The organism is Collinsella sp. AM34-10 (genome assembly GCF_003469185.1).
In the GTDB taxonomy this organism is placed as follows: domain Bacteria; phylum Actinomycetota; class Coriobacteriia; order Coriobacteriales; family Coriobacteriaceae; genus Collinsella.
In genome coordinates this window covers 231,376-289,046 of record NZ_QSIL01000002.1, presented here as the reverse complement: position 1 = coordinate 289,046, position 57,671 = coordinate 231,376, and the positions used below count along the sequence as shown (strand labels likewise).

The window sequence follows — 57,671 nt, the reverse complement described above, 5'->3', positions numbered from 1 at the left end:
ATCGCGCGTCGGCAAGATGAGCTGCTTGAGCGCCACGGCCTCGCCTTGGGCGTTGACGGCACGCGTCACGCGGCCGATACCGCCACGGCGCATGGTGGCATCGTCGGCAAACAGCATCGTAAAACGACGCAGATAGGCAGGCAGTTCGTCCTGACCGAGCGCAATGGCCGGCTCAAACCCGTCGACACGCGCCAGGCGCAAGCCGACCATGGGATCGCGACCGAGCGATTGTGGTGTGGTGGATGCAAGATCGGTCATCATAGGGCAAGCGCCGCCACGTTATTGTTGAAGTTACCGAGCGCGACGTCATCATCGCCGTAATGGCCGACCCATTGACATAGGTTGGTGTAACAGCCCCACAGATTGGCATACTGCTGATACCACTTTGACCGGGGCGAGAATGTCTGACGACCAAACTCGGCTCGAATGACAAACATCTCCCCGACCAGGCTGTCGCACGGCCTGGGATCTCCCGTAGAGTTATAGGTCGAAACCACGTCATTGGCGCGAGAAACATAGCCGTCGAGCATGTTGTACTTGGTTACAAGCCAACTGTGAATGCTCTCTTCCTCAGCAGCGGAAAGGCCACCGGAGTTTGCATCGTTGTCAGTGTTGCCGCCCGTCGAGCCGCCGTTTCCAGACCCTCCGGCAGAGGAACCCGACCCAGAGCCGCCGCCCGAACTCGACGAATCCGAGCCGGAGCCAGAAGTATCCGAGCTACCGGGCTTTCCGGACTGCTGGGCGTCCTGCTCCTTCTGCTGCTCGACCTTATTCACCGTTGCCGCCACGCTATTGTTGGACAACCGATCGATGATCTTGGTGTTGGTGAGCACGATGGTTTTGCCATTGGCAAGCGTGACTTCGTTGTCCGGGGCCTCGGCGCCGTCCGCGTCGCCGGTGCCAAACACAATATGCGCGACCACACTTGCCCAAGCATATCCAGTCGTGGTCCCCAGGTCACTTTTGACCTCATGCCCCACGCGCGGTTCGCGTGCGGCATGTGCCTGCATCATGGACGGCACGGTCATGCCATAGGCAGAAACGCCAGCTATGACCAGCACCAGCGAGCAAGACAGCAGTGCGTACGCCCGCGGCGCCAAGCCCAGTCGGCGTCGCATGCGCACCGCGGCGCCGCGCTTTGTCTGAGTGCCACCGGGCCGCATGCGTTCTCCTCCAACAAAAACACGCCGCTCGGGAGCGGCGCATTCATTCGAATCCATATTTGAGTGTATCAGCGAACCCAAAAGGTTGCGCAACGAATGGGCAAATTAAGGATGCGAGTGGAAGCATCCATGCGATAAGCGGATACAAAGCATCTTTGTTGCACAACAAACTTACAGTCGCACGGGGAAATTATGGCTACCCCGTGCGTCGCGATGAAGACATACGGCAGGAGCAGGCTCGCCACCTAAATCGTGCGACGGGCCTCGATGGCGCGCCCAAGCGTAAGCTCGTCGGCATACTCCAGGTCGCCGCCCACGGGAAGGCCGCTCGCCAGACGCGATACCTCAACGCCCAGCGGCTTGATAGTGCGGGCCAGGTAGCTCGCCGTGGTCTCGCCCTCGATATTGGGGTTGGTGGCGATGATGACCTCGTGGATGTCCTCGTGGCCCAAGCGTGCCAGCAGCTCACGAATGTGCAACTGCTCGGGACCAATCTTGTCCATGGGACTGATCACGCCGCCCAATACGTGGTAGAGACCGTGGTAGCTGCCCGTGCGCTCAATCGCCTGGACATCGCGCGGCTCGCCCACCACGCAAATGCGAGTGGTATCGCGCATCGAATCCTGGCAGATGGAGCACTCGTCGGCCGTGGCGTAGTTAAAGCAGCGGCTGCAAAAGTGAACCTCCTGCTTAACCTCCAGGATAGCCTCGGCCAGGCGGCGCGCCTCCTCGGCATCGGCCTCGAGCAGGTAATAGGCGATGCGCTGGGCCGACTTGGGACCAATGCCCGGCAGACGGCCCAGCTCATCGAGCAATTTTTGCAGACTATGGTTGGCACTCATATATATGCGTGTCTTAGAACGGCATGCCCGGGATGTTGAGGCCGCCGGTGATGGCGCCCATCTGCTTGTTGGCGAGCTCGTTGACACCGCGGACGGCCTCGTTGACGGCAGCCATGATCATGTCCTGCAGCATATCGACGTCCTCGGGATCGAGGGCATCGGGGTCGATGGTGAGGTTGACGAGCTCCATCTCGCCGTTAACGGTCACCTTGACCATGCCGCCGCCGGCAGAGGCGTCGACGGTCTGGGACTTAAGGTTTTCCTGCGCGGCGGCAAGCTGCTCCTGCATCTTGCGAGCCTGCTTCATCATTTGCTGCATGTTCATACCGGCCATGATGGCTCCTTTACGTGCGGCCGCGCGACAAGCTGCAAGGGCAGCCGGAGCGCGACGGGACTTTCAAACTCAAAAATCGTACCACGGCGCGGGGCAAGCAAGCGGGGCGGACACGCTACCTCAGTCGATATACATGTCCTTGAGCGTGACGCACGCCCAAGATTATGCAAGGTCGAATTATGCAAGGTTGCATAATTATCTCAAGCTACATCTAGCAGAGCTGGAACCAGGCAGTTTATGCGTAGGGCTACAAGGCTACATGGCAAAATGCCGAGCCGCTGCTCGAGGCGGCACGCATGGCGGCTGGGTATAATTTGATTGTCATAGATGACGATTTGGAGGTGCCCTCGTGAATGTCCCAGCCGTACTCCAAAACATCCGCTCAAAACACCCCGTTGCATATGTGGTTCTCTATCTCTTTGTCGTCTGGGTATTACTGGTTATCATCACCCATGCCATAGCTTTTGGAGCAGAACTGCTGATAGCCAGCTCGGACCAGCCCGTCGTCAAATGGGAGACGACCGATGAATGCACCGACGGAACCCGAACCATTTACTACAACAGCCCGTCCCTCTACCAAGAGTTCAAGGTCAAGATAAAGGACTCCAAGATTGTCGATGCCGAACTGGGCTCTTTATTTACAATCGGAGCAACCGTCAACGCCGAGCAAGTCGAGTACACGGACAGCCATGCGACGTATCGTATCGACCTCAGCATCCTAGGCCGACCGTCACGCGCCTGTCTGCTCGAATGCGATATACGCGGCACCACGTTGCACATGTCCGAAATACAGATGCGCCCGGGCAAGGGGTTCTCTTCTTGAGCAGTATACCCGCCTGCGCAGCTACTCCACCGGCTTGAAGATGGTGGACTGGCCGAAGACGCTGCGGATGAGGGCTTTGGCCTCATCCTCGGTCTGCGGGATGCTCGGGGCTGCGCCCTGGTGGCCGAAGGGACTGCCGGCGCCGGGGTTGGACTCCCAAGGGGCAGCGGGGGCGTCATCGCTTGTGGGAGCGGACGTCGCAGCTGCGGGAGCCGCGGCTGAAGCGGCAGGGCTGGGCGCAGGCACCGCGGCAGGCACGTCGAACGGAGGAAGATCCTCCCCGCTCGTATCGCCGGCGAAGCCGCCGACCATGGCGTCGTCGTAGGGCACCTGCTCGGATTCCCACGACGCAGCCTGCGCAGACGGCTGAGTCTTGGAAGCGGACGCGCGCTCGGGCGCTCGGGGCGCGGGTTCGGTCGGGAGCTTACCCGTAGCGGGGGCGCCGGCGGGGTTGTCGGAGCTCAGCCAGGGGGCCTTGGCCAGGTCGGATGACTCGGGCGCAGGCGCGGCAGCGGGCTTGGGCGCGGGGACCGGAGCAGCCGGTTTGGGCGCAGCGGGTTCAGGCGCCGACGGGGTCGGTGCCGCTACCGGTGCCGCTTTTGGCTGCATCGCGCTGGCGTTCGAGGATGCAGGGGCCGCCGAGGACACGGGTTGCGGGTCCGCAGATGCCGCAGCCCGTGCAGATGGAGAATGCTCCTCATGTTGAGGAGCCGGCGTGCCACCCCCATCCAAGACATAGTCGACGGTGCGACGACCGAAAACCGCACTGACTGTCGGCAAAAACACCGCCTGTGTATCAGCACGCCCGAGCATCTTGATAGCAAATGTCGTAGGGAACGAGACCGTGAGCTTAGAACCATCGTCTGCCGTAGCGCGAGCGTTCAACAGGAGAGCCGCATAAGAAGGTTGTTGGGCCTTGACGCGCTCGACGACCTCGGCCCATTTGCGCTGGAGCTCGCCGGCATCCTCAACCGCGGGGGTCTCGGCGGCGCCGGCGGCAGCAACCTGGGCGGCGTTGTTGAGCTGGGGCTTAGGTGCCGGAGCGGCGGCAGGCGCGGGAGCCGCAACGGGCTGAGACATCGGAGCCGATGTAGGCTGAGATGTCAGCGCGGCAGGCTTGGGGGTCGGCGCGGGCGCAGGCTGGGTCGCCGGAGCGGCAGTGCCTCGGTCCCAGGGCATGCCGCCCTGGCGCGCAGACGCAGCGGCGGGCACGGCAGGTGTTGTCGGAGCGGTAGCTCGGGCACCCGAGATCAGTGTCGGCTGTTGCATCGCCGCAGGTACAGCCGAGACAGTTTCAGGCGCAGCACCTGCAGCAGCCACGCTCGCCGGCACCGCGGCGTTGGCAACCATGGCCTCCAAGCGTGCCACGCGCTCGGCCAGGGCCTCAATGGTCAGATCAGCCTCGGGACGTGCCAGGCGCGTGCAGGCGATCTCGAGCACCAGGCGCACGTCGCTCGCGCCCCTCATCTCCAGCGCGGCATCGTCAAGCACCGTCAGCACGCGGGCCAGACGGTCGGCCGAATGCTCGCCAAAGGCGGCGGCCTCGGCAGCAAGCGCCTCGGCCTGCTCGACCCCGCCCTCAAACAGCTCGGCACGGGCACCGGCAACGCAGGCCACATACACGTCGCGCACATGCGCCACCAGGTCGCGCGTCAGCTCAAGCAGGTCATTGCCCTCCTCGACCTGTGCACGAATGAGCCCATAGAGCTCAGTAATATCACGCTCGGCGATGGCGCGGGCAAACTCGCCCAGAATCTGGTCCGAAACCTCGCCCAAAAGCGAGCGGGCATCGTCCGCATGCACGGCGCCGTTGCCAAAAACGCTCAGCTGCTCCAGCGTGGAGAGCGCGTCGCGCATGCCGCCCTTGGCATGGCGCGCCACGATGGCAAGCGCCTCGTCGTCGTAATCGAAGCCCTCCTGCTCGCACACGTAGGACAGGCGATGCTCGATATCCTCGTTGCCGATGCGGTGGAAATCGAAGCGCTGGCAGCGCGAGAGGATGGTCTCCAGAATCTTTTGCGGATCGGTGGTGCACAGCACAAAGATCACGTGTGCCGGCGGCTCCTCGAGCGTCTTGAGCAGCGCGTTGAACGCCGCCGTCGTGAGCATGTGAACCTCGTCGATGATATAGATCTTGTACTTGCCGCGCACCGGGGCAAAGTTGACGGAGTTGATGATCTCCTCGCGCACATTGTCCACGCCCGTGCGGCTTGCGGCATCGAGCTCGTAGACATCGGGGTGGTTGCCCTCGGCGATGAGCTCGCACTCCTCACAGGTGCCGTCGGGCATGCAGCCGCTTGCGCCCTCGGCGCGCGCCGCCTCGGCGTTGCGGCACAGCAGCGCCTTGGCAAGGATGCGCGCCATGGTGGTCTTGCCCGTGCCGCGCGGTCCGCAGAACAGGTAGGCGTGGGACAGGCGTCCCTCGGTGATGGCGTGCTCGAGCGTCGAGACGATATGCTGCTGGCCCACCACGGAGTCGAAGGTGAGCGGGCGATACTTTCGGTACAACGATTCCATGGGTGCTCCCCCGGGTATACTGAGTCTTGTTGCCGCGACGGCCATGCGGTCGCACGGCATACTTCATTCATAATAACCCGTACGGCGAGCCCGCCGCGATAGGAGTCCAAAGAGCATGGCAGACGCAGAGAGCAACCTCGTTCCCTCCGAAGCAGCCGACCAGGTCGAGGTCGCGCTCGAGAAGCAGGCCGCAGCCGACGACGGCATCCTGTACCTCAACGAGTACCAGTACGAAAACGACCTGGTCACCGACTTCGCCCGTCTGATCGCCTCGCCCAGGCGTCGTGGCTCGCTGTATGTCGCCGCGGCAATTGCCGCGCTGCTCGGCATTGGCATGCTGGTGGCCGGCGGCAACTGGATCAAGTTTGGCGTCGTCCTGATCGTATTCGGCGCCTTTTTGGCCTGGTGGAGCAAAAACCTGCACCACACCCTCGCCCGCGACTTTATCGATGCCGTCGAGGCCGACGAGTCCATGGGTGGCCGCTATCGCCGCGTCGCCGCCAACGAGGACGGCCTGATGGTTTGGGGCAAGAGCGGCAAGTCGCAGTTCTTCCCGTTTGAAAAGCTCGACCACGTGCTCGACGGCGAGCGCATCTTTGTAGCCATGTTCGCCGACCAGGGCGTGACGATCCCTAAGGACACCTTTGTCCGCGGCAATGCCGAGCAGTTTGGCACCTTCCTTAAGGCGCGCATTAACAAAAAGCTCCGCATCGAGACCAAGAAGAAGAAAATGAAGGCCGAGAAGGCTGCCGCCGAGGCCAAGCGGGGCGACAAGGCCGACAAGCCCCAGGATAACAAGGGCAAGCGGCGCAAGCAGAAGAAGAGCAAGAAGAAGCGCTAGGGCCGAGCGCCACTGCGAAGGGAATCTCATCCCGCTTCAGCGTAGGATGAGGCTCCCCCAACAGGACCTTCGAGTTACTTCACTTCAAACCTTAAGAGCCTCCGCTCCGGCAGATCGGTCATCTTCATCGTATAGGCTCCGGGAAACGCTTTCTCAAAACGGACGGTTTCATAATCTTCGAAATAGTCGTTGGTGTTTTGCATCATAAATGGGACGAGCAACTCGTTTTCTGCCCCAACCTCCACGGCAAACGCAGCAGAGCCGCCAAGGACCGGCATGGCTTGCGTTATCAGATCGGTATTGACTACAAAATCATAGTTTGGCGCAGACTCCGGAACCAGATGCCAAACATACGCTTTGATTCCACCGTCGATATTATCCCTATTTCTGACACGCATCTTTACGGCGATAACGCACGTGATGTCGGCATCCTTCAGTCTCGTTTTCGTATCCACGGTGCCATATTTTGAATAATCGTCATGCGCTCGTTTGAGATACTCGCGCGGCGTGAGTAGTTCTGCTCCATCTATGCAAAACGAATACCCATCAGTCACCACATCCTTCGATCCCAGAAACGCTCCATCCATCGAGAGCCATTCGCCCTCCGCGTAATATTTCTCAGGAATGACTGTCCGATTCCTGTTAACGACGCTCACCCTCATGCCCGCAAGGCCGGTAGCAGCACAGCAAAAAAGCGCGAGCGCCGATCTTCTCGTCCACAGGGTCTTCTTCATCGCGCTCACGACCTTTCCCGAACTTCCACAACGGCACCGTCGCGCATGCAGTAAACCCGATCGGCCAGCTCCTCGAGCACCTCTCCGTCATGGCTAGACAGAAGAACCTCGCGACCCGTTGATGCCGCCATCGCCACAACACGCTTGAGCATTTCAACGCCCGCTTCGTCGAGGGCATTTGTTGGTTCATCGAGAACAAGCAGCTTCGGCTTTTCCATAATCGCCGCAGCTATCCCCAGACGCTGCTTCATCCCAAGCGAGTATGCTCGGAACTTCTTTTTTTCGTCTGCATCGAGCCCCACGAGCCGCAGGGCGGAGCGAATGTCCTCGGGGGTGGCAACGCCCTTGATTTGAGCTATGAGTTCCAGATTGTCGTAGCCAGACAGATATCCTAAAAAGGAAGGAGCCTCTATCAACATCCCAAGACTCGGCGGAAACGAGATATCAGCCCCAAGTCTTTGACCATCGATAATGATTTCGCCCTCGGTGGGTCTAATCAATCCGCAGACCGCTCGCATAAGCATGGTCTTGCCCGAACCGTTTATCCCCTGAAGCCCGACCACAGTCCCAGGGTCAACCTCGATAGACACGTTGCGCAGGACATCGTTTTTGCCCATGCGCTTCGATACGTCCCTAACGATCACGCTCATATCTTGTCCCTCTTTTCGATAAGGTCGGCCTTTCGAAACCACAGTCCACCCAACGATAGACATAACGACATAATCACAATTGAAAACAAGCCACTCGAGCCCGTCGCAATTCCTTCTTTGACGATTCCACCCCAGCGCAACAGCATCAAGGCATTTCCCAGCAGCGCCCAATGCCGCGCATATGCCGAACAGATCAGGTAGCTCATTACAACCGCAAATGAGGCTGACGGCCCAAGCACAAACCCAACCGCTGCCTGTGCAAACGCAAGCGCCTCAAAAGCAAAAAAGAGACCTATGAAAAACGGCAGCGCATCCGCCTCGCCCACTTTGAGAAACCACGGCGCCAAATTAGCCAGCTGAAGCGACTCGCCATGGATGACCGCGCTGAACGAGGCGCTCACCATCAAGCTCCAAATCACAACAGAGCAAACCACCACAAGCAGCGAAAATGCCGTTATTGCCGTTACTGAGATAAAACGCGAGACCCACCAAAGGGTTCTCGCCCGGCATCGGACAAGCGTTTGCAAACCAAACCCGTGCAACGATTCGGCGGGATAATCGAGTGTTGTATAGAGAATAAGCAGAATGAGAAATAGCCATCCTAGCGGAGGCACAAACATGACCCCGGGCCTAGGCTCAAACGGAGCAGATCCGGCAAACACGAGCGCAAGATTGTCCGCAAACCCCAAGGTATCCGTCCTGACCCCATACACAGAAGACAATCCGTAGGCGTACACCAGGTTCGCAACGGTCACTGCTGCAATCGCAATAAAGGTAATGATGTTCTTCTTCAAAACGGTCCTCAGGTCCGCGGCGACCAGCCTAAACAGCATCAGACCATCTCCCGCCTTTTCCACGCCCCAGAAAAAGCCAACGAAGCAAGGGTCAATAATATGATTTCCGCAAAACCGGCTCGAATGTCTGGCCAGTTATTCAGCGATTCCGACCTGATGCTGTTGAGGATATTGCAGTTAAACCCCACGCAAGCCATTACGCCGAAGATCCAGCCATTTGCAAAATGCCACGCAACCATTAGCAGATACGGGACAATTATCGCTTTGATTCTGCTACGAAACAAAATTGAGAAGCCAGTTACAGCCATGGATAAAGTCCCGAGCGTGACAGCATCGAACAGCGTGTATGCGAGCACATACGACAAAGGATGCGAATAAAATAGACCGGAGAAGTAGCTATGCAGGTAAAGTCCTACGTAAGTCGACTCATCGACCCGAGGAAGATACGCAGGAAAAAGCATCGAGACGATCAGGAAATTGACGAGCAGAGGAATGGCAGTCACTGTAAACGCGGAGAGGAAAGCAGACAGCATCTTTACGTTCACGTACGCCTTTCTGGAAACGCGCGTGCATATCTGCATGTCATAACCACTCAAACGCTCAAAGAGGCACGACCAAGATCCAGCCAACATTGCAAGCAGGGGCAGTGCATAGAAAAACACCGACGCAGACAGCGGCGCGTTCGCGCTCACAACAATCCAGTTACCGAAGCTGCTTTCACGTGTTTGACCGAGATAATTTTTGGCTTGCATGCCAACGCCGTAACCAAAAGAAAGAAGGTTGTGACGTTCTTTTTCCAAATTTGCCCACGGCTCCAGCGCGGCAACTATTGCAACTGCGACTGCAATCAAGAGAGCAAAGATAAAAGCTGGGCGTCTTATCGTTTTCGACAGCTCATATCTTACGAGCCTTTGGTTCATACGTCCTCCTCCCCCTTCCGACCCAGAAAGCCGGAAGGGAGCCAATTCAAACAACTATGCGGGAAGCTTGCGGAAATGCCCGACGCAGTCGGGGCTCCATACACCAATAACAGTGCCGTAGCCAGACTCCGCCCATGCAGTCAGTCGCGCCGCAGATCGCCCGTTCTCACGGACGAGGTTATACATTTCCCACTGTCCCTTGTGATTCGAACGATACGTTCCCTGAGTACAATTCATGCTGCCGCTACCGCTTGTGTTATACGCACCGTCTGTATATAACCGAAGCGGATTTCCCGTATAACCTTGGATATCCAGATAGAGCGATGAGGAATCATCCTTTTGACGGTAGCCAGTTGCACTCGTCCCGGCACATTGAAAACTAAATGCCCTATCGGCATTGTTCGTACAGGTCGTAATTCCCGTATCGGCGTTTTGAGTAATGCTAGAAACCTGAGAGGTGTCAAACTCCTCTTGCGCGAACGATGCAGCGGGAACCCCTAGGGACAGACCCGCAGCAATCGCCAACCCGACTCCGATTCGAGTAATAGCGCTCCTTGGCTTAATCATGGCCTTCTCCAATCAAAAGCGGCTAACAATGCGTCGACGCACAGCAACCTTTGCATGAATGGAGAAAGATGTCTGTAAACACTCGCTATTGAGTTGATAATCCAGGCGTTTACACGTTATCTACCTGCGATAACAATGAAATAAGCTCTGCTTTGTTCTTGATCTTCAACTGGCGATAGGACGCGGATCGCAGCGCTTGCACCGTAGATGCAGCGTAACCGACATCCTGCGCAATGGTCTTTGTCGTTGTGCCCTCTGCCGTCATCAACAATATTCGGGCCTGAACATCGGACAGGGCGCGCGACGTAAGCAGAGCCAGCCGGCGCACGTGAGCTGCTTCGGTGGACCCGTTCGCACGGTACTTCAAGACGGCCTTCTCGTCCTCAACCGAGCGTACGAGCACGATGTGCGTAACGAGCATGGGCACAGACCAGCAAACAATCACCGTTGCCACGACGACATTGACGGCCGAACTTTGCCCCAGCAACGACGCAAGGAACAGAGGCTCGAAAACCGTCAGATCCTGCACCATGTTGAGCAAGACAACCCAGACAGGAGCCGCCGCCCCAAAGCAAAGCATCCATATCCCAAGCATTTTGCGCTGCGGACAGCTACGCAGCACTATGTATGTGAGCAACATCCCCGTCAGCACCGCGAACCCATGGATTCGCCCCCTAGTGGCCGCATGGATTAAAGTAGCCGCACCTATTGACACCAACGGCACGATAGCCCGGACACGGGCATGCACCTTAAACGGACGCAGCCCAACAGCGAGCGAGACCGTAGATGCCACGCCGCACAGCAGGACCGGCGCAGCCATCAACGGATCGCATATACACCTCCATGCCGCGATATAGACAAAAGACCATTCCACGGCAGACAGCACCGCCCATACGCACGGGCTTCCGAGCCCAATCGCCCCATCCGTTCTAGTCAGCGCAACTTCACGATTCAGTTTTTCACCCGCGTAGTGCAGCGGCAGAAGCAGTCCGAGACCCAATGCATAGCTTGCGAGAGAAAAGGCGACTGCCCGCGAAACACCGGATCCCCAATCGCTATCCGCCATTACCAAGGGGCCCGCCGCAAGGAGGATAAAAAATGTTGTGAGCAGGTATCGAAACAGCCGGCGCGTCCGAACTGATGTCAACATATCACCAGCATGCCGCTGCAGCAGACCAGGCCCTGTAGCATCACCCTCACCCGCAAACAATGCCACGAGCTCGCGTGAGCCCGCAACCGATGCCTTCCCGTATGCTCGGTGAAGCGTTGTTCGCACCGTCGATGGCTTCGTACCCGTCTCCCTGGCAATTTCCGCCGGCGTTTTCCCTTTGAGCAGCAGTCGAACAAACTGCTCTTCTCGAGGCGACAGGGCAGGGGAAAACACCCCCGCATCGAATGGGTCGGACGTGCGAGGGGTATCCGAATTGTTGTCCCGTTTCTCCCTTAGCAATGTGCATACGAAGGCGGCAACAGCAATAGCGGACCCCATCGACAGTGATGCAATGACTGCGGCATCGCTTGCAAAGTATGCCACCTCGACAGCCGGAACAAGGCCAATGGGAACTGCTACAAGCACAGAACGGGCAAACACGTCGCCCTGCCCCCGACCAAAGGCGCGGGGACAGCAAAGCAGCGGGACCGCAGCCAATACGAGATAGACCAGCGGAATTAAAAGCACGAGGCCAATTGATGCGGCCGTTACAGAGGGCATCCCCCATGGCTCGGGAACGACTCTCCATGAAATTCGACAGCAAAACAGCAGGCAAGACAGGACAACTATTGTTTCTGCAAAAAGCATGCTCTGCGATCGGCGGGTCCCCCTTTCGCCGTCCCGCGCCGCCCCCCGTATCAAAGGAGAGCCCGCCGTATCCCAAATTACATATGAGAGGAGCAACGACCCAGTGAAGCACAAGGCACACGAAACACGATGCAACAACCAGATTGGTGCAAACACGATTGGAATAGAATCTCCGCGAGCATAGAAGGCCAAGTCGACCCATTCGGGAACCACCGCAATAGCAGCAAGGAAAACACCGAAGACGCCAAGGCGACCCGGCCGTCTTATTTCTCTCCCCTTGCGGAGCGCAACACCATGACCAAACGCCGCGAGGCATGCGCCAAGGATAACGAGCCAGGTCATTGCACCTGATGCCAAGCCGATTGAAGATGAAAACCGGTGATAAGGGGTAACCGCCATTACGACGAGCGCAATGGCGAAAGCAGATGTGGCAGAACAGCGGGAAAAGAGCATATGACCTCCATAGCGTGTCATTATATCGCTCGGGCTGCTCGTTTATCTCCACGCCCACACCAGCCAGCATCAACGATTCAGGCGAACTCCAATCCGAGCCAGATCACGGTTCAGCTTTTGTCCGCAGTCCCCGCATCAAAGCGGGATGCGGTTTCCTTTTGAGCGTCGATCTGGAAACTGTATCCCGTTCTGAGTCAATATTCTGGGACGCAGTTTCCGCAGCACACCCCATTCGGAAAGCGTGTCCCAGTATTTGGCCGCAAACTGGGGCGCGCTTTCCGGATGGGTCGAGACGAAGGCCAAGCCAGACAGGCAGCCTCGCATCCCGCCATCCTCGCCATCCGCCCGAGCGTGCTACACTAGCAGCATCTATGCCACCGCGAACGGCTCGGCCCCGCGCCCGCCGCTCGCAAACGAACTTTAAACGCACGAGGGTTGGCCATGCCGCTTTTCTCGCAACATACCGCCCGGTTCTCGCCGGACGTTCCCTTGGAGGGCACTAGCTCTCGCGAGCTGCTCAAGCGGTACCAGCCGCTCGAGACGCTTGCGACCGGCGGTTTTGGCTCCATCGAGATTTGCCGCGACACGCATCTGCGCCGTCGCGTGGCCATTAAGCGCATCCCCCTTATCAACGGCGCCGGCATGCCCGCCAGCGACATCATGGACGTGCTGCGCGAGGCGCATACCGCCGCCATGCTTCAACATCCCAATATCGTGCAGGTTATCGACTTTACGCACGACACCGCCTATGCCTACCTGGTCATGGAGTATGTCGACGGTATGTCGTTGGCCGAGTTTTTGCATCGCGTGGACGGCCACTCGCTCACCTTTGACGAGGCCGCGGCCATTGCCGACGCGCTGGGTCAGGCACTCACCTTTGCCCATGCAAACGGCGTGCTTCATCTGGACATAAAGCCCGCCAATGTGCTTATCGACCATTCGGGCAATGTAAAGATCACCGACTTTGGCATGGCGCGGCTGTCGTCCGCCGGCGGCTTTGGCGGATCGCGCGGCGGCACCATCGGCTACATGCCGCCCGAGCAGCTCGATATCGAGACCGGCACGGTCGACGAACGTGCCGATGTCTTTGCCCTTGCCTGCGTGATCTACGAGGGCCTGTGCGGCAGTGCCCCCTTTATGGCGGCCACGCCTGCCGACTCGCTCGACCGCATCATCGGCGGCGCCACCTATCCCAGCGAACTGATCCCTCACTTTCCCCCGGGGGCCGAGGCGGCGCTCATGAGCGCTCTCTCCCCCATGCCGCAAGACCGCCCCGATAGCATCGAGGCATTCTGCGACCGACTCCTTGCCGGCTTGGGGAGCGTGCGCGAAGGCCGTCGCAGCTTGGAGCAGATGGTAGGCGAGCTTTCGAGTGACGAGTGCGCGGCAGATGATATCGAGCCATCGAGCTACGAGGATGACACCGTCGAGGTCGACCCCGCACTTGGCTGGGCGGGCACGCGCTGGGGCCGCGCACGCAATTACACCATGCGCGGCATCTCGGCGCTCTCATGCGGAGCCTTCAGCTTTTTGCTTATGCAGACAGCCGGCGTCGCGACGCTTCCCGGGCTGGTCGTGGCGGCCGTCGCCATTGGCGCGGCGGCAGGCTTGGCCCCGCAGATTGGCTCGGCCATCTCGGCCGTGGGCTTTTTGGTGCTCATGGCCAACGCCACCATGCAGTCGCAGGGCATCCTGTCGATGCTGCCGGTCGCGGTCATTTTTGCCGCTGCCATGTCCGGTTGGTGGATTGCTTGGGGACGCACCGAGGCGGCTGCGAGCGCGACGCTCACCTGCGCGCTTGCGCTGGGTTGCCTAACCGGCGACGCCCTCCTTGCCGCCGGAGCCGCCACGAGCATCGCGGCGTTTTGGCTCGGCCCGGCAAGCGCAGCGGCGGCCACGGGCATGGGCGCACTCTTTGCCCGCCTTGCCGCAGCGGCTCTCTCTGCGGGAGGCGTACTGGGGCTTAGCAATGTCGTCGCAGCGCTGGGAGACGCGCTCCTTCTCGCTGCAATCGTGCTGGTTGCAGCAATAGCCGCGGCAACATCGCTGCTGCTCAATGCTCATGCCAAGCGCGCCGAGCAGGGATCGAACCTTGCCGCCATCGTCGCAATTGCCGTCGCCGGCATCGGCTCGGCCGTATCGTTTTGTCTTGCACACCATATGGAAATTGCCAGCCTTGCGGGCCCGGTCGTCGCCAAGGCAGCGGTTACGGGAATCCTATCCTCTATAATCGTCGGGATATGCCTTTATTTGCTCGGATACCAAAGAACCTATACGGAGAGTGATCTTTCGTGAACTTCCTGAACATCTTCGAGGACCACGTGGCCGGCATCTTCGGTGCCACCCGTGCCCCGTTCTCCTTTAAGAAGCTTGCCAAGCAGGCCGCTCGCGACATGGAGGATCAGACTCTGGTGATCAACGGCGTCAACACCGCGCCGGCGCTCTATACCATCCTGATTGCCGCCGACGACGATCCCATGCTCGCCCCGTTCTATCCCGAGCTTTCGCGCGAGGTCCGCGAGTTTGTGAAAGCGCAGGCCGAAAAGCGCCGCTACGTCTTTGTCGGCGAGCCCCTCGTTCGCTTTATGATCGACCCGCAGCTGCGCGGCGGCAAGTTCTCGGTCTTTGCCGAGAACGTCGATGCCCCTACGCTCGGTCGCCTGTACGAGGAAGAGCGCGCCTACCAAAACGGCCTGGGCCAGAACAACTCAGCCGCGAGCCGTGCCGCCAGCGCCCCGCGCGCCGGCCAGCAGCAGTTTGCCGCCCCGCAGCAACACCCCGCTGCTATGCCGCAGCAGCAGCCGGCACCTCGTGCTGCCACTCCCGACCCGCTTGCCGTGGCCGACCCCTTTGCGCCCAATATGCCCGATCCCGCCGCCGCACCCATCCCCGTGCCCCAAACCGTCTCGCGCGACGCGCTTGCCGGCATGGGCGGAGCCGCCGCGACCGGCGCCGCCGCTGGCCTTGGCGCCGCAGCCAGCATCGCCTCCAACATGGCAGGCTCTCGCGCCCCGCAGCGTCCGCTCGCCCAGCTTGTCGACGTCGTGAGCGGCGAGAGCCACGCCATCACCTCCGCACAGGTGACCATCGGTCGCGAGCGCTCGGTTTCCGACATCGCCCTGCGCGACCCCAACGTGTCGCGCCGTCATGCCCAGCTCACCTTTACTGGCTCGGACTGGTCGATCGAGGACCTCAACTCCACCAACGGCACGCTCGTCAACAACCGCCGCATCACGCGCTGCCCGCTGCGCAACGGCGACCTGCTGACGTTTGGCCTGAGCACGTTCGAATTTAGGGGATAGTCGCTTATGAACATCGATATCGTCCTGTTTGCAGGCCGCATTGTCCTGGTCGTCCTGCTCTATATCTTCCTGTTTGCCGTCATGAAGACCGGCGTGGGGCTCGTCCGCGGCCAGCGCCGCGACTCGGCCATCTGGACGATCGATGTGGACAAGGGCCCGCGCGGCATCCGCGGCATCCACGTGGATATGCTCGGCCCCGTCATCGTCGGCCGTTCGCCGTCGTCGGACATCTGCATCAACGAACCGTTTGTCTCGGCCTCGCATGCGCGCTTTTCGCTGCAGGGCCCGGCACTTATTATCGAGGACCTCAACTCGCTTAACGGCACGCTCGTCAACGGCCGCCAGCTGGTGGAGCCCGCAACGCTGCGCGAGGGCGACGAAGTCCAGATTGGCGACGTGGTCATGAAGGTGAACCGTCGATGATCGACGAGGAGAACAAGTCCGCAACCATGTCCGAGACGTCGGCCGCCCCCGCGGCCGCGCCGGCTCATGCCGCCCCGGCGGGCCCTGTGCCCGTGGAACCCGAGGACACCGTGTTCTCCCTGCCTCTTTCGCATGTAACGCAAGAATATCCAACGCTGACCGACGACGAGAACGCCGCTGACGGCGGTAACGCCCCCATCGGCGTGCACGCCGCTGCCGAGCAGCCCGCGGTCCCGCAAGACACGCCCGCGCCGGCTCACTTTGCCGAACCCGTCGCCACGGCGATTACCGAGAGCTCCGCGGTATTTGCGGCTCCCGAGCCCGCGGCACCGGTGTTTCCCGTAGCGCCGGCACCCGCCGCAGCGTCCGAGCCTGCAGCCGTCGCCCCGCAAGACGACGAGCCTGTCGACCGTACAACCGAAGAGCCAGCCACGCCCAACGTCAACGACCCGAGCAACGATGCCGACACCGTCTCGCCCGGCGATACGGCCGAGATTGACGTTGCCGCCGTGGAGGCCAAGCTTAAGGACCCCGGCTCGACCATGAGTTTTGAGCCGCTGACCGACGAGCGCGTCGAGACTGACTCGACCTACGACGCCGGCACGACCACGCAGCTCATGTGGGGCGCCCGCTCCGATGTTGGCTGTGTGCGCCCGCATAACGAAGACTCCTATCTGGTGCAATCGCCGCTCTTTTGCGTATGCGACGGCATGGGCGGCCACGCCGCCGGTGAGGTAGCCTCCTCCATCGCCGTCGAGACCATTGCCAAGACAGCGCCGCAGGCAGCCGACGCCGCACGACTGGCGGCCGCCGTCGAAGCTGCAAACGCCGCGGTCATCGAGGCTGCGCTCAACGGGCTTGGCAAGCCCGGCATGGGCTGCACGGCAACCTGCGCCTATATCGAAAACGACATGCTCGCCATCGCCCACGTGGGCGACTCGCGCGCCTATCTGCTCCACGAGGGCACGCTCATCCGCGTGACCCGCGACCACTCCTATGTGGAGGAGCTCGTGGACGCCGGCGAAATTACGGCAGACGAGGCTCGCGTCCACCCCAACCGCTCGGTCATCACCCGCGCGCTGGGCTCGGATCCCGCCATGTATGCCGACCACTTTACCCTGCATATCGAGGAAGGCGACCGCCTGATCCTGTGCTCGGACGGTCTTTCGAGCATGATTCCCGATAGCGATATCGAAAACATCGCCACACAGTCCTCGACCGCGCAGATTTGCGTCGACAACTTGGTGGACGCGGCGCTCGCCGCCGGCGGCCACGACAATGTGACCGTGGTGGTGGTCGACCTGGTCGACGATGGCGTCATGCGCGAGGCAAAGCGCGTCCGCCGCCGCAACATCACCATTGCCACCGTACTGGGCATCGCTTTTGTGCTGGCGGCAGCCATCTGGGCCTACGCAGGCATCACCGGCTCGTACTACCTGGGCACCTACAAGGACACCGTCGCGGTCTACCGGGGCATTCCCGGCAAGCCGCTCGGCCTTAAGCTGCACTGGCTCGACAGCACGACCACCATCAAACTGTCCGACCTGCCCGAAGACACACAAAATCGCCTTAAGGCAGGTATTCAGCAGACGAGCATCGACGACGCACAGGACACCATCTCCAAGTACCGCCATCAGATCGACGAGGAGCAGACCCGTCAGGTGATCGACGCGCAAACGATCCGCAATAACACCGACCAGGGTTCGACCTCCGAATCGGATTCCGAGAATACCGCCGAACAGTCCGCCGAGGCCGAAGCCTCCGATAAGAATTAGAAAGGGAGTGCCGCTTATGAGTCGCCGTAATACCGAACTGCTCTTACTCATCGCCTCGGCGTTCCCCGTCATCCTGCTGTATGCGATGTACGTGCTCACCGCAGGCGCCGCCATCTCGTTTGAGACACTTGCCGTTCCGATCGGTCTCTTTGCCGCCTTCGCCGCGGCGCATATCGCCGTGCGCATTCTGGCACCCGGCGCCGACCCGGCCATCCTGCCCGTCGTCTTTGTTCTTTCGGGCATTGGCATCACGTTTGTGACGCGCTTGGCGCCCACGCTCGCCATCTCGCAGCTCGTCATCCTGTTTATCTCGGTGGCGTTGATGGTAGGTACGCTTGCGCTGGTCAAAAACCTCGACGTAGTCATGCGCTACAAGTACACCTTTGGCATCATCGGCATCATCTTGCTGATGCTGCCCATCTTTATCGGCACCACGATCTCGGGCTCTAAACTGTGGATTCGCATCGCCGGCTTTACCATTCAGCCCGGCGAGTTCGCCAAGGTCTTTATCGTGCTGTTCCTAGCCGGTTACCTGGCCGAGAACCGCGAACTGCTCTCTATCTCCAACCGCAAGATCTTGGGTCTTAAGATTCCGCGTCTGCGCCTGCTGCTGCCGCTGTTCGCAGTCTGGGGCGTATGCCTGCTCGTCGTTGTCTTCGAACGTGACCTGGGCTCGGCCTTGCTGTTCTACACCATCTTCTTGCTGATGCTCTACGTTGCCACGGGTCGCTTCTCGTATGTCATCATCGGCCTTGTGCTCTTGGCCGTGGGGGCCGTGGGCGCTTACAAGTTCCTGTCGCACGTCCAGGTTCGTTTCCAGATCTGGGCCGATCCCTTTAAGGATGCACAGGGCCAGGGCTACCAGATTGTCCAGTCCCTCTTCTCGCTGGCCGACGGCGGCCTTGTTGGCGTCGGCATTGGCAACGGCATGGCCAACAACATCCCCGTCGTCGAGTCCGACTTTATCTTCTCGGCTATCGGCGAGGAGATGGGCCTTTTGGGCGGTGGCGCCGTTCTTATCCTGTTTATGCTCTTTGCCGTACGTGGCCTGACCACGGCAGCCCGTGCCAAGTCCGACCTTGCCGCCTTTAGCGCCACCGGTCTTACGGCAGCCATCAGCTTCCAGGCCTTTTTGATCGTAGGCGGCGTTACCCGCCTGATCCCGCTGACCGGCGTCACCCTGCCCTTTATGAGCCAGGGTGGCTCCTCGCTGCTGGCAAGCTTTATCATCGTCGCGCTGCTGCTGCGCGCCGGTGACGAGGCAACCGGTCGCGAGGCCGAGCTCACCGGCACCGGCACCATGGCCGCCATCACCGACGACCAGGTCGCCTCGGCGTCCTCCCCGGCCGGCACGCGCTTCGCCACTTCGTCTTCGTATGCCCGCGGCAGCCACTCCGCCGGCTCGCGCATGCGTCGTCGCCTGCTCGACACGCCCGAATCCGGTGTGCTCGGCCGCGTGGCGCTCGCCAATCGACTGACCCGCGCCGTGCTCGCCTTTACGGCACTATTCGCCATCCTTATCGGCAACCTCACCTATGTCCAGGTCATCAAGGCCAAGGACTATCAGGACATGCCGACCAACAACCACACCATCGCCCGCTCCAAGTACATCCAGCGCGGTTCCATCATCACGTCCGACGGCGTGACGCTGGCCGAGTCGCTGCAGCAGGAGGACGGCACCTACGTACGCTCCTACCCCAACGGTAACCTGGCAGCGCACGTGGTTGGCTACGTGAGCCAGCAGTATGGCACCACCGCCATCGAGAGCGTCATGAACGACACGCTCACCGGCTCCAAGGATTACTCCAGCTGGAACAACGCCATCGCGTCGCTCGCGGGCCAGACCCAGCCGGGCAACACCGCCAAGCTCACCATTGACTCGCGTATCCAAACGGCGGCCGAGCAGGCGCTCAAGGGCTTTAAGGGCGCTGTAGTGGTCATCGACCCGCGTACCGGCGCGGTGCTCGCATGTGCCAGCTCGCCCACCTACGACAACACCAACATCGACGCCCTGCTGCAGGCGGGCGGCGGCGAGGACGGCTCTATGTACAATCGCGCCATGGACGCGCTGTACACGCCGGGCTCCACGTTTAAGGTCGTTACGCTTTCCGCGGCACTCGAGACCGGCACCGCCAGCCTTACCAGCACCTACCAGGCGCCCGGCTCCATGGACATCGGCAACGCGCCGGTCACCAACTATGCCAACGAGAGCTACGGCACCATCAGCCTGCAGCAGGCCTTTGCCGTGTCTTCCAACGTCGTCTTTGGCCAGGTGGCAAACGAAGTTGGCGCAAACACGCTCGTGCAGTTTGCCAACGCCTTTGGCTACGGCCAAAAGCTCGGCCAGGACCTGACCTCCGCTGCCTCCATCATGGCCGACCCGTCGCTCATGACCGAGTGGGAGACCGCCTGGGCCGGCGCCGGCCAGCCTGTCGGCATGGACCACACGCCCGGGCCGCAGACCACCGTCATGCAAAACGCCGTGATTGCCGCCGCCATCGCTAACAGTGGCGTGGTCATGGACCCGTACTTTGTAGCCCAGGTACTCGCCCCGGACGGAACTGTGGTCAAGACCACGCAGTCCCGCTCGCTGGGTCAGGCCGTCAGCTCCGCCACGGCCGACCAGGTCAAGCAGGCCATGCTCGCCGTCGTCCAGTCCGGTACCGGCACCGATGCCCAGGTCCCCGGCGTCAAGGTCGCCGGCAAGACCGGCTCGGCCGAGATCGGCGGCACCAACGTCAACTCGATGTTCGTTGGCTTTGCGCCTTACGATTCACCCACGGTCGCCATCTCGGTGGCCTTGGAGGATTACGACAAGCATGACGTCAAGGCCGCCAAGATCGCCGGTATCGTCCTGACCGCGGCGCTTGCCGCACAGGGAGCGTGATGTCCATGATCGAATCGGACACCCGAGGCGCGCCGCGGCCGAAGAGTTAGCGGCAACGCGCCACACGGCCCCAGCGGCCACATCGTAGGTACTACACACATCGTTGAGCGAATAGTTATGTTAGGAGCAGGAATGGAACAGAGGGTCCTCGGGGGAAGATACCTCCTCAAGGATAAGGTGGGGACAGGCGGCATGGCGACCGTCTTCCGTGCGCAGGACCAGGTCCTCGACCGCACGGTAGCCGTCAAGATCATGCTGCCGCAGTATGCTGGCGACGCAACCTTCGCCGCACGCTTTAAGCAGGAGGCCCAAGCAGCAGCCGGTCTCTCCTCCCCCTATATCGTGGGCGTCTACGATTGGGGCAAGGACGGCGACACCTATTACATCGTCATGGAGTACCTGCGCGGCACCGACCTTAAGAGCGGCATCAAGAGCCACGGCGCCCTCGACCCCAAGAAGGTCGCCCAGATCGGCTCGCAGATCAGCTCCGCGCTTTCGGTCGCCCACAAGCACGAGATCATCCACCGCGACATCAAGCCGCAGAACATCATGGTGCTGCCCGACGGCAACATCAAGGTGATGGACTTTGGCATCGCGCGCGCCAAGAACAGCCACCTCACGCAAGATAACAACGTGCTGGGAACCGCCCACTACGTCAGCCCCGAGCAGACCCGCGGTCAGGACCTCGGCCCCACCTCGGATATCTACTCGCTGGGCGTCGTGATGTACGAGTGCGCCACCGGCCGCGTTCCCTTTGACGGTGACGACGCCATCTCGGTCGCACTCAAGCAAGTCAACGAGTTGCCTATTCCGCCGAGCCAGATCAACTCCGGTGTCGACGCCGACCTTGAGCGCATCATCCTCAAGTGCATGGAGAAGGACCCGGCAAACCGCTTCCAGACCGCCGACGAGCTTCGTCAGGTGCTCAACAGCTACCTGTCGGGCCGTGCCGTCAACGTCTCGGAGCCCACGCGCATCATCGGTGCCCCCGGTGAGCTGGGCGCCACCAAGACTCGCGAGCTTTCCGATCAGACGCGCGCCATGGTGCGTCCCGTCTCGGGCGTGAGCGGCCAGAATACCGCCCGTAGCTCGGTTTCGGGCTCCACCGGCTCCTACGAGGTCGAAAAGCCCAAATCCAACAAGAACAAGATCATCGCCGCCGTGGTGGCAGCCGTTGCCGTCATCGGCATCGTGGTGGCCTTTGCCACAGGACTCTTTGGCGGCGAGCAGGTCACCGTGCCCGATGTGCTGGGCAAGGACCAGCAGACTGCCGTCGAGCTGATCAAGGAAGCCGGCCTGGAGGTCGGCACCGTCGACCAGAGCTACAACGACGACGTCGACGAGGGCAAGGTTGCCGAGCAGACCCCCGACGGCAACGCCAAGAAGCCCAAGGGCACGCGCGTGAACCTGGTGGTCTCCAAGGGCCCCAAGCCCTCCGAGAAGGTTGAGGTTCCGCAGCTCGTTGGCCTGACCAAGGACCAGGCCGAGGCAGCGCTGGCAAGCGTTGGCCTTAAGGGCAGCGCTTCCGAGGAAGCCAACGAAGCCGAGGAAGGCCAGGTCTTTGAGCAGGGCACCGATGCCGGCAAAGAAGTCGAGAAGGGCACGACCATCTCGTACAAGGTCTCGAGCGGCCCGGATACCACCTCTGTTCCCGATCTGACTGACATGACCGAGTCCCAGGCGCGCAATGCGCTCGACATGGCCGGCTTTGGCGTTAACGTGAGTTATCAGGAGAACGACTCGGTTACCGAGGGCACGGTGATTAGCTGGAACCCCAGCGGCAAGCAGAAGCCCGGCGCCACGATTACCGTCGTCATTGCCAAGAAGTCCGGCAAGGCGAGCGTTCCGGGCAATCTGTACGGTAAGAGCATCTCTGCCGCCGTCACCGCGCTCAACAATGCCGGCTTCTACAACATCGCGTTCTGCGACCAGAACGGCAACCCCGTGAGCGGCAACGAAAACGCCACCGTCACGGGCGTCTCCCCCACCGGCAAGCAGTCCACCGACAGCACGATCACGTTGACGGTTTCGCTTTCTGGCTCCGATTCGGGCGACGATTCCGGCACGACTAACTAGTCGAGGACCCATCACCCGCAGCGGCTAGGGCCGCAAACATATTCGCTCAACGGCGCCCGCTTGCTCCCCCGCAAGCGGGCGCTTTATTTATCGACAGACCATGGCCCCTTAGCAACGCAAAGAGGCCCGCAAAAGCGAGCCTCCCAGGTGACAACAGAATATGTAATGCAGTAATTACTGGCCGCAGAACTTCACCATGATCTCGACCATGGACTCTTGCCTATGGACAAAATGTCCATAGGCAAGGAGATGAAAGAGTAAGGACAACGCCCTCTAAAAGAAGGCCGTATATGAAGATTGCATATCCCTTTTGCCTTCATATACTCAAGAAGCACCCCTCGAAGCGCTCCTGAGAGGCCCCCTTGGATGCAACCCAGGGGATCCAGATTCTGGTAGACATCGGCGCAGCAAAATCCTGCCGCGCAGGCACGAACGGACATCTTGACTCCTAACGCAATGCGGGGCGCCCCAAGACACCCCGCCACGACAAAAAACTAGTTCTCGTAGACCAGCGGGTGGCCCCAACTGCCCTCGATCTTGCAGGTCTCCGCCGCAAAACCGGCAGCGAAGTCCAAGCTCTCGCGAATCGCGGCCTCGCCGCACTCGCCGGCCTTCTTCTTGGAAAGATAGGTGACCAAAAACGCCGTCAGCAGTGAATCGCCGGCCGCCATAGCGTCTTTGAGCTCCTCGGGCGCCACGGGCTTGATGCCCTGCTCGTAGAAGTTTTCGCCGTCATAGGCGACGGAGCCCTTGCTCCCGCGCGATGCGCATACGATTTGAGGGCCAAGGGCCTTCACCCACTCGAGCTTCGCCTTGATATCCTCCAGGGAAGCGTCGCCCATGGACATAAAGGCGTACGTCACAAATGGCGCAATCTGCCCGAAGTACTCGTCGGTGGAGTCATCGGAGAAGTCGAAGCTGATAGGCACGCCGGCAGCCTTGATCTTGGGGAGCTCGCGCTCGGTGAAGCAGTAGTTGCCGCTGTGCACCAAATCGAAGCCGCTGACGTACTCGGCGGCGAAGCGGTCTATCACGTAGCGCATGTCGCCACGTATGCCGCCTTCATTGGAGCCCAGGAAGATACGGTCCCCGGTCTCGTCAACGGTCACGCGAGCGGCGCCGTTGACGCCCAGGACCTGCTGGCAGCGAAGAAGCTCGACGCCCTCGTCCTCGAGCGATGCTATAACGTGCTCGGCCTCCTCATCTGATCCGAAGATTCCCATGTAGGCGCTGCGATCGACGCCGAGCTTCTTGGCGAAGACGGCGAAGTTAACTGCATTGCCGCCGGGATACATGGTCTTGATGTGCTCGTACTTATCGACAACGTTGTCTCCAAAGCCAAGCACGCTTATAGGATAGGCTGCCATGGTTATCTCCATTCAGGTAAACCGCCGTGGTTACGGCGAGCAGACGGGGCGCGAGGGATTCGCACGTCTCAACGCGCCTCGCACCCCGTTTTAAAATCGCTAGTACTTCTCGATGCCCATGTAACGACGCACGTCCGGGTGATGGTCGAACACCTTGCCGCGAGCGGAGCGCAGCTCACAGTTCATCGCGTAGAACAGGATTGGATCAAGGAACGCGCGAACGCTCGCCGGTACTTGGTCCATGCCGTACTCCATGGCGTCGAGCACCATAAGAGTGTCGGTATGGGTCTCGAGGAATGCGAGGGCGCGCTCATCCATGGCTCGGCACTCACTAGAAGACATCTGCAGGAAGTAGAAGACTCCGGGCTCGGTCACCTCGAAGGGGCCGTGGAAGTACTCGCCGGAGTGGATATAGGCGCAGCTCTGCCACTGCATCTCCATAAGCGAGCAGATAGCGAAGCCATAGGCCTGGCTAAACACGGGACCGGACCCCAAGATATACAGGAACTTGTGGTCCTGGCACAGGGCGGCAAAACGGTCGCAGAGTTCGGCGTTGACCTTCTCGCGAGCTGCAGGCAGGATCTGGTCCATCTTGGCGATGCCTTCGTACATGTCGGCAAGGTCGGCATAACCTTCCTGCTGATCCAGGAGCTCGGAAGCGAGAGCCAAAGAGATGCCGGCGGGCACCTCCGCCTGCGGAACTCCCTCGCCCCACGGATATACCCAGCACGTCCACTCACCGTTATCGATGCCGGAACCCGCGTTGTCCGTCTGCACGATAACGGTCGCGCCCGCCGCCTTGGCGATCGAGCACGCATCGATTACCTCGGGGGTGTTGCCGGAGTGGCTGCAAGCGATGACAAGGGACTTTTCGCCCAGGCGCTTGGGACGCATGATATCGAACTCGCGGGCGGTATACGCCTCGCTGGCAAACGTAGTCGCCTCGCGCTTGAGCAGCTCGTGGGCGGGCAGCAGGTCGATGAGGGAGCCGCCGCAGGCAACCCAGAAGACGCTATCGAAACCGCCCTTTTCAGCGATTGCGTCGGCGATAAGATCATGTGCGTTCATTGTTATTCTTCCTTTCGATACGGCGGACGAATCCGCCAACGTTTACTGCGAGTCTTCTCGTCAAGCGTGTTGACTTCCCCACGCGAATGGGAGCTACGCGCTAGTCGACAAAATACCTCTCGAAGGCGTCCATGTTGTGCCGGTCCGCTGCTGCGGGATCATCGAAATACCTTCCATCGGTGATCTCCTGACCAAGATAGCCCTCGAACCCATGCGCGTTGAGGACGCGTACGAAATCGTCCATACTGTGCTTTCCATCGCCCCAAACCAGATGGCCATATGGGTCGCCATCAATGAAGCGCATGTTCCTTATGGCACCATCGCCAAACTCGGCAAACCACTCTTCAAGGCTCTCGCCGGCGACTCCCATAGCGGTAGTGTCCACCATTGGAGTAAGGTGCGGGCTGGCTACTTGGTCAAGCATGCGCCTGGCGTCCGCGAGTGTAACCACCAAGTTGCTCTCTTCCGGCCTCAGGCTCTCCATGCAGAGGGTCACGCCGTGCTCGCCGGCATAGTCCGCAAGAATCGCCAAGTGCTCGGCAGAGCGCTTCCAAGCCTCCTCGCGGTCCTCGTCCCAATCGCCCCAACCGGAGTTGATGGACATATACGGGGCGCCGAGCACCTCGGCGAGCTCGATGCCGTGCTTAAAGTAAGCGAGGCTCCGCTGCGCGTGGAGGGGCTTTCTGGCAGCGTACTGCCACGGATACACCACGTTCTCCGGACACAGGGAGCTCACGGAGAGTCCGCGGGACTCGATCTTGCGGCGAAGCTCGTCGGCCTCGAAATACCCCGTGTGGTCCAGCGTCACGTGCGGCTCGGCCGCCCAAAGCTCGATGGTTTTGAAGCCAAGGCGCTGCTGAGCATCAAGGAAGTAATCGAGCGACCACATGATGTAGTGAATGTTCATGCCGGCGACCTGCTCGCGACGCAGACGGGGTGTGGAAGCGCTTAAATCCATGCTGGGCACCTCCTACATCGGCAGTAGGCCGGAGATCACAGTCGCGACCAATCCGAACAGAACCATGAAGATAAAGAACTTCCAGATGGTCTTCCACCATTGCCCGAAGGAGATCTTCGCCACGGCAAGACCCGCGACGGTCATGCCCGCAACGGGGCTGATGGTGTTGACGGTCTGGTTCGCGAACTGCAGAGCGGTGACGGCAGCCCCGGGATTGAGGCCCATAAGCTCGGTCAGCGGGCCCATGACGGGCATGGTGAGTGCAGCGAGGCCGGAGCTGGAAGGAACCAGCAGCGAAAGCAGGCCGAGGACGATGTACATGAAGGTGGTATAGATGAAGGACGGAGCGCCCGCAAGGAGTCCGACGAGCCAGTTAAGAATAGAGTCGATGATCATTCCGCCCTCTGCGACGACCAGGATGCCGCGGGCGATGCCGATGATGCAGGCTGCGTAGGCGAAGTCGGCGATTCCGCGGACGAACTCCTCCGCAATGGTCTTCTCGTCCAGGCCGCCGAGTATGCCGGCAAGAAGGCCCATGGCCAGGAACACCATGGAGATCTCGTCCATATACCAGCCCTGGGTAACGAGGCCCCACACGATAACGCCCATGCCGACCGCGAAATCAATGAGGACGAGCTTGTGGCGAAGCGTGAACTCCTCTTCGATAGAGGCATCGGTGACAGAGAACTCGATGCGCTTCTGCTTATCGTCCTCATAGGTGATGGAGGACTTGGGATCGAGCTTGACGCGGCGCGCGTAGCGCATGGCCCAGAAAATGCCCGCGGCGGTGAAGATGACCCACAGGATGGCGCGGAGCCAAAGCTGGGGATTTCCCTCGATGCCGATAACGCCCTGGGCGATCAGCACGTTGAAAGGATCAATAGTGGATGCGCAGTAACCAAGGTTGGGGCCGAGGAAGCAGATGATGAACGCGGTCATGGAGTCATACCCGATGCTCAGCATGATGGGGATGAAGATCGCGTAGAACGGCAGCGCCTCCTCGGACATGCCGAACGTGGTGCCGCAGATCGAGAGCAGGATCATGGAGATGGGGATGATCAAGATGTCCTTGTTCTTCAGCTTCTTGATCACGCGGCTCATGCCGGCGTTTAGGGCGTTGGTCTTGGTGACGATGGCGAACGATCCGCCGATCAGCAGGACGAACGCGACGACATCGGCCGCAGCCTGAATGCCCTTGGCGGGAGCCTGCAGGACGGCATCGATGCCCTGTCGCAGATCGACGGTCTCCCCCGTCTCCGAATCGGTGTAGACCTTGTCGACCTCTTGGTACGTTCCGGCTACGGCGACTTCTCGCTCGCCCGCGGCCGTCTGAATGGTCTGGCGGTCGAACTGACCCGATGGGACGATCCATGTGAGCACCGCGAAGAACACGATCAGCATGAACGCGATGGTGTACACATGGGGAAGCTGGAGATGGAATCTGCGCTTGGGCTTCTCCTGTTTGGCATCCGGCATTCTTAACCTCCTGCCAGAGCAACGATGCTTGCCAAAAATCCTTCACGTATAGGCAAACATCTTAGGTTGTTCTATGTATAACCTGCATGAAGGCGTCGGTCAAGAAACATATTAGGTTGTTCTATAAGTGGTAACTTTTACGCGCTAAACGGACCTGCCGCGGCAATACGAGAACAGCGCTGTGTGAGACAGAGCCGCTAGATATCGAAGCTGTAGCGCGAACCCACGTAGTACTGTCTGCCATAGCAGAAGCGCTCTCCGTTGGAATCGAGAAAGCCCGCGTTCATGAAGAACAGCGGCTCCCCTACTGGGACCTTGAGCTCGCGGGCGGCATCAATTCCCGCACGGGCGATCTCCAGCCTGCAGGGATCGGACGAGCAGGGATACCTACCCGTACGCTCCCCCACGGCCTCGAATATCGAACAATTGGAGAGACCGATATCTTTGAGAAATTCGAATCCATCGACAGGATAGTAGTTGTTCTCGAACAGGACCGGCACGCCGTCTGCGGTACGCACGCGTGAGACCAAGATGAGGTCAGAGCCTTCATCCAAGCCAAAGAAAGAAGCGAGGTCGCGATCGGCGGCAACGGTCTTGCGGGCAACGACGCGAGCGCCCGCCTTCATGCCGTTTTCAGCGCATGCTTGGGTAAAACTCTGAACATCGTCCTTCTGATGCACCTTGCGAATTATCTTTGTCGCGGTCACAAACGTACCACGCCCCTGCCGCTTGGTGAGATACCCCTCGCCCACAAGCTCCTCTATTGCGCGGCGAACCGTGACCCTTCCCACGCCGTACATCTTAGAAAGCTCAAGTTCCGTTGGAATCTGCGAGTCAACGGGATATGTCCCCTGTTCGATATCGCTCTTAAGCAAATCGAGCACCTGTTGATACAGCGGGGCGGAAGAGCCCCCATCCAGATGCGCATCCACAAAAACTCTCCCTTTAAGGCGTTCGCGATCTCAACGACTCCATTCTACCGCACACGGAAAAATGAGGTTAAACACATAGGGGCCCTGCATGTTTGAGCGTATCGGGAATCTGGTCGCTGATTTCGTCCGCATTTGCTTGCGAAAAACCAAAACGCTCCTCGCGCTTGGCGAACACGGTGAGGCCCGCCGCCTTGCACGCAGCGATCGATGATGCTCGTGTGATGTTGGCTTCCTTCCTTTGCTTGCGAGGCGCGTCACTCGTCCTGCTGAGCCGCGGGCCCATCGTTCGGCGTGGCCTGCCTGCGCGGGGCATGCCGGGAATTGATGTAGTCGTATGCGTAGGCGATCTCCGTGACGGGGACCTCCACGTGGTAATGGGCGGAAATGTCAGAGAAGCTCGTGCGGAATGCCTCGACGAAATCGTTGTGTTCATTGGCGAAGCGCTGCTCGTCTGCGTAGTTCTCGATGGGGCTTCTGGTCACGAGGCGCTCCACGAGACAACACAGGTGCACGTAGAGCCCCATGCTCACACGAGCGCCAATCACGTCTCCGGTGAGCTGCTGGAGCCGCTCTGCGGCACTCTCGATTTCGCCGAAGAGCTTGTTGGGGTTAAGGATTGTGATGGACTCGACCACGTTCCTGAGGGTCATGTTCTTGACGAGATTCTGGTGGAACGTGCGCAAGCTGTCCGCGTCGAGCAAGCGTGCGAAGGCGCGGTCTATCTGGGCCGTTCCTTCGCCGGCGATGAGTTCCTCGAGCGAAATGAACGGGACTCCGTCGGCGTGCGGATTGTCCGTGCCGATGACCGAGCGCACGTTGTACTGGGAGAAGGCGGCATCCTCAGATCCGTTATTGGCGAGCTGCCGCCAGTCAACGGCGACAAGCCGCGCGGGGGACTCGCCAGGCAGGCTCTGCGCCACGAGATCGCGGATCCGCGCAGCTGCGTCAAGTCCGCCTTCGGAGCAGAAGACAATCGCGTCCGGTCGGGCGTTGCGCGCCACGATGTGATAATTACAGGTGCAAGCTGCCGCAGCATCGTCGAGAACCTCTCGCACGGAGCGACCCGCGATAAGTCCGGCGCCAACCTCCACCGCAAGGCCGGTAGAGGCGTTGTTTATGATGCCGAGCGTCATGCCGGAGGTGGATTCCAGACTCTTATAAATATCCTGGAGCGATCCCATGTCCACGAGGATGACGACCTCGTCTGCGTAGGAGAAGCGGTCGATGATTTGCTGAAGAGGAACAGCGACGTCCGTAACCTTCTGGTCGTAGGGCATGTCGATGGCCTCGAAGACCCTCGTGTCAAGAATCCGATTGGCGGCGTCGGCGATGCTCGTGGCGGTCGAGTAGCCATGACTGAGGACGATACCGACGCTCCGACGACGCTTAGACGGGTCGAGTGCGAGTGCCGCATGCGCAAGGACGAGCAGACACGTGAGATCGTCGAGTGCGATGCCGAGCGTGGCCTTGAGTTCATCAGCGATGCAGGCGCAGACAGTAACGGCAAAGCGGTTGCGCTGGGCCACGACGCCGCGCATGCCGGAAAGCTCGCTTGCATGGGAGCTCTTCCAACGCGAGAGGCTTGCGGGCGGCCACAGCTGGAGGCAGATGCCCTGGGCGATTAGATGCGAGCTCTTTCGGGACAAATCGATCGAGTAGAGTTCGTTCACGGAAGTGACGACGCTGTCGGCGATCTGCTCGTATGCGTCGGACTTCGAGCGGCCCGGGTTTTGCCCGAACGCCAGGTAGTCCTCGAGGTCGCGGGCTCGCTCCACCAGCTGAGCGCTGCACGCGCCCCCATCAAGCGTGCCTTCGCGATAGCTCTCGTATGGCTCCAGCATGGCGTCGAGTACATGCCGTGCGCGGTCGTCCGCCTGGCTTTGGATGCTCCGGGTGGTGTCGATGAGCTGCATGTCGTTCTCGCTGCGCTCGAGTGCGGAGCCGGCAAGGATTGCGGAGGGAAGCTGGTAGGTGCGAATCTCCAGGCTTTCACCCTTCGTGTCTAGATAGGCCTCGGCGCAACAGTTGGTGATGCAGTCGCGCAGGCCGCGTACGTTCTCCTCGAAGTTGGTGCCGGCGAGGGCTCGGAAGGCTCCGCGACTTATGAGGATGTCGCGTCCTATGCGTCGGCCCTCCTCCTTGAGGAAGTGGAGAGTCAGTTCCTCACGCTCCTCCTGGGTGCGCTCGCGCAGAGACGGCACCTGGGCGGACATGGGGATGCGACGCGTGAGGCTGCGGCACTCGGTACTGTCTGCCTCGTTTGAGGTGGCAAAGATAAGGCGCACAGCAGGGGCTGGCACAATGGCGCCCGCCTGTGCGGAGGCCCACTCCAAGAGCGCGTCCTGGGCAGCGGGTGAGAGGGCGTCGACGTCCTTGAGATAAACGATGCCGCCGCTCGCCCGATCTGCAGGCCCGCCATCTGCGCACAGGTCGTGAGTGAGCGCGCGGGCATCGTCTGCGTAATGCGAGCAGTCGATGCTCACAAGCTTGGCTTCCTGCTGCAGGACGCCGACGTTCTTGCCGTATTCGAGGGCAAGTTCGGCGAGTAGACCCTTGCCGGTTCCCGAGGCGCCACAGAGCAGGATGGGCAGGCCAGCTGGCGGGTACTTGAGCGCGGCGCAGAGCTGGCTGATGCAGGGCGCAAGGCTCAGCTCGTGACCGATTGCGCGGTCGAAGTCGAGTCGCTCGCCGTTTCCGAGCGTGGCGAAGAGCTGCTCGACCGAAGGGTAGGTGCTACGCTCAATGCGAGACTGGAAGAAGCGTTCGAGGGAGCGGCGGTGGAAGTAGCACACCGGTCGTGCCCCTGCTTTCACCACGAGGCCAGCGCGCACGAGCTCGTTGAGATACTGACTTGCCAGGCTGCGCGAGATGGCGAGCGAGTCGGTTATAGATGCCGTGGTGAAGTGGTCGAGACGGTTCTGGATGCGCCCGCCCCGCGTGCTGCCAAGCTCGCGCGTGATGCGATCGAGGTAGGCAAGCAGGTCTTTCTGTGTCTCGGGGATGTTCATGCGGCTGGTCCTCCTTTCGTCCCACACCTTACGGGCGGGGTGGTGCTCGGGACGGGTTGGCGCCCGCGTTTTGTCACGGGCACGTGAACTTCGGCACTCCATGATACATCTGTAGTGGCATATGGCGACTTCTCGACACCTGCGCTCGACACAGCGAGCGGCAACAGCGCTGTCCGCCGAGCGCCTCACGGGCGTATCCCAACCGTAGGAGTGCGCTTTGCCACCTTTGACTGCCTCCCTGTCGGCAAGCGGCTCGCCGTTCGCTCCGTCTCTGACCACATCGCTCGAATCGACTCTGCCGCCGGCGCTGTGGTGGCCGTCGTGCCCGCAAAGGTCATCAAGCAGGCCGACGAGGTCACCGCGGGCAAGGTCTCCCTCGTCGACGCACTCAGGAATCTGTAGGCGAGGCCCCTAAGGCCGCCTCGCTGTCGGCAGCCCGGGGCCATGTGCCATCAGGGCACAGGACGAGTCCGGTCGCCGGAATGCGGCCGGACCCGTTGTTCGCGTGTTTTGCTGGGGGAGTCGCTGTGGCGACGAGGTTCACTGGCTTACTTTTCCTGTTCGCGCAGCCCCTTCGCCAAGGCTATGTTGGACAGTTTGAGTTCGCCATTCGTTACCGTAACAGCAAGCGAGTGGCCGAACTTCTCGCAGACGCGTGTCGTGAGTGCGGTACCGTCGAGGTAGAGGACGAGGATGTTGTCGTCAACGATGAGCTGCAGGTGGTAAGAACGCCCGGACTCGAGCCAGACTGGCCTCCAAAGCCCCTTATCCATTACGCGGAACCACTTGTAACAGGGGCTCTTGTCGAACGAGAGCCGATTCGCGTCGAGGTCGAAGCGGTATTCGTACGACTCGTCGGTCTCGAGATTCTTGTAGGCTCGAATTGAGAAGTCGCAAGCGTCCCTGAACGTCACGTCTGCCTCGAAGCAGAAGATCTCGCCTGCGTTTTCGGTGATTACGCACTCCGTTCGTTCGTGGTCTCCGCGAAGCTCGATATCCGGGACGGCATCAGGGCACTCGAACGCATCCTTTATGCTTTGGGGAGGGCGAACGCCGAGGGTGCCATTGGGGCGCTGGTACACCTCATGGGGCATAAACGAGCCACCCCAAAGCCAGTTGGCCCGGTCATCGTCGTTCTCGCGCGTGGGGACCCAGCCGGACAGAATCCTGCGCGATCCGTCGAAGGCGGTCCGTCCGGCGTAATACGCCCTCCCGTCGAAGGCGTCATCTCTCGGCTTCTCCCACGGACCGTAGAGATCGCGGCTCATGCGGTAGACGATCTTGTTCTCGTCGCTGTACTCAGAGTAGACCAGGTACCACCAATCGCCAATTTTAAAAATGTCTGGCATTTCGAACATGGTGTAGAGGCCGGGGGCCCAGAAGTCGCCCTTGAACTGCCAGTGCTCGAGGTCCTTCGACGTAAAGTGAACGAGCCTGCCAGTTTGGAGGGTTTTGGAGGGGTCGTCTCCCTTACGCGTGCCCAGTACGAGGAGGTATTCCTTCCGGTCGTCATCCCATATTACGAAAGGGTCGCGCCAGTTGCGCCCATCGTATCCTGGCTGAGGCGTGAGCTCTACTGCAACGCCCGTCTTTTTCCACGTCGCATAATCATCCGAGCAGGCCTTCGCCTGCATGAGCACCTGGGACGTTTTGCCTTCTCGCAGGTAGTTGCGGTTAAACCCGGTATAGAAAGCGCGTACCTCCCCTTTTGCCTCGTAAACGGTTCCGGCGTAGATGAACTGGTCTTGGTCGTCTTCTCCGCCGTGGGGGATCGCCGTTCCGTGTTCCTGGTACGTCACGAAGTCCTGGGTGGTCGCGAGCGACCACCCAAAGGGCTGTCCTTCGGCAAGCGGAGCGGGGTCGCGCGTGTCACGCTGGTGGTATAGATAGAACGTGCCGTCCTTGCCGAAGGGCATGACGTCTCCCACCCACACGTCCTTCGGTTGGTAGAACAGGTGCTGGTTATTGGTCGGGACTTTGCGCATGTCTCGTCCTCCTTACTGTCGCGTCTTTCCTATTCGTCTTCTTCGTCAACGTCCGGAGTAAGATCTCCGAGGTAGACGAGCTGCTCTTTGGCTTGGGTGACGACATGCCTCACCACATCGGGAGTAAGCTGTCCGGCGTGGAGCGAGAGCTCGAGGGCCACGGGAAGGTTTACGCCGGTCACTATGAACGCGCCTCGCGGAGCCGAGCAGGCTACGAGCTGGTTTACGCTGCCCTGAAGGATGTCGGTGAGAACGAGGGTCTCGTCATCTTCGGCGATGCCCTCGAATGCGCTGGCGAGCTTCTCCTCGAGCGGGGTTTCGTCTGTAAACGCGCAGACAACCCTGATGTCGTGCCCCGGTCCTATGATGGCCTTGAGCGTGTCTCCGAGTCCGGCTGCCAGGCCGTAGTGCGATGCAATGATGATGTGCCTCATAATGCGTCCTTTGTGGGTTGGTCTAGCCCTAGGCTAGGCAGCAAGAATGCCGAAAGCCGCGCACACCCACGAGATGATGAGGATGCCGAGGACAATCTTGTTGATGCTGACCTTGCGCTTGACGAGGGCGTAGACGATGGCTGTGGCTATTACGGGCAGCATGCCGACCATGATTTGGTCGAGGATGCCCGTCTGGACGTCGAGCGTGACGTCACCCATGGTGAACGTGAGACCACACGAGACCTTGATGACGGTGGGGATGAGCGCACCGACGACCATCATGCCAAGTGCCGACGTCGACTCGGTGAAAACGGACATCTTCTCGGCAAGGGTCGTGAAGAGCTTGTCGCCGAACTTATAGCCTATGCGCCAGTCAAAGAGCTTCCATACGAAGATGGCGATGGCGACGGCGAGCCAGAGAAGCACGCCGACGGGGTTTCCCGCCTGTCCCATGTAGGCGGCGATGGAGCCGAAGATGGTGGGAATGAGGATGGCGAAGATCGTATCGCCGACTCCTGAGAGGGAGCCCATGAGGCCAATCTTAAGGTCTTGGACCGCGTCGATGGCGTCATTGTGCCCCTTGTCCTCCAAGGCTAGGCCGGCGCCGAGGAGCAGGCCGCTTACCTGGGGAGTCGCATTGTAATAGCGATAGGTGCTCAGAAGTGACCTGCGGTAGCCCTCCTCGTCTCCTGCATAGATCTTGCGCAGGGCGGGTTCGGTTGCGAACATGACCGCCGGGGCACACTGGGACTCATAGTTATAGATGGACGCGCCGAGCATCCAGCGGCGGCCGCAACGGTCGAGATCGGAAACGGTGAGGACTGGCTGGTACGTTCCGTCTGCCAGGCGGGTTGGCGCTTCGTTTGCCTTGGTGGCGTTAACTTCGTTACTCATCTTCCAGACCTCCAGCGTCGAGGGCGTTTACGGACGGATTGCTGTGCGACTTGTAGTACTCGATGGCCGCGGCGGCACCGAGCAGGGCAATGGGGAGAATGCTTATCTGCAGGTAGGCGGCCAGAACGAAGCCAACGATGGCGTAGGCGATGAATTTCTTCATTGGCATGAAGGACAGAAGCATCGCAAGGCCGACGACGGGGAGGATACCGGCGGCGATGGAGAGGCCGGTCGTGAACCAGGAGGGCATGACGGAGAGGAAAGCGTTGACGGCATCGGCGCCAAAGAGCAGTACGGCAAACGTGGGGATGGCCGCCGTAAGGCCATAGAAGACCGGACCGAGGAAAAGTACGCTCTTCATCTGCGAGTACTTGCCCTCTTCGGCAAAGCGCTGCGAGGTACGCCCGAGGAAGCCGTTTGCCGTCTTGGCGATGACGTCGAGCTGAAGGCCGAGCATGCCGACTGCGATTCCGGCGGCAACGCCGACGCTCGCCTCCTGACCCGAGGTGATGGCAACGACGGCGCCAATGATGGCGGCAGTGGGATAGTCGGGGACGGAGGCTCCTCCCATGGCCGCCACGCCCAGGCTCATGAGTTGGACGATGGCGCCGACGGCGAGGCCGGTTACGGGGTCGCCGAGCGCAAGTCCGACGAACCATGCTGGCGTGACGGACATGTTCGTGAGAATTTGTCCCGCGTTCTTCTCGGCTCCGTAGATGAAGGCGATGAGTGTAACGACGGCTATCTGGATGATGGATGGTGTCATAAGTTCACTCCCTTGCTAAAGCGTGATGATGCTGGAGAGCTCTACGGGCTTGTCGGCCGGCACATAGCGAACGGTGATGTCGCAGCCGGTGCCAGCAATCGCTCGATATGCGGGCAGCTCGTCTTTGGTGACGTAGGCGCGACTGCTCACCTGGACGGCGTCTGACCCCTCTTCGGGAAAGACTGTGCCTCCGACCACGAGTGTGGGAACAACCTGGCCCGTCTGTATGACGTCGAGGATGGTCTGGGGGTCTCGCGCCACGATGAAGACCGTGTGGTCGTCGTACTTGCCCGCCCGATAGTTCGTGAGAGCCGTCTCCTTGTTGATAATGGAGAGGGCGACTCCCGAGGGCTTTGCCATCCGCATGGCGGCCTTCTTGGTCGGGTCGTTGGCGACGATGTCATCGATGACCATGAGACGCTGCGGACGGAACTCGGGTACCCACTGGGTTGCCACTATGCCGTGTAGCAGGCGGTTGTCGATGCGTGCTGCGATGATGCTCATGTGATGTTGGCTTCCTTCCTTTGCTTGCGTGACGCGTTTCGGCATGGCCTGTGCCGAAGCGCGTCATTCGTCCTGCCGGGCCGCGGACCCGTCGTTCAGCGTGGCCTGCCTGCGCGGGGCATGCCGGGAATTGATGTAGTCGTATGCGTAGGCGATCTCCGTGACGGGGACCTCCACGTGGTAATGGGCGGAAATGTCAGAGAAGCTCGTGCGGAATGCGATCGAGGTAGGCTCTGTGTCTCGGGGATGTTCATGCGGCTGGTCCTCCTTTCGCCACACACCTTACGGGCGGGGTGGTGCGCGGAACGGGTTGGCGCCAGTGTTTCGTCACGGGCGCGTGCACTTCGGCACTCCATGCTACATCTGAGTGGCATATGGCGACTTCTCGACACTCGCGCTCGACACAGCGAGCGGAAATGGCGCTGCCTGCCGAGCGCCTCGCGGGCGCATCCCGACCGCAGAAGTGAGCGCGAAGGCTCGTCGAAGTGCTGGGTGGGGGACCGGCGGTCTGGATACGCGGTTTCGTTCGGCGAAGGCGGCGAGGCGAATGGCATGGCGAACGTACGGGTTTGACGTGAACGGGTTGCCCGTGGCGGCGTGGTATCGGGAGGAGACGGTCGAGCAGGTGCTCGCGCCGCTGCTCACCCGTCTCGCGCGCTCGCATCAGGAGAAGGGGTCGCAGGCCCATCTCGGCAACCCGGTGCGCATACGCTATTGCGACCGGGACGGCCACGTGTCGCGAACGGATATCGTCCGCCAGGTGGACGTCGCGCCGCGAAATGCAGACTCGCCTCAATCGTCGGTAAGGGGTGCCGCGGGCGATACGATGGAATCCACGGACCGCACCGCGCCGCCGAGATTGCGACGCGAACGCAGGCGATGCGCCCGAAAAACTCCTCCGCGCATGTAGGGCGAAACGCCAGATTGGAGCTCCATGAACGATTTCTCCTTCTACTCCCCCACCCGCTTTGTCTTTGGGCGAAAAGCGACCGACAAGGTTGGGGGACTCTGTCCGCCTCCGGCTACCGCTGAGCGCTCATTGTCTACGGCAGGGGTTCCGCAGTTCGCTGCGGAACGCTCGTCCGCGTGAGGGCATCGCTCGATGCCGCGGGCGTGGAGCACATCGGGCTTGGAGGGGTGCGTCCAAACCCCGAAATAGGCTTGGCACGAGAAGGCGTCGAGCTCGCACGGGCAAACGACGCCGACATCATCCTGCCCGTGGGCGGCGGCTCCGTCATGGACTGCGCGAAGGCCATCGCACTGGGGCGGTATACGACGGCGACGTATGGGACTTCTTCCGCAAGCGCGCCGTTCCCGCCGACCGCATCGACGTCGCCTGCGTGGTGACCATCCCCGCATCCGGTTCCGAGGCCTCTAACTCCTGCGTTATCAGCAACGACGAGGAGCACCTCAAATGCAGCATTAACACGGACCTCAACCGCCCGGCCATCGCCTTCCTCGACCCGGAGCTGACCTTCAGCCTGCCCGCCTGCCAGACCGCCGCGGGAGTGACCGACATGATCGCCCATATCATGGAGCGACTCTTCTCCGGCGAGCCCGCCGTGGGCGTAACCGACAACATCGCCTGCGGGCTAGTGCGCGCCGCGAGGGAGGCGGCGCCCAAGGTGATGGAGAACCCCGATGACTACGACGCCCGCGCCGAGATCATGTGGGTGGGTACGCTCGCCCATAACGCCCTGCGCGACGGCGATTGGACCTGCCGCGGCCTTGAGCACGAGCTATCCGCACTGGACACCAAGATCACGCACGGCGCCGGCCTCGCCGTCATCTTCCCCGCCTGGATGCGCTACGTATGGCGAGAGCACCCTGAGCGCTTCCTGGAGTTCAGCGCCCAGGCCCTTGGCATCGAACCCATCGATTCGGACGCGGACGAGCTCGATGTGGAGGTAACCCCCGAGCAGGCAATCGAGTACGCGGTCGAAGCGACCATCGACGAGCTGCAGGATTTCTTCGTCTCGCTGGGAATGCCACGCGCGCTATCGGAGTTCGGAGTCACCGAGGACGATATCGAAAAGATGATTCCGGGCCTCAAGATCAACCGCGGAGAGCTCTTCGGCAGCTTCAGGAAGCTCACGCTGGACAACGCGAGAAAGATTTACCGCAGCGCACTCTAGGAAACAGATGCCAGTCCCCCACGGGCGAGCAGCACGGCGGCCCCCGCAAACCAGAAACGGCGCCGCTCCCGCGACGCCGTCATATTCCCTGGTGCCCCCGGGCGGATTCGAACCGTCGACACCCGCTTTAGGAGAGCGGTGCTCTATCCCCTGAGCTACGGAGGCATGTTGTACTAGTGTAGCAGATTTACCCCTTTGCCATGTAGCGCATGGCCACTCATCGAGAAGGCTCTATAGCGAATAGTTTCCGAGGGCAATCCTCAATATCGGAAAGAATAACCCGGAATAACGCGAAATAATGGGACAAGCTTTCCCAACTGGCCCTCAAAAGGAAAATGCATCCCGGAATGAGAACAAATTCCGGGATGCATTTTCCGCCATCTATCGCCAACGATTAGCTGTCTCTGTGGAAAAGGCTCTTGATGGCAGCGGGGATGCTCTTGGCGCCCTTGGCCGTCACATCGATAAAGTCGGGCGAACGCACGAGCTTATTCTCGTCGACGTACTTGCGGACCGCGCGAAGCGTCTCTTTGTCGTCGCGCGTCGAAAACGTAAAGTGACCGTTGTCCTTGGTGAAGATGGCAAAACGCGTAATCTTCTTGGTGCCGCGCAAAACCTCGGCGGCAATATAGTCGACCTCGTCCCACGGGATTTGAATATAATCCTCGGGATTGCGCTCGTTATAGTACTCAAACGCCTTATTGCCCACCATCACGTTACCGTGGCTGGTAAGCCCCATCAGGCAGGTTGCCGGCGTTGCCAGATCGACCGTGCTGTTCTGAGATTGCGCCATACGCGCCTCGCCCTCCAATAAAAACAATCGGACCGCATCCAGTGTACCCACCGGGTGCGGTCCGTTTCAATGGCTCAAAAGCCCTTACCTAGCAACTCTCGGTCTTAAGCCGAAGCGTGCTTACATGAAGCCGCAGAAGCGACCGATGATGCCGACGGCGAAGAGAGCCAGGATGATGACGATCGGGCTGACCTTCTTCTTGAGGAGCTTGCAGACCAGCAGGGTCAGGCACACGGCGGCAAGGCCGGGGATGAGCTGATCGAGGTTACCCTGGAGCGTGGTGACCTTCATCTGATCAAGGGCGGTAGCACCGACGGAGTTGTACATCGTCAGCGCTTCCTTGATACCCTCGGAACCGGAAGGCAGGCTAGCCCAGTCGATAAAGGCGCCAGCAGACTGCTTGACCGTGGAGACGATCGGGGTGAAGGAAATGGACACCCAGCGCTCGACCAGGGCGCCGATGATGAACATACCCAGGATGGAAGCGCCCTCGGTGACCTTGCCCATCAGACCGCCGGAGAGGTCCTTGGCGATAGAGGAGCCGACCTTGTAGCCAAACTCCTGTGTGTACCACAGGAAAGCGTAACGGATGATGTTCCACGCGAAGAAGAACAGCAACGGACCGACGATGCTGCCGGACATGGCCAGGGAAGCGCCCAGAGCGCCCAGAATCGGGCGAAGGGTGAACCAGAAGACGGGGTCACCGACGCCGGCGAGCGGGCCCATCATACCGACCTTGACGCCCTGGATGGCGACGTCATCGATCGGAGCACCGTTGGCGCGCTCCTCCTCGAGGGCGAGGGTAACGCCAATGACGGGGGCGGAAACATAGGGGTGGGTGTTATAGAACTCCAGGTGGCGCTTAAGCGCGGCAATCTGGTCATCCTTGCTGGTGTAGAGCTTCTTGATCGCAGGGATCATTGCGAAGCACCAGCCGCCGTTCTGCATACGCTCGTAGTTCCACGAGCCCTGAAGGAACTGATGACGGAAGCAAACCTTCTTACGGTCAGCCTTGGTGAGCTGAATCTTGTTCTCTGCCATATGTATCACTCCCCTCCTACTCGTAATCGTTCAGAATGTCGCCGAGCGGGTCGCCGGAGCCACCGCCCGTGCCGCCACCCTGCTTGGCCAGATCCTTAAGGCCAAGGTAGATGAGGGCAAGGGAGATGCCGATGAGGCCAAGGGCGATCAGCGTGAGCTGAGGGATGGCAGCAAGGACAAAGCCGAGGATGAAGAACGGCCAGGTCTCCTTGGTGGCCATCATGTTGATGACCATGGCGTAACCGACGGAAGCGACCATGCCGCCGCCGACGGCCATGCCGCCGGACAGCCAGTCGGGCATAGCGTTAAGCGCGTTGGTAACAGCCTCGGCCGGGATAACACACAGAAGTACTGCCGGGATGGCGATACGAAGGCCCTGCATGAGGATGGCAGCGTACTGCCAGCGCTCGATGCCGGAGAAGTCGCCCTTCTCGGCGCAACCGTCCATGGCGTGAGCGATAGCGGTAGCAATGGTACGGCAGATCATGGTCAGGAACAGACCAGCGACCGACAGCGGGACGGCGACGGCGATGGCCGCGGTAACGGCCTTGGCCGAATCAGTGGCGCCGCCGTTGAGGGCGAGCACCATGATGATCGAAGAAGCGACCGAGGCCAGAGCGGCGTCAGGCGCGACGGCGGCGCCGACGTTAGCCCAGCCAAGGGCCATCATCTGGAGCGAACCGCCCAGGAGGATGCCCTCCTGAAGGTGACCGGTTACGAGACCGATAAGCGTGCATGCCACGAGCGGCTGATGGAACTGGAACTCATCCAGAATGCCTTCCATACCGGCAAGCAACGCGACAATCGCAACAAGCAGAATAGTGATTGCAGACATGTATCGGACCCTCCTTTACTATGCTTGAGCGGCCAGTTCGGCCTTAGCTTTCTTCAACATGGCATCGAGATCCTCGGAGGCATCCGAAGGAACCTTGCGGACCTCGAACTTGACGCCCTTGGCCTTGAGGGCCTCGAGGGTCTTAACGTCGTCATCGCCCATAGCGACGGCGTTGGTGACGACGACCTTGCCCTTGGAGTGAGCCATGGAACCGATGTTGACTTCCTTGATGTCGACGCCGGCCTCGATGGCCTTGAGCAGATCCTGCGGGTTCTCGAAGAGCAGCATGGCCTTGGTGTCACCAAAACGCGTGTCCTTGACGACCTCGGCCATCTTCTTGATAGGCACGACGTTGGCATGGACTCCCGGAGGGGCAGCCTGCTCGATCATGGTCTTGCGGAGCTCGTCGTGAGCAACGCCGTCGGAAACCACGATGATGCGGTTGGGGTTGATCTGCTTGGTCCACGTGGTGGCCACCTGACCATGCAGCAGACGGGTGTCGATACGGACGTGGGCAATCTTGATGTGCCCGTCGCCGATGACCGTTCCCGGAGGGATGGCGCCTGCAGGAGCAGCGGCGGCCGCAGCCGGCTTCTTCTCCTCGGGCTCCAGAGACTCGGGCTTGACGCGCACGCCAGCCTTAGCCTCAGTCACGAGATGTTTTGCGATCGCATGTGCAGTGTTCTTTGCATCAAAGCGCTGCGAATATGCCTCGATGAGCATAGGCAGGTTGACACCGGTGACGATAGCCCAGGAATCATGGCCCTCGATGAGCCCGCTAATCTGGTTGAACGGCGTGCCGCCCCACAGATCAACGAGGAAGAGCACCTGCTCCTGGTCCTCGAAGGAAGCGATTGCTTCCTCGACCTTAGCACGGAAGTCGTCGGGGCCCATGCTCGGCTCGAGCGAGACCACGGCCACAGACGGCTGATCGCCAAAGACCATCGAGCCCGTCTGCTTGATTCCAGCTGCCAAGTCCCCGTGGCTAGCAAGAACAATACTTACCATCACATAACCTCCTTTTTGTCTACGTAATTCCTACACGACATGAAAGGAGTATACCTGTTTGGTTTGTGGAATTATAGCTAAATCCGCAAAAGGTTGGATTATTTGTTTAAACGTCTAAGTTTGTTACAAGTTGGTTACGTTGCTGCTTTTCGACTCATTACCCGCCAAGGCGTCGCTCATCAAGCCACGCATTTTACAGATGCAAGCAGACTGTTCATTAATATCGATTTTAGGCAAGCGCGAATGCGCTTGTACTGCCGCTACATTGTTCAAACAGGTATGACTTGACTATTTGCGCGACTTATGATCTACGAAACCACTCAAAAAAGTTGCGGTGGAATAGTTCTTGTTTAAGAGCCAGAAGGCTGGATTTAGGAACTATTTCACCGCAACTTATAGGGAATCCTAGACGATGTGGAGGGGGTGGGCGGCATCGACGGCGTCGAGGACGTCGGAAGGGCCGTCGGGGGCAGCGTCTGCCGGTTCCTCGTCGGGGGTCTCAATCTGCTTAATCATGACCTCCTGGCCCTGCAGCAGGTATGTCTCGCCGCTGCCGCAATGAGGGCAGGTCTTGCCGTGCTCGACTGTCGCATAGTCGCGGCCGCACGCCTCGCAATGCGTCACGGCCTCGACAGGCTCCACAATAAGCTCCGCGCCCTGCGCGATGGGCTTTTTATCTGCCGCCCAGCGCCAAGCGTCGAGCAGCAAGTCGGGAACGACGCCCGAGACCTCGCCCAGCAGCAGCGTGACGCTCGAAACGCGACTCACGCCATTGGCGCGCGCCACGTTCTCGACATCGCGAATGATGTGGTAAACGATTCCGAGCTCGTGCACTTTTAATTCCTTCCGCCGTTCTAACGAACGGCGGTCGGCTTGACGCTGCGCGAGCCCCAGACGGGCGATCTGCCTTTCAATCGTCGGGCATGGGCAAAAGCCCTATGCCCTCCTCTTTCAAGGCACCTCGCCACGCCTGGGACCCGCTCGCTGTCCAACCGTTCTCTGCGCCGTTCGCTTACTTGTTAGGTTCTTTTACTTCTTCCCGAATTTGATTTTGATGGCGCGCTTGAGCGCGTACTTACCCAGGCTTGGGAGCTTTTGCTCGTATTTGACCATCGTGGAGCACTCGGGGCGATCGCGATCCAGGTGGATGGCATCGAACGCGCACTTGGTGGTGCACAAGCCGCAGCCGATGCACTTGTTGGGGTCGACGATCGAGGCACCGCAGCCCAGGCAGCGGGCGGTCTCGGCGCGCACCTGCTCCTCGGTAAAGGTCTCGACGTACTCGCTAAAGGGTGCAGCCTTCTCGCGCTCGCGGTCGACATGCGCCACCTCGCGGCTCGCGTTGTCGTAGCTCTCGATCACGACATCGTCGCGGTCGAGCGCGGTGTAGTGGCGCTGGTTGCGGCCGATGGTGAGCGTGGATCCCGGCTGCACAAAGCGATGGATGGACACGGCGGCCTCGTGACCGGCGGCGATGGCGTCGATGGCAAAGCTCGGACCGGTGTAGACGTCGCCGCCCACAAAGATGTCGGGCTCAGCGGTCTGATAGGTCTGGGGGTCGGCAAGAGCACCCTGGCCGCGGCCGAGCTCCACCTTGGAGCCAGCCAGCAGGTCGCCCCACACAATGGACTGGCCAATCGACATGACCACGCGGTCGGCATCGACGCGGCGCAGATCGTTCTCGTCGTACTCGGGCGCAAACCGGCCCTCGTCGTCAAAGACACGCGTGCAGCGCTTGAAGGTGATACCGCACACACGACCGGCCTCGTCCAGGTGAACCTCCTTGGGGCCCCAGCCGCAGCTGATGTGAGCGCCGTCCTCAACGGCCTCGCGACGCTCCTCCTCGCTGGCGGGCATCTGGGCCTCGCTCTCCAGGCAGAACATCTCAACGTGCTCGGAACCCAGACGGCAGGCGTTGCGCGCGACGTCGATGGCCACGTTGCCGCCGCCCACCACGATGGTGCGGCCGGGCAGCGCGTCGATCTTGCCACTGTTGACCTCGCGCAAAAAGTCGACGGCCACGGTCACGTCCTCGGCATCCTCGCCCGGAATACCGGCGAAGCGGCCGCCCTGGCAGCCGATGGCAACATAAAAGGCCTTAAAACCCTGCTCGCGCAGCTCGTCGAGCGTCACGTCGCGACCGACCTCCACGCCATAGCGGAACTCGGCGCCCATCAGGCGAATGACCTCGACCTCGGCCTCGATAACATCCTTCTGCAGCTTAAAGCTGGGAATGCCGTAGGTGAGCATACCGCCCGGGCGCTCGTTTTTCTCGAACACGACGGGCTTGTAGCCCTTCTCGGCCAGATAGAAGGCACAGGACAGACCTGCCGGACCGGCACCGATGATGGCGATCTTCTGGTCGAAGCCGCCGGCACGCGTCGGGGTCACCACGGGTGGGACATAGCGGGTCGCGGCATCAAGATCGCGCTGGGCGATGAACTTCTTGACCTCGTCGATAGCCACGGCGGCGTCCACACGGCCGCGGGTGCAGGCATCCTCACAGCGGCGGTTGCACACGCGGCCGCAGATAGCGGGCAGCGGGTTCTCACGCTTGATGAGCGCCAGCGCCTCGTCATAGCGGCCCTGAGCCGCGAGCTTCAAATAGCCCTGAACGGCGACATGCGCGGGGCAGGCCGTCTTGCAGGGCGCGGTGCCGGACTCATGCGTCTCGATGCGGTTGTCGTTGCGGTAGTTGGGCGACCACTTGGTGTGGTCCCACTTGGTGGCGTCGGGCAGCTCCTGGCGCGGATACTCGGGCACCTGTCCGCCGGCCTTTTTGCTGCAGAGCTTCTGGCCCAGCTTGGCGGCGCCGGCCGGACACACCTCAACGCAGCGACCGCAGGCCACGCACTTGTCCTTCTCGACCTTGGCGACATAGGCCGAGCGCGACAGGTTGGGCGTGTTGAACAGCTGAGAGGTGCGCAGGGCATAGCACACGTTGACGTTGCAGTTGCAGATGGCGAAGATCTTGTTCTCACCGTCGATATTGGTGATCTGGTGCACAAAGCCGTTGTCCTCGGCCTGGCGCAGGATGTCGTAAACCTCCTCGCGCGTCACATAGTGGCCGCGGTCGGTCTCAACCACGTAGTCGGCCATATCGCCCACGGCGATGCACCAGTCGGCGGGGTCGTCGGCGCAGCCCTCGCCCATCACGCGACGGCTCGCGCGGCAGCTGCAGGTGCTGGCGGCATATTTGCCATCGTATTTGTCGAGCCAATGCTCGATATGCTCGATCGGCACCGAGGTGCTCGCGGCGTCAATGGCCTTCTCGACCGGAATGACGTGCATGCCGATGCCGGCACCTCCGGGCGGCACCATCGGCGTGGCCTTGGACAGCGGTCCCTTGGACGCCTGCTCAAAGAACTTGGCATAGACCGGGTGCTCTTCGAGCTGGCCCACGCGCATGTTGAGGAACTCGGCGGAACCCGGTACCAACATGGGCAGCACCCACTGCTTGGCGCGCTCGGGATTTTCCCAGTTGTACTCGAGCAGACCCGTGTAGCTCATGTCGTCGAGCATCTTCTCGATCTGGGCCTCAGGCATGCCGGTGAGCTTGACCATCTCGGGCAGCGTATAGGGACGGCGCATCTTCATCTTGCAGAGCACTTCGGCCTGCTCGTCGGTTGCGGCCTCGGCAAACGACCAGTACTCGTAGCCCAGCAGCTCGTCGCGATGCAGCAGACGGTTAGTGCAGTGCTCGCACAGCTTGACGATTGCCTCGCGCGGATGCTCCGGCAGCGGCGGCACGAACTCCGAACCGATGTCGGGCTCGGTGTAACTAATTCCCGGTCCGTTGAGAATCATGGTTGTCCCTTCTCTTGCCGCAGTCCGGCGAGACCGCGGCGCCCCTCTTTTTTTGCAGGTCGGGCATGCCCCTATACCGTTCACCCGCCATTGTTGACATTGTGTCAAAAATAGTATTGACGAACCGTCAACAATATTCAAGACTGTTAGGCGAACGGTCAGGCTCAAACGGATGAAAGGCGGCAAGCGCATGAGCAGTAACGCAGCGAACACCTCTGTGGCCGACGCCGTCCCCGCGCCCGACAGCGCGGCAAAGCGCTTGACGGGCGACGAACGCCGTCGAGAGATTCTCGCCGCCGTGCGCGCCGTGAGCTCCGAGCTGGGCGTGTCGCATCTTTCGGTATCGGCCGTGACCAAGCGTGCCGGCTGTACGCGCTCGTTGTTCTACCACTACTTCGCCGATATGGACGCCGCCGTCACTGCCGTCATGGACGAGGCAATCGACGGTTTTATCTCCGAGCTCGAGCAGTGGAACGCCAGCCGCACGGTCGGCGACATCGAAGGCGCACTCGACACCGTCGCCCCGCTCTTTAAGCACCTGGTCGTGAGCGGCCACGAGCTGCCGAGCACGCTCACCTCGAGCAGCGGCGCGCTCTACGGCGGCTTTTTGCACAACGTGGTCCAGCGCGTGGCGCAGTATATCTGCGACACCACCGTGGTGGATTTTGTCGCCCATCATGAGCTACGCATCGACCATGTCTACGAGACGTTCTACACCCTCATCATGGGGTTGTTGATGTATATCCGCACGCACCCCGATGTGCCCGACGAGACGGTCAAGGAAATCATCGCCTCGACACTCCACATCGAGGGCTATACCGCCAAGTATCCGGAGCGCAAGCCCCAGGACTGACGACATTTGGCCAAACTGCCCGCGATCGGAAGAGGGGCCGCGGGCGTGTGAAAGGAGAGCAGCATGCTGTTCGATGTTTGGGGTAGCGATACCCTTATCCACTGGGCCGGCTGGGCCATGGTCTTTATTGGCCTGATCGTGCTCAACGAGGTCGGCCGCCGCACTAAGCTGGGCGCGGCAATCATCTTTGGCGTGGCCCCGCTGGCCATGACCATCTACTGCGTCGCCATCGCCATCGGCGTTTCGCAAGGTGCCGAGTGGGCACTCACCAACCCCACCCATGTGTACCAGAACAGCTGGTTCCACTACGCCAAGGTATACGCGGCGCTGGCCGGTTGCTGGGGCTTCATTGCCATTAAGTACCAGTGGGGCAAGATCGGCAAGGCGCATTGGTTCCGCGCATGGCCGTTTGTGATCGTCGCCATCAACATCATGATCGCCGTCGTGTCCGACTTTGAGAGCGCCTATCACTTCTTTGTCCTGGGCCAGTCCACTTGGGTCACCTCCGAAGGTGCTACGCAGCTGGCCGGCTGGAACAACGTGTTCAACGGCATCGCCGGTCTCATCAACATCTTCTGCATGACCGGTTGGTGGAGCGTCTACGCCTCCGAGGATCAGACCGACATGCTGTGGCCCGACATGACCTGGGTCTACATCATCGCCTACGATATCTGGAACTTCTGCTACACCTACAACTGCCTGCCCACCCACTCCTGGTTCTGCGGCTTTGCGCTGCTGCTGGCGCCCACCGTCGCCGCCTTTATCTGGAACAAGGGTGGATGGATCCAGAACCGCGCCTTTACGCTGGCCATTTGGTGCATGTTTGCCCAGGTGTTCCCGTATTTCCAGGAGGAGTCCATCTTTGTGACCCACTCCACGCTGGACCCCGGTGCCGCCACCGCAGTCTCGATCGCCGCACTGGTCGCCAACGTCGCCGCGATCATCTACATCGCCTACCGCGCCAAGAAGCTCGGCCGCAATCCCTACAAGCAGGATGTCTTTGAGGGCACCAGCGACTGGGAGAAGGCCACCGCTCGCCGCGCCAAGGTTGATTACGCGCACGCTGAGTAACGCGCCTGACGCAAACATCGCTTGAGTACGAAGCCGCATAACCGGCTCCGCGCAACTCAACGCATTGCAGGGCCCCCGGAATGTGATTCGTTCACGTTCCGGGGGCTTTTTGCTGCCGCGAGGATGCGGCTAAACGATGCACTCGGGTTAAATCGGATCTTATATTTCGCATGCGCTTTATATGGCTCCATTTTTGGGTACAGTGTTGTCCCGATATTGAGCTTGGGGGATATATGAAAGATGAGACGATGGGCCAAGAGGATGCGGCCCAAGATGCAGAAGCGTGTGCCGAGGCCCTGGAGAGCCTTGACCAGATTGCACTGGCCGAGATTGCGTTTGACGATTCGAGCGTTGATGTGCGAGATGAGCCGGAAATCGAAGCGCAGCCCGATGATCAGGATGCAAAAGACGATGGCGCCGCGCCCACCGAAGACGAGGCGGGGCACGAGGAATCCGAATGCGAGGCCGACGACCAGCCCGAATCCGACACGAGCGAGGAAACCATCTTGCTCGACAGCTTGCCCGCCGAAGATTCGCTGACCCGCGAGCTCCCTGGCTTAGGCTCTGCGCCTGCCGTAGACGAGACCATCGCCATGGGCGATATTCCCCTGCCGTCCGTTCCCTCGGCACGCGAGGCCGAGGTTCGCCATCGCAAGATGTCGCCCAGGCGACGCAACCTGATGGTGGCAGGCGTTGTTGCCATCGCGCTCGTCGCCGGCGGCGCGGGCTATGCGGCTTGGAACGGATACCAGCAAGAGCGGGCCGCCGTGGTTGCCGCAAACGCCCATACCATGATGTCGGTGCAAATTGGCGTACATGCCGCGGGGCTCGACTGCTCCACCGGCTCAAAGATCCCCGTGCAGGTGAGTGGCCAGGACTCCGACGGCTCTTCTGTGAGCGAAACGCTCTACGTTGACGAGCACGGTCGCGGCATTAAGCTGCTGCCCGGCGATTACACGCTCTCCATTGCTGGATCCCCCATCGCGGAAGACGGCACCATCTACACCGTCCCGACCACCAAGGCGCAGGTCACCATTAAGAGCGATGGGCAGGATCTGCGCGCTCAAGCCACCTTTAAGCTCAAGGTACCTTCGGCCGACACGGTGACTGACGACCAGATCGATGCCGCCGCCAAGTATGCCGAGGAAGGGGGCGCAAGCTCTGCCGCCGCGGCAAAGATACTCCAGCAGGCGGCAATTACGCGCCGCGATGCCGCCGCCAACGCCGTAAGCGCAAGCGAGGCTCAGTCCGCCCGCGATGCCGACGCTCGGCACAAGGCGACGAACCTGTATCAGCTCGATATTCCGGTTGAGTGGTATGGCAAGGTCGCAACCTGGCAAAACGGCAGCACGCTGTGCATTTATCTGGACAGCGACACCAACACACCGCTCGTGACGCTTGTCGCAGTGCGCGACGGCGATACCTTTACCCCCGATGACGGCGATACGGTTTTGGGCACGGTCAGCCTGGGCAACGGCTACACCGTCTACGCCAGCGGCCCTGTCTATCCGTACGTGATTCCGCAAACCATCAACGGGCGCACGCAGAACCCCGTGTCGACCTACCCCATGGACACGGCGATTGAGCTTGTCGAGCTCACGACCGGCAACCGCTACACATACAGCCAGATCAAAAACGACCTGGTCGGTAAAGACGGCAAGGCAGACACCGCGACCAAACTCGAGACCGACTACCTCGCCCAGATTCTCCTGCCGAGCATCAAGGCCCAGGACTAGCCAGCCCGAAGACAGCCGCCCGACATCCACATCCCTAACGCAGTTGCGGTGGAATAGGGACGGTTTTTGCTGATCAAACTGCAAAACAGTCCCTATTTCACCGCAACTTATTGGCGGCCTTTTGGGTGGCACTCAGCGCCACGGGTCGGCTTCGAACATCGGCTCGCGCTCGGGGCGGCGATCGCTGTAGGGATCGTAGCCGTCGTCGTCCTCGTTCTCGGCGCGGATGTAGGGGTCGCGCGGCTTGGGCGCCGGTTTAGGCGCAGGCTTGGGTGCGGCGGGCACTGCCTCAGCCGCCGGTGCGTTCGTCTTGTTCTCGTCTTTCATCTGCATAGCTCCTTGCATCGCATCCGTTCAACATCATCGATTGTCGCACGAAAAAGGGCGGCGGACCCAATTGGATCCGCCGCCCTTGGCGTTTAGAGACGACTGGCAGGTTTTAAGGCATCTCCCAAAAATCTACTCGGCGTCGGGGACCTCGTAGGTGGCCGCCGGCGTATTGTCGCACACGACGGTAAAGCCGCCGTCCTTGTCGACATCGACCGTCACCTGATCGCCCTCGCGCACCGTGCCGTCGATGATAGCGGCGGCGATGGCATCCACGACCTCGCGCTGGACCAGACGCTTGAGCGGACGGGCGCCAAAGACCGGGTCCAGGCCGCCCACGGCGAGCATCTGCTTGGCCGCCGGGGTGATGGCAAGCGTCATGCGCTCCTTGGCCAGACGCGCGCGGACGTCGGCGAGCTGGATGTCGACGATCTTCTCGATCTGCGCCATGCCGAGCGGATGGAACACCACGATATCGTCGATACGGTTGAGGAACTCGGGGCGGAAGGTCTGAGCCATGGCCGCGTCGACCTGATGGCGCATCTCCTCCTCGTCCTTGCCCGAAAGCTCGGCGATAGCCTTGGAGCCCACGTTGCTCGTCATGATGATAATCGTGTTCTTGAAGGACACCTGGCGACCCTGACCGTCGGTCAGACGGCCGTCGTCAAGCACCTGCAGCAGCACGTTGAAGACATCTGGATGGGCCTTCTCCATCTCGTCAAGCAAGATCACGGAGTACGGACGACGGCGCACGGCTTCGGTGAGCTGTCCGCCCTCGTCGTAGCCCACGTATCCCGGAGGCGCACCGATCAGACGCTGGACGCTGAACTTCTCCATGTACTCGGACATGTCGATACGCACGAGCGCACGCTCGTCATCGAACAGGCACTCGGCAAGCGCCTTGGCGAGCTCGGTCTTACCCACGCCGGTAGGACCCAGGAAGAAGAAGCTTCCGATGGGCTTGTCCGGATCGGAGAGGCCCGCACGGCTGCGGCGCACAGCTGCGGCGACGGCGGAGACGGCCTCGTCCTGGCCGATGACGCGCTTATGCAGCTCGCCCTCCAGGCCCTTCAGCTTGTCGAGCTCGCCCTGCATCATCTTGGAGACGGGCACGCCGGTCCAGGCGCTCACGACCTCGGCGATCTCATCAGAGGTCACCTGTTCGTTGAGACCCTCGCCGTCCTGCTGCTTTTGCGCCTCGAGCGCAGCCTCGGAATCCTGAATCTGCTGCTGCAGACCAGGAATCACGGAGTAGCGCAGCTCGGACGCACGACCCAGATCGCCGTTGCGCGTCGCGCGCTCCTCTTCGCTCCTGGCCTCGTCGAGCTGTCCCTTGAGCTCTTGCACGTGGTCGATGGCGTTCTTTTGGTTGAGCCAGCCGGCCTTTTGCACGTTGAGCTTTTCCTGGACCTCGGCAATCTCTTGGCGCAGGGCCTCCAGACGCTCCTTGGAGGCGTCGTCGGTCTCCTTCATGAGCGCCTGCTCCTCGATCTGCAGCTGGGTGAGCTGACGCGTGGTGGCGTCGATCTCGACCGGCATGCTGTCGAGCTCCATGCGCAGGCGGCTTGCGGCCTCATCGACCAGGTCGATGGCCTTGTCGGGCAGGAAGCGGTCGGCGATGTAGCGATCGGAGAGGTCGGCGGCGGCCACGAGTGCACTATCGGTGATATGCACGCCGTGGAAGATCTCGTACTTCTCCTTGAGGCCACGCAGAATCGAGATGGTGTCCTCGACGGTAGGCTCGCTCACCATAACGGTCTGGAAACGACGGGCGAGCGCCGCGTCCTTCTCGATGTACTTGCGGTATTCGTCGAGCGTGGTCGCGCCGATCGCATGCAGGTCGCCACGGGCGAGCGCCGGCTTGAGGATGTTGCCGGCGTCCATGGAGCCCTCGGTGGCACCCGCGCCCACGATGGTGTGGAGCTCATCGATGAACAGGATGACCTTGCCCTCGGACTTCTGTACCTCCTTGAGCACGGCCTTCAAGCGGTCCTCGAACTCACCGCGGTACTTGGCGCCGGCGACCAGCGCGCTCATGTCGAGCTCGATGAGGTCGCGGTCGCGCAGCGTACTCGGCACGTCGCCGGCCACGATACGCTGGGCGATGCCCTCGACGATAGCTGTTTTACCGACGCCCGGCTCACCGATGAGCACGGGGTTGTTCTTGGTGCGGCGGGACAGGACCTGAATGGTACGACGGATCTCGTTGGTACGGCCGATGACCGGGTCGAGCTTACCGGCGCGGGCAAGATCGCAGATATTGCGTCCGTACTGCTCCAGCGCCTCAAACTGGGTCTTGTCCTCGGCAGACGTCACGCGGTCATCGCCGCGCAGTTCCTCGTAGACCTGCTCGATGCGCTCCTTGGTGACGCCGGCGTCGCGAAGAACGCGGCCGGCCTCGCCCTTGTCCTCGGCAAGCGCCATCAGCAGATGCTCGGTCACCACAAAGCTGTCGCCCATCTTGGTGGCCTTCTTCTCGGCCTTCTCGATGACGCGGACGAGCTCGTTGGACAGGCCCATCTGCTGGCCCTCGCCCGAAACCTTGGGCGCGTGGTCGATGGCATCCTGCGTGGAGCGTGCAAGCTGGGCCGGATCGGCACCGATGCGCTCGATGATCACGGAGATATTGCGCTCGCCGGCACCGAGCAGGGCAGACAGCAGGTGAATCGGCTCCACCGCGCCGGCCTGCGCATCGGCAGCCGTGCTCATGGCGGTCTGCAACGCCTCGCGCGACGTCATTGCTAGCTTATCGATTCTCATGGAATCACCTCTCTTGGGGTGGCCGCCCTACGGGGCGGCTTCACGTTGTTCGAGAAGTATTGTTGCCAGCTTTGTACGATCTTATACATAAATCTAAGTCTCTATATATAAGATTTTATGAGTGATTAAGAGATAGGGGGCAGGCACGCTCACCCGCTGCGGCCTCGTCCCCTCACTATCTCAATCTGTAACATCTATCGACCGTTTCCGGCTCCAGATGTTACAGATCGAGACGAATTATTCAGCGGCGCCCGTTTGTCTCAATCTGTAACATCTAATCGGCAAATTAGGGTCTAACTGTTACAGATCGAGACGAACAGAAAACACCCGGATCAAAAATCTAAATCTGTAACACCAGGCCCACTTTTAGCGGCCAAGATGTTACAGATCGAGACAGACCGAAAACCACCACAAAGAGGACAGGCACCTTTGTGGTGGTCGCGGTCTCTACTCCTTCGCCGAACCCGTACTTCCCGATTCGACGGTCCAGGGCATCTCATCCTCGAACAGCCATGTACGGGCAGACCCACTATCGCGTGCAGTCTGCGAGTCAGGCAAGCAGGTCTGTTTATAGGCATCTTGGATACACTGACCCATAAAATCGTTGAGCTCGGTCTGGTCGCCCTCCATGACATAGGCGACATCGCCGTCCATGATGTAGATGCCCGGACCCTCATTGCCCTCGTAGCCTGGATCGTACGAGACATCACATAACTTTGCGCCGTTTGCAGTGTCCAGTTCGATGGAAGAGTGGCATCCGCCAACCATGTCGTTCGCTTTTGCCCGATAGGACGCATATCCGTACCAACGCTTAAATGTTTTGCCCTTGAGTAGCTCGGACGCCCTATCGATCAGGCTTGTATCCGTGGTATAGCGCATGGCCCCAAGCTGAATACGCGGATAATTGCTAATACCCAGCACAGCCGGCTGCTCATCAAAATCAACGGTAATGGTCTCGGGCTTGTCGTCGCCGGTCAGAAGTTCGACAGATTGAGTCACAGGCTTGACCACCGGCTCCGTCACCGCAGCAGGTAGAAATGCCATACCGACAGCGCCCGCGCCAACCACAGCGATCGCAAGCGCCAAGACAATCAATCCAATACGGCCAGGACAGCTCACGGCAAAACACCTCACAATGCAAACCCGCGCCATTTGCACTAATGATACCGCCAGCTAACACTATTACCAAAAGAAGCCGCGCGCTCCTCACCACCACAAAGGGGACAGGCACCTTTGTGATGGTTCTCGGTTTCGACGGCCAGCTGTCACACGTTATGAGATTAAAATTGAATTGTTAGCTGAGATTATTCATTTGTCATCGAGCTTGCCTGCTCTTTGTCTCGAGGAGCGCATATGAAGCCGCCTCATTCCACCGGTCGCAACGTCATCGCCATTCTCGCCGTACCCATCGTGATGCTCTTCCTTATCGTCATCACGCCCTTTTCCCTTGGCATCGCCTCGCCCTTCGATTTACGCGGAATGGTCGACGCCGGCTCGCGTGCCACCTCGCTTTCCTTTATCTGTCGCGGCGTGTTTTACGAAGATGGAATTCCCACCGGAATTTGGCGGTCAAAGTTGCCACTGCTCGGTCAGATCGACGGACGGCCTCCTTATTTCTGCCTTGAACCTCAGGCGATGAATTATTTGATCGACGACCAGCCCCTCGATTCCATCACCCTCGCCTACGACTATGCTCCAAACACCGACGAGCGCCACATGAACCAAGTCCTCGACAAGCTACTTGGACAGTGCGGGCTCACCGACGAGGCCGGTCGAACCGTCAATAATGACCCGAAGCTGATGCAAACAGAACTCCGTCGCATCGGAGAAATCAGGGGACGAGGTAGGGCTGCCTACTGGCAGGCCTGGGCGATGCGCAACAAGAGCGAATTTGGACACAGCACCTATATGGTCACCGTCTACACCAGAGACGGAATCAAGGACAATGTTGACGATTTCGCGTCATCCAAACTCGGCATCCCCAAAACAACCAAACCCGCCAGCCCGGATGAAATCCTGTAGGAACGCTCATTAGAATGTCGTTCAACGAGCACGGCAACATCGAGCTCGCCCCCCACCGCCACAAAGGGGACAGGCACCTTTGTGGTGATCTTCGGCCCCGGCGTTCACCATCTCAATCTGTAACATCTAGCGGCCGTTTTTGGGTCCAGATGTTACAGATCGAGATGAATTGTTCAGCGGTGCCCGTTTATCTAAATCTGTAACAACTGCTCGGCAAATAAGGGTCTACCTGTTACAGAACGAGACAAACAAAAACCACCACAAAGGTGCCTGTCCCCTTTGTGGCGGTTTTCGACAAAAAGAAGCCGCCCCATTAACAGAGGCGGCATCAAGCAGGTCTATTTATTAGCGTCCCTCAAGACCCAACGAGAACGCAGAAATGTAGCCCGGGGCTTACCCTTTCCCGAACGCGACCCTCGCGAAGCGCGTGAGCGGGCGGGAAAGGGTAAGCCCCGGGCGGACAATTAAGTGCGTTACTCGGCAGCGGCCTTGAACTTGTTGTAGTTGATCAGGCAGCCGGCCTTGACGATGGCACGCTCCTCTGCCGTCATATCGGCAATGTAAAGCTCAATCTGCTCGACCGCGCCGTCGGCACGCACCACGTAGGCGGCGATGTCCTTTAGGTCGCCGTCGAGCGCGGCGCGGACACCCGGCACAAAGACGTAGTCGCCCACCTCAAAGTTGGGCTCGGCCTCCATCTGGAAGGGCACCATGCCCCAGTTCATCACGTTGGAGCGATAGCGCTTGGTGGCGTACTCGTGAACGATATTGGCCAGACCGCCGATTACGCGCTGGCAGCTCGCGGCCTGCTCACGAGCAGAACCGTCACCGGGCTTCTTGGCATAGAGCATGGAGCCGTACTCGGTCGCCTTGGCGTCGGCAGCGACACCCGCGCCGGCCAGTGCCTCAAACACGCCGGCAAGCTCGGCATCGAGCGCCGCCAGGTCGCCTGCTGGCTCGCCAGCAACGCGGCGCTTCTCCACGGCGTCGACCTCCTTGGAACGACCCACGTAGGCCGGGTCGCGACGGCTGAGCGTAAACTCGGCCAGACCCAACGGGTTGGAGCGGAAGGAGCTCGTCTCGCCCGAGGGAATGAGCTCGTCAGTCGTGGTGACCGGGTCCATGATTTTGGAGCACACCTTGAGCAGGATGTCATCGCCGAGGGGCTCCATCGCGGGCCACGGCTTGATGTTGGGACCCTCGACCAGCTCGTCGGCAGGCTCCGCCTTGCCAAAGCCCCAGTACACGCGCTTTTTGTACGGCGCGTCGTCAAAGGTGTACTCGCAGGCCTCGTCCCAAGTCTCCTCGGGCAGGTCGGTCGCCGGCGTCAGGACGCCGCCGTTGGCAGCCGTCGCCGCAATGGAGCGGGCATCCATCAGGGCCACGGCGCTCAGCTGGCCATTACCCGGCTTGGAACCCTCGCGGTTGGGGAAATTGCGCGTGGTGTGGCGGATGGACAGGCCGTTGTTGGCAGGCGTGTCACCGGCACCAAAGCACGGGCCGCAGAACGCCGTGCGCACGATCGCGCCGGCCTCCATAAGGTCGTAGATATAGCCGCGGCGTGTAAGCTCGAGCGCCACGGGCTGGCTTGTGGGATAGACCGACAGCGAGAACTCGCCGCAGCCGGTGTTAGCGCCCTTGAGCACGCGGGCAGCCTGGACCACGGAGTCGTAGTTGCCGCCCGAGCAGCCGGCAATAACGCCCTGCTGCACGTGCAGCTTGCCGTCGACGATCTTGTCGAGCAGGCTAAAGTGCGTCTTGCCTTCGCCGATCTTGGCAGCCTCGAGCTCCACCTCGTGCAGGATGTCCTCGAGATTCTCGTTGAGCTCGTCAATCTCGAAGCCGTTGGAAGGATGGAACGGCAGCGCGATCATGGGCTTGACGCTCGACAGATCGACCTCGACGCAGCCGTCGTAGTAGGCAACATCGGCGGGCTTGAGCTCGCGGTAGTCGTCGCCGCGGCCGTGCATGGTCAAAAACGCGTGTGTGTCCTCGTCGGTAGCCCAGATGCTCGACAGGCAGGTGGTCTCGGTGGTCATGACATCGACGCCGTTGCGGTAGTCAGTCGTCATACTCGCGATGCCGGGGCCCACAAACTCCATGACCTTGTTCTTAACGTAGCCCTTGGCAAAGACGGCGCGGATGATGGCGAGCGCCACATCGTGCGGGCCGACGCCGGGGCGCGGGGCGCCCGTGAGGTAGATGGCGACGACGCCGGGATAGGCAACGTCGTAGGTGTCGCGCAGCAGCTGCTTTGCCAGCTCGCCTCCGCCCTCGCCCACGGCCATGGTGCCCAGGGCGCCATAGCGGGTGTGCGAGTCGGAACCCAGGATCATCTTGCCGCAACCGGCGAAGTTCTCACGCATAAAGGAGTGGATGACGGCGATGTGCGGCGGAACGAAGATGCCGCCGTACTTCTTGGCCGCGGAAAGGCCAAAGACGTGGTCGTCCTCGTTGATGGTGCCGCCCACGGCGCACAGCGAGTTATGGCAGTTGGTGAGCACGTAAGGCAGCGGGAACTGCTCCATGCCCGAGGCACGCGCCGTCTGGATGATGCCGACAAAGGTGATGTCATGGCTCGCCATGGCATCGAAGCGAATCTTGAGCGCCTCGGGATCTCCGGACGTATTGTGTGCCTGGAGGATCGAATACGCGATAGTGCCACGCTTGGCATCCTCGGGCGTCTGCGTAATACCGCGCTCGGCGGCCTCGGCCGCAGGCACAACCTCGCTGCCGTCGCGCAGGTAGATGCCGTCCTCGTACAGCTTGACCATACTGTCTCCCACTCTGCCCAAAAGATTTGGGCGCATAGCATACATTCGTTCAATATCGTGCCATAGAACGGTTGCGAGTGGGTTACGAATCTGCACGTTCACTTTATCTCGGTAAAGTAAAGGACGAGCCCAGTGTGGGCCGGAAGATTTGGTGCAAGAGCGTCCCTTTCGACTAGTCATTTAAGAACGTCCCCAATGACTACCCATAACAACGCCGA

Annotated in this window: 48 protein-coding genes and 1 tRNA gene (2 of these 49 only partly in view); 17 read left to right on the top strand and 32 right to left on the bottom strand. The window is 60.6% G+C overall.

Annotated elements, in window-relative coordinates; translation table 11 throughout:
• The 4 genes from DW823_RS03350 to DW823_RS03335 form a co-directional block, all read right to left on the bottom strand.
• Positions 1 to 261: the beginning of a hypothetical protein gene (locus tag DW823_RS03350; protein ID WP_118080282.1), read on the bottom strand. The gene continues 1,584 nt to the left of window position 1, outside the view; 261 of the gene's 1,845 nt are visible here — the first part of the coding sequence; it begins with the start codon at positions 259 to 261; its stop codon lies off the left edge, out of view.
• Positions 258 to 1,163, bottom strand: coding sequence for a hypothetical protein (locus tag DW823_RS03345; RefSeq protein ID WP_117564927.1), 906 nt, complete (start codon positions 1,161 to 1,163; stop codon positions 258 to 260). Before DW823_RS03345 ends, DW823_RS03350 begins: the two co-directional genes overlap by 4 nt.
• Positions 1,164 to 1,408: 245 nt before the next feature.
• Positions 1,409 to 2,005, bottom strand: coding sequence for a recombination mediator RecR (recR, locus tag DW823_RS03340; RefSeq protein ID WP_089573257.1), 597 nt, complete (start codon positions 2,003 to 2,005; stop codon positions 1,409 to 1,411).
• Between the two features lie 13 nt (positions 2,006 to 2,018).
• Complete coding sequence (locus tag DW823_RS03335; protein ID WP_006235174.1) at positions 2,019 to 2,339, bottom strand: YbaB/EbfC family nucleoid-associated protein; 321 nt, start codon at positions 2,337 to 2,339, stop codon at positions 2,019 to 2,021.
• A gap of 349 nt (positions 2,340 to 2,688) precedes the next feature.
• Here DW823_RS03335 and DW823_RS03330 point away from each other — a divergent pair, with 349 nt between their 5' ends.
• Positions 2,689 to 3,162, top strand: coding sequence for a hypothetical protein (locus DW823_RS03330; RefSeq protein ID WP_117648547.1), 474 nt, complete (start codon positions 2,689 to 2,691; stop codon positions 3,160 to 3,162).
• Between the two features lie 21 nt (positions 3,163 to 3,183).
• Here the strand turns inward: DW823_RS03330 and dnaX are convergent, their stop codons facing one another.
• Positions 3,184 to 5,679 carry a DNA polymerase III subunit gamma/tau gene (dnaX, locus tag DW823_RS10000; RefSeq protein ID WP_158567256.1) on the bottom strand — a complete coding sequence of 832 codons (2,496 nt, stop codon included), beginning with the start codon at positions 5,677 to 5,679 and terminating at the stop codon, positions 3,184 to 3,186.
• Between the two features lie 115 nt (positions 5,680 to 5,794).
• On the opposite strand from dnaX, the gene DW823_RS03320 reads away from it, so the two are divergent.
• Positions 5,795 to 6,520, top strand: a complete 726-nt coding sequence (locus DW823_RS03320) for a hypothetical protein (protein WP_118080278.1) — start codon at positions 5,795 to 5,797, stop codon at positions 6,518 to 6,520.
• A gap of 74 nt (positions 6,521 to 6,594) precedes the next feature.
• On the opposite strand, the gene DW823_RS03315 is transcribed toward DW823_RS03320, so the two are convergent.
• The 5 genes from DW823_RS03315 to DW823_RS03295 form a co-directional block, all read right to left on the bottom strand.
• On the bottom strand, positions 6,595 to 7,254 hold the full coding sequence (locus tag DW823_RS03315; RefSeq protein WP_118080276.1) for a DUF5028 domain-containing protein: 660 nt from the start codon (positions 7,252 to 7,254) through the stop codon (positions 6,595 to 6,597).
• Positions 7,255 to 7,259: 5 nt separating this feature from the next.
• Positions 7,260 to 7,904 carry an ATP-binding cassette domain-containing protein gene (locus DW823_RS03310; protein WP_055250770.1) on the bottom strand — a complete coding sequence of 215 codons (645 nt, stop codon included), beginning with the start codon at positions 7,902 to 7,904 and terminating at the stop codon, positions 7,260 to 7,262.
• The gene (locus tag DW823_RS03305; RefSeq protein ID WP_147350643.1) at positions 7,901 to 8,698 is read right to left on the bottom strand and encodes a DUF2705 family protein; all 798 of its coding nucleotides are present in this window, start codon (positions 8,696 to 8,698) and stop codon (positions 7,901 to 7,903) included. The genes DW823_RS03310 and DW823_RS03305 overlap by 4 nt, the downstream gene beginning before the upstream one ends.
• Before the next feature lie 38 nt (positions 8,699 to 8,736).
• Positions 8,737 to 9,618, bottom strand: a complete 882-nt coding sequence (locus DW823_RS03300) for a hypothetical protein (RefSeq protein ID WP_118080273.1) — start codon at positions 9,616 to 9,618, stop codon at positions 8,737 to 8,739.
• Positions 9,619 to 10,294: 676 nt separating this feature from the next.
• A complete protein-coding gene (locus DW823_RS03295) occupies positions 10,295 to 12,436 on the bottom strand; it encodes a LuxR C-terminal-related transcriptional regulator (protein WP_158567255.1) in 2,142 nt (713 codons plus the stop codon).
• 441 nt (positions 12,437 to 12,877) lie between these two features.
• On the opposite strand from DW823_RS03295, the gene DW823_RS03290 reads away from it, so the two are divergent.
• The 6 genes from DW823_RS03290 to pknB all read left to right on the top strand — a co-directional run bounded on the left by DW823_RS03290 (position 12,878) and on the right by pknB (position 22,899).
• Positions 12,878 to 14,731 carry a serine/threonine-protein kinase gene (locus DW823_RS03290; RefSeq protein ID WP_118080268.1) on the top strand — a complete coding sequence of 618 codons (1,854 nt, stop codon included), beginning with the start codon at positions 12,878 to 12,880 and terminating at the stop codon, positions 14,729 to 14,731.
• Positions 14,728 to 15,738 (top strand): FhaA domain-containing protein, encoded by a 1,011-nt coding sequence (locus DW823_RS03285; protein WP_118080266.1) that lies wholly within the window; start codon positions 14,728 to 14,730, stop codon positions 15,736 to 15,738. The genes DW823_RS03290 and DW823_RS03285 overlap by 4 nt, the downstream gene beginning before the upstream one ends.
• Positions 15,739 to 15,744: 6 nt before the next feature.
• A complete protein-coding gene (locus DW823_RS03280) occupies positions 15,745 to 16,161 on the top strand; it encodes an FHA domain-containing protein (RefSeq protein ID WP_055250779.1) in 417 nt (138 codons plus the stop codon).
• Positions 16,158 to 17,936, top strand: a complete 1,779-nt coding sequence (locus DW823_RS03275) for a Stp1/IreP family PP2C-type Ser/Thr phosphatase (protein WP_118080264.1) — start codon at positions 16,158 to 16,160, stop codon at positions 17,934 to 17,936. Before DW823_RS03280 ends, DW823_RS03275 begins: the two co-directional genes overlap by 4 nt.
• Before the next feature lie 16 nt (positions 17,937 to 17,952).
• Entirely contained in the window at positions 17,953 to 20,823 is a 2,871-nt protein-coding gene (locus tag DW823_RS03270) for an FtsW/RodA/SpoVE family cell cycle protein (protein WP_118080262.1), read from the top strand.
• Positions 20,824 to 20,955: 132 nt separating this feature from the next.
• Positions 20,956 to 22,899 (top strand): Stk1 family PASTA domain-containing Ser/Thr kinase, encoded by a 1,944-nt coding sequence (gene pknB / locus DW823_RS03265; protein ID WP_118080259.1) that lies wholly within the window; start codon positions 20,956 to 20,958, stop codon positions 22,897 to 22,899.
• Between the two features lie 494 nt (positions 22,900 to 23,393).
• Here pknB and DW823_RS03260 read toward each other — a convergent pair whose 3' ends face one another.
• The 6 genes from DW823_RS03260 to DW823_RS03230 all read right to left on the bottom strand — a co-directional run bounded on the left by DW823_RS03260 (position 23,394) and on the right by DW823_RS03230 (position 31,708).
• Complete coding sequence (locus DW823_RS03260; protein ID WP_118080257.1) at positions 23,394 to 24,266, bottom strand: PfkB family carbohydrate kinase; 873 nt, start codon at positions 24,264 to 24,266, stop codon at positions 23,394 to 23,396.
• Between the two features lie 99 nt (positions 24,267 to 24,365).
• Entirely contained in the window at positions 24,366 to 25,334 is a 969-nt protein-coding gene (locus DW823_RS03255; RefSeq protein WP_118080255.1) for an SIS domain-containing protein, read from the bottom strand.
• 100 nt (positions 25,335 to 25,434) lie between these two features.
• The gene (locus DW823_RS03250; protein WP_118080253.1) at positions 25,435 to 26,292 is read right to left on the bottom strand and encodes a sugar phosphate isomerase/epimerase; all 858 of its coding nucleotides are present in this window, start codon (positions 26,290 to 26,292) and stop codon (positions 25,435 to 25,437) included.
• A 12-nt stretch (positions 26,293 to 26,304) separates the two neighbouring features.
• Positions 26,305 to 27,768 (bottom strand): YfcC family protein, encoded by a 1,464-nt coding sequence (locus DW823_RS03245; protein ID WP_118080251.1) that lies wholly within the window; start codon positions 27,766 to 27,768, stop codon positions 26,305 to 26,307.
• A 197-nt stretch (positions 27,769 to 27,965) separates the two neighbouring features.
• Positions 27,966 to 28,700 (bottom strand): GntR family transcriptional regulator, encoded by a 735-nt coding sequence (locus DW823_RS03240; protein ID WP_118080248.1) that lies wholly within the window; start codon positions 28,698 to 28,700, stop codon positions 27,966 to 27,968.
• Positions 28,701 to 28,954: 254 nt separating this feature from the next.
• The gene (locus tag DW823_RS03230; protein WP_158567254.1) at positions 28,955 to 31,708 is read right to left on the bottom strand and encodes a PRD domain-containing protein; all 2,754 of its coding nucleotides are present in this window, start codon (positions 31,706 to 31,708) and stop codon (positions 28,955 to 28,957) included.
• Positions 31,709 to 31,822: 114 nt separating this feature from the next.
• Here DW823_RS03230 and DW823_RS09835 point away from each other — a divergent pair, with 114 nt between their 5' ends.
• Positions 31,823 to 32,110, top strand: coding sequence for a hypothetical protein (locus DW823_RS09835; protein WP_199574332.1), 288 nt, complete (start codon positions 31,823 to 31,825; stop codon positions 32,108 to 32,110).
• 146 nt (positions 32,111 to 32,256) lie between these two features.
• Here the strand turns inward: DW823_RS09835 and DW823_RS03220 are convergent, their stop codons facing one another.
• The 5 genes from DW823_RS03220 to DW823_RS03200 are packed head-to-tail and all read right to left on the bottom strand — an operon-like array spanning position 32,257 to position 36,291.
• Positions 32,257 to 33,693 carry a family 43 glycosylhydrolase gene (locus tag DW823_RS03220; protein ID WP_118080243.1) on the bottom strand — a complete coding sequence of 479 codons (1,437 nt, stop codon included), beginning with the start codon at positions 33,691 to 33,693 and terminating at the stop codon, positions 32,257 to 32,259.
• Positions 33,694 to 33,722: 29 nt separating this feature from the next.
• Positions 33,723 to 34,127 (bottom strand): PTS sugar transporter subunit IIA, encoded by a 405-nt coding sequence (locus DW823_RS03215; RefSeq protein ID WP_118080241.1) that lies wholly within the window; start codon positions 34,125 to 34,127, stop codon positions 33,723 to 33,725.
• A 33-nt stretch (positions 34,128 to 34,160) separates the two neighbouring features.
• Entirely contained in the window at positions 34,161 to 35,021 is an 861-nt protein-coding gene (locus tag DW823_RS03210; protein WP_118080239.1) for a PTS system mannose/fructose/sorbose family transporter subunit IID, read from the bottom strand.
• Positions 35,014 to 35,787 carry a PTS sugar transporter subunit IIC gene (locus DW823_RS03205; protein ID WP_118080237.1) on the bottom strand — a complete coding sequence of 258 codons (774 nt, stop codon included), beginning with the start codon at positions 35,785 to 35,787 and terminating at the stop codon, positions 35,014 to 35,016. The genes DW823_RS03210 and DW823_RS03205 overlap by 8 nt, the downstream gene beginning before the upstream one ends.
• Before the next feature lie 15 nt (positions 35,788 to 35,802).
• Entirely contained in the window at positions 35,803 to 36,291 is a 489-nt protein-coding gene (locus DW823_RS03200) for a PTS sugar transporter subunit IIB (RefSeq protein ID WP_118080235.1), read from the bottom strand.
• A 589-nt stretch (positions 36,292 to 36,880) separates the two neighbouring features.
• On the opposite strand from DW823_RS03200, the gene DW823_RS09660 reads away from it, so the two are divergent.
• From DW823_RS09660 to DW823_RS03195, 3 genes are all read left to right on the top strand, one after another.
• Positions 36,881 to 37,201, top strand: a complete 321-nt coding sequence (locus tag DW823_RS09660) for a hypothetical protein (RefSeq protein WP_233542971.1) — start codon at positions 36,881 to 36,883, stop codon at positions 37,199 to 37,201.
• A 176-nt stretch (positions 37,202 to 37,377) separates the two neighbouring features.
• Positions 37,378 to 37,638, top strand: a complete 261-nt coding sequence (locus DW823_RS10030; RefSeq protein WP_308196324.1) for an iron-containing alcohol dehydrogenase — start codon at positions 37,378 to 37,380, stop codon at positions 37,636 to 37,638.
• Complete coding sequence (locus DW823_RS03195; RefSeq protein ID WP_306667647.1) at positions 37,533 to 38,426, top strand: iron-containing alcohol dehydrogenase; 894 nt, start codon at positions 37,533 to 37,535, stop codon at positions 38,424 to 38,426. The genes DW823_RS10030 and DW823_RS03195 overlap by 106 nt, the downstream gene beginning before the upstream one ends.
• A gap of 89 nt (positions 38,427 to 38,515) precedes the next feature.
• Here the strand turns inward: DW823_RS03195 and DW823_RS03190 are convergent.
• The 7 genes from DW823_RS03190 to DW823_RS03160 all read right to left on the bottom strand — a co-directional run bounded on the left by DW823_RS03190 (position 38,516) and on the right by DW823_RS03160 (position 45,910).
• Positions 38,516 to 38,591 (bottom strand) — tRNA-Arg (locus DW823_RS03190).
• A 229-nt stretch (positions 38,592 to 38,820) separates the two neighbouring features.
• Complete coding sequence (locus tag DW823_RS03185; RefSeq protein WP_118080233.1) at positions 38,821 to 39,219, bottom strand: DUF956 family protein; 399 nt, start codon at positions 39,217 to 39,219, stop codon at positions 38,821 to 38,823.
• Between the two features lie 120 nt (positions 39,220 to 39,339).
• Positions 39,340 to 40,260 (bottom strand): PTS system mannose/fructose/sorbose family transporter subunit IID, encoded by a 921-nt coding sequence (locus tag DW823_RS03180; RefSeq protein ID WP_035136639.1) that lies wholly within the window; start codon positions 40,258 to 40,260, stop codon positions 39,340 to 39,342.
• 16 nt (positions 40,261 to 40,276) lie between these two features.
• Complete coding sequence (locus DW823_RS03175; RefSeq protein WP_035136637.1) at positions 40,277 to 41,095, bottom strand: PTS mannose/fructose/sorbose transporter subunit IIC; 819 nt, start codon at positions 41,093 to 41,095, stop codon at positions 40,277 to 40,279.
• Positions 41,096 to 41,113: 18 nt separating this feature from the next.
• Positions 41,114 to 42,103, bottom strand: a complete 990-nt coding sequence (locus DW823_RS03170; RefSeq protein WP_055250789.1) for a PTS sugar transporter subunit IIB — start codon at positions 42,101 to 42,103, stop codon at positions 41,114 to 41,116.
• Positions 42,104 to 42,508: 405 nt separating this feature from the next.
• A complete protein-coding gene (locus tag DW823_RS03165) occupies positions 42,509 to 42,937 on the bottom strand; it encodes a hydrogenase maturation nickel metallochaperone HypA (RefSeq protein WP_055250791.1) in 429 nt (142 codons plus the stop codon).
• Between the two features lie 195 nt (positions 42,938 to 43,132).
• The gene (locus DW823_RS03160; RefSeq protein ID WP_199574330.1) at positions 43,133 to 45,910 is read right to left on the bottom strand and encodes an FAD-dependent oxidoreductase; all 2,778 of its coding nucleotides are present in this window, start codon (positions 45,908 to 45,910) and stop codon (positions 43,133 to 43,135) included.
• A 190-nt stretch (positions 45,911 to 46,100) separates the two neighbouring features.
• On the opposite strand from DW823_RS03160, the gene DW823_RS03155 reads away from it, so the two are divergent.
• From DW823_RS03155 to DW823_RS03145, 3 genes are all read left to right on the top strand, one after another.
• Positions 46,101 to 46,763 (top strand): TetR/AcrR family transcriptional regulator, encoded by a 663-nt coding sequence (locus DW823_RS03155; RefSeq protein ID WP_118080319.1) that lies wholly within the window; start codon positions 46,101 to 46,103, stop codon positions 46,761 to 46,763.
• 63 nt (positions 46,764 to 46,826) lie between these two features.
• The gene (locus DW823_RS03150; RefSeq protein WP_118080231.1) at positions 46,827 to 47,834 is read left to right on the top strand and encodes a DUF5692 family protein; all 1,008 of its coding nucleotides are present in this window, start codon (positions 46,827 to 46,829) and stop codon (positions 47,832 to 47,834) included.
• 233 nt (positions 47,835 to 48,067) lie between these two features.
• The gene (locus DW823_RS03145; RefSeq protein ID WP_118080228.1) at positions 48,068 to 49,570 is read left to right on the top strand and encodes a hypothetical protein; all 1,503 of its coding nucleotides are present in this window, start codon (positions 48,068 to 48,070) and stop codon (positions 49,568 to 49,570) included.
• A 132-nt stretch (positions 49,571 to 49,702) separates the two neighbouring features.
• Here the strand turns inward: DW823_RS03145 and DW823_RS03140 are convergent, their stop codons facing one another.
• The 3 genes from DW823_RS03140 to DW823_RS03130 form a co-directional block, all read right to left on the bottom strand.
• The gene (locus DW823_RS03140) at positions 49,703 to 49,897 is read right to left on the bottom strand and encodes a hypothetical protein (RefSeq protein WP_233542970.1); all 195 of its coding nucleotides are present in this window, start codon (positions 49,895 to 49,897) and stop codon (positions 49,703 to 49,705) included.
• 132 nt (positions 49,898 to 50,029) lie between these two features.
• Positions 50,030 to 52,657 carry an ATP-dependent chaperone ClpB gene (gene clpB / locus DW823_RS03135; protein ID WP_118080223.1) on the bottom strand — a complete coding sequence of 876 codons (2,628 nt, stop codon included), beginning with the start codon at positions 52,655 to 52,657 and terminating at the stop codon, positions 50,030 to 50,032.
• 447 nt (positions 52,658 to 53,104) lie between these two features.
• A complete protein-coding gene (locus DW823_RS03130; RefSeq protein WP_147350641.1) occupies positions 53,105 to 53,776 on the bottom strand; it encodes a hypothetical protein in 672 nt (223 codons plus the stop codon).
• 234 nt (positions 53,777 to 54,010) lie between these two features.
• On the opposite strand from DW823_RS03130, the gene DW823_RS03125 reads away from it, so the two are divergent.
• Positions 54,011 to 54,679, top strand: coding sequence for a hypothetical protein (locus DW823_RS03125; protein WP_118080218.1), 669 nt, complete (start codon positions 54,011 to 54,013; stop codon positions 54,677 to 54,679).
• A gap of 473 nt (positions 54,680 to 55,152) precedes the next feature.
• Here DW823_RS03125 and DW823_RS03120 read toward each other — a convergent pair whose 3' ends face one another.
• Complete coding sequence (locus DW823_RS03120; protein WP_118080215.1) at positions 55,153 to 57,453, bottom strand: hydratase; 2,301 nt, start codon at positions 57,451 to 57,453, stop codon at positions 55,153 to 55,155.
• A 195-nt stretch (positions 57,454 to 57,648) separates the two neighbouring features.
• On the opposite strand from DW823_RS03120, the gene DW823_RS09765 reads away from it, so the two are divergent.
• Positions 57,649 to 57,671 carry the start of a hypothetical protein gene (locus DW823_RS09765; RefSeq protein WP_158567253.1) on the top strand. It continues 148 nt past the right edge of the window, so only the first 23 of its 171 coding nucleotides appear in the window; its start codon is at positions 57,649 to 57,651; the stop codon falls past the right edge of the window.

What these genes read in the sequence shown, in the direction of transcription:
- DW823_RS03290 (WP_118080268.1), top strand. Translation starts at nt 12,878, where the DNA reads ATGCCGCTTTTCTCGCAACATACCGCCCGGTTCTCGCCGGACGTTCCC.
- DW823_RS03255 (WP_118080255.1), bottom strand. Translation starts at nt 25,334, where the DNA reads ATGAACGCACATGATCTTATCGCCGACGCAATCGCTGAAAAGGGCGGT.
- DW823_RS03280 (WP_055250779.1), top strand. Translation starts at nt 15,745, where the DNA reads ATGAACATCGATATCGTCCTGTTTGCAGGCCGCATTGTCCTGGTCGTC.
- DW823_RS03215 (WP_118080241.1), bottom strand. Translation starts at nt 34,127, where the DNA reads ATGAGGCACATCATCATTGCATCGCACTACGGCCTGGCAGCCGGACTC.
- DW823_RS03230 (WP_158567254.1), bottom strand. Translation starts at nt 31,708, where the DNA reads ATGAACATCCCCGAGACACAGAAAGACCTGCTTGCCTACCTCGATCGC.
- DW823_RS03160 (WP_199574330.1), bottom strand. Translation starts at nt 45,910, where the DNA reads ATGATTCTCAACGGACCGGGAATTAGTTACACCGAGCCCGACATCGGT.
- DW823_RS03335 (WP_006235174.1), bottom strand. Translation starts at nt 2,339, where the DNA reads ATGGCCGGTATGAACATGCAGCAAATGATGAAGCAGGCTCGCAAGATG.
- DW823_RS03175 (WP_035136637.1), bottom strand. Translation starts at nt 41,095, where the DNA reads ATGTCTGCAATCACTATTCTGCTTGTTGCGATTGTCGCGTTGCTTGCC.
- recR (WP_089573257.1), bottom strand. Translation starts at nt 2,005, where the DNA reads ATGAGTGCCAACCATAGTCTGCAAAAATTGCTCGATGAGCTGGGCCGT.
- DW823_RS03140 (WP_233542970.1), bottom strand. Translation starts at nt 49,897, where the DNA reads ATGAAAGACGAGAACAAGACGAACGCACCGGCGGCTGAGGCAGTGCCC.
- pknB (WP_118080259.1), top strand. Translation starts at nt 20,956, where the DNA reads ATGGAACAGAGGGTCCTCGGGGGAAGATACCTCCTCAAGGATAAGGTG.
- dnaX (WP_158567256.1), bottom strand. Translation starts at nt 5,679, where the DNA reads ATGGAATCGTTGTACCGAAAGTATCGCCCGCTCACCTTCGACTCCGTG.
- DW823_RS03345 (WP_117564927.1), bottom strand. Translation starts at nt 1,163, where the DNA reads ATGCGGCCCGGTGGCACTCAGACAAAGCGCGGCGCCGCGGTGCGCATG.
- DW823_RS03295 (WP_158567255.1), bottom strand. Translation starts at nt 12,436, where the DNA reads ATGCTCTTTTCCCGCTGTTCTGCCACATCTGCTTTCGCCATTGCGCTC.
- DW823_RS03250 (WP_118080253.1), bottom strand. Translation starts at nt 26,292, where the DNA reads ATGGATTTAAGCGCTTCCACACCCCGTCTGCGTCGCGAGCAGGTCGCC.
- DW823_RS03205 (WP_118080237.1), bottom strand. Translation starts at nt 35,787, where the DNA reads ATGACACCATCCATCATCCAGATAGCCGTCGTTACACTCATCGCCTTC.
- DW823_RS03220 (WP_118080243.1), bottom strand. Translation starts at nt 33,693, where the DNA reads ATGCGCAAAGTCCCGACCAATAACCAGCACCTGTTCTACCAACCGAAG.
- DW823_RS03185 (WP_118080233.1), bottom strand. Translation starts at nt 39,219, where the DNA reads ATGGCGCAATCTCAGAACAGCACGGTCGATCTGGCAACGCCGGCAACC.
- DW823_RS03210 (WP_118080239.1), bottom strand. Translation starts at nt 35,021, where the DNA reads ATGAGTAACGAAGTTAACGCCACCAAGGCAAACGAAGCGCCAACCCGC.
- DW823_RS03145 (WP_118080228.1), top strand. Translation starts at nt 48,068, where the DNA reads ATGAAAGATGAGACGATGGGCCAAGAGGATGCGGCCCAAGATGCAGAA.
- DW823_RS03270 (WP_118080262.1), top strand. Translation starts at nt 17,953, where the DNA reads ATGAGTCGCCGTAATACCGAACTGCTCTTACTCATCGCCTCGGCGTTC.
- DW823_RS03260 (WP_118080257.1), bottom strand. Translation starts at nt 24,266, where the DNA reads ATGGCAGCCTATCCTATAAGCGTGCTTGGCTTTGGAGACAACGTTGTC.
- DW823_RS03180 (WP_035136639.1), bottom strand. Translation starts at nt 40,260, where the DNA reads ATGGCAGAGAACAAGATTCAGCTCACCAAGGCTGACCGTAAGAAGGTT.
- DW823_RS03170 (WP_055250789.1), bottom strand. Translation starts at nt 42,103, where the DNA reads ATGGTAAGTATTGTTCTTGCTAGCCACGGGGACTTGGCAGCTGGAATC.
- DW823_RS03125 (WP_118080218.1), top strand. Translation starts at nt 54,011, where the DNA reads ATGAAGCCGCCTCATTCCACCGGTCGCAACGTCATCGCCATTCTCGCC.
- DW823_RS03150 (WP_118080231.1), top strand. Translation starts at nt 46,827, where the DNA reads ATGCTGTTCGATGTTTGGGGTAGCGATACCCTTATCCACTGGGCCGGC.
- DW823_RS03320 (WP_118080278.1), top strand. Translation starts at nt 5,795, where the DNA reads ATGGCAGACGCAGAGAGCAACCTCGTTCCCTCCGAAGCAGCCGACCAG.
- DW823_RS03120 (WP_118080215.1), bottom strand. Translation starts at nt 57,453, where the DNA reads ATGGTCAAGCTGTACGAGGACGGCATCTACCTGCGCGACGGCAGCGAG.
- DW823_RS03310 (WP_055250770.1), bottom strand. Translation starts at nt 7,904, where the DNA reads ATGAGCGTGATCGTTAGGGACGTATCGAAGCGCATGGGCAAAAACGAT.
- DW823_RS03245 (WP_118080251.1), bottom strand. Translation starts at nt 27,768, where the DNA reads ATGCCGGATGCCAAACAGGAGAAGCCCAAGCGCAGATTCCATCTCCAG.
- clpB (WP_118080223.1), bottom strand. Translation starts at nt 52,657, where the DNA reads ATGAGAATCGATAAGCTAGCAATGACGTCGCGCGAGGCGTTGCAGACC.
- DW823_RS03155 (WP_118080319.1), top strand. Translation starts at nt 46,101, where the DNA reads ATGAGCAGTAACGCAGCGAACACCTCTGTGGCCGACGCCGTCCCCGCG.
- DW823_RS03300 (WP_118080273.1), bottom strand. Translation starts at nt 9,618, where the DNA reads ATGAACCAAAGGCTCGTAAGATATGAGCTGTCGAAAACGATAAGACGC.
- DW823_RS03200 (WP_118080235.1), bottom strand. Translation starts at nt 36,291, where the DNA reads ATGAGCATCATCGCAGCACGCATCGACAACCGCCTGCTACACGGCATA.
- DW823_RS03275 (WP_118080264.1), top strand. Translation starts at nt 16,158, where the DNA reads ATGATCGACGAGGAGAACAAGTCCGCAACCATGTCCGAGACGTCGGCC.
- DW823_RS03315 (WP_118080276.1), bottom strand. Translation starts at nt 7,254, where the DNA reads ATGAAGAAGACCCTGTGGACGAGAAGATCGGCGCTCGCGCTTTTTTGC.